The organism is Streptomyces cavernicola, from assembly GCF_029968035.1.
Lineage (GTDB): Bacteria > Actinomycetota > Actinomycetes > Streptomycetales > Streptomycetaceae > Streptomyces > Streptomyces cavernicola.
In genome coordinates this window covers 1-55,188 of the sequence record NZ_JASCIQ010000038.1, presented here as the reverse complement: position 1 = coordinate 55,188, position 55,188 = coordinate 1, and the positions used below count along the sequence as shown (strand labels likewise).

General features: G+C 72.0%; 53 protein-coding genes and 1 pseudogene (1 of these 54 only partly in view). 26 read left to right on the top strand and 28 right to left on the bottom strand.

Annotated elements, in window-relative coordinates:
• Positions 1-96, top strand: the final stretch of a protein-coding gene (locus QIS96_RS29415) for a DUF397 domain-containing protein (protein ID WP_282545826.1). It extends 105 nt beyond the left edge of the window; only the last 96 of its 201 coding nucleotides appear in the window; its start codon lies beyond the left edge, outside the window; its stop codon occupies positions 94-96.
• 112 nt (positions 97-208) lie between these two features.
• On the top strand, positions 209-889 hold the full coding sequence (locus tag QIS96_RS29410; protein ID WP_282545825.1) for a pyridoxine/pyridoxamine 5'-phosphate oxidase: 681 nt from the start codon (positions 209-211) through the stop codon (positions 887-889).
• Between the two features lie 43 nt (positions 890-932).
• Here the strand turns inward: QIS96_RS29410 and QIS96_RS29405 are convergent, their stop codons facing one another.
• The 3 genes from QIS96_RS29405 to QIS96_RS29395 are packed head-to-tail and all read right to left on the bottom strand — an operon-like array spanning position 933 to position 2,403.
• The gene (locus tag QIS96_RS29405; RefSeq protein WP_282545824.1) at positions 933-1,493 is read right to left on the bottom strand and encodes a GNAT family N-acetyltransferase; all 561 of its coding nucleotides are present in this window, start codon (positions 1,491-1,493) and stop codon (positions 933-935) included.
• 8 nt (positions 1,494-1,501) lie between these two features.
• Complete coding sequence (locus QIS96_RS29400; RefSeq protein ID WP_282545823.1) at positions 1,502-1,954, bottom strand: Zn-ribbon domain-containing OB-fold protein; 453 nt, start codon at positions 1,952-1,954, stop codon at positions 1,502-1,504.
• Positions 1,951-2,403 (bottom strand): DoxX family membrane protein, encoded by a 453-nt coding sequence (locus QIS96_RS29395; protein ID WP_282545822.1) that lies wholly within the window; start codon positions 2,401-2,403, stop codon positions 1,951-1,953. The genes QIS96_RS29400 and QIS96_RS29395 overlap by 4 nt, the downstream gene beginning before the upstream one ends.
• A 424-nt stretch (positions 2,404-2,827) precedes the next feature.
• Between QIS96_RS29395 and QIS96_RS29390 the strand changes: the two genes are divergently transcribed.
• The 3 genes from QIS96_RS29390 (at position 2,828) to QIS96_RS29380 (ending at position 6,906) form a co-directional block, all read left to right on the top strand.
• Positions 2,828-5,077 carry an acetate--CoA ligase family protein gene (locus QIS96_RS29390; RefSeq protein ID WP_282545821.1) on the top strand — a complete coding sequence of 750 codons (2,250 nt, stop codon included), beginning with the start codon at positions 2,828-2,830 and terminating at the stop codon, positions 5,075-5,077.
• Positions 5,078-5,389: 312 nt separating this feature from the next.
• The gene (locus QIS96_RS29385; RefSeq protein ID WP_282545820.1) at positions 5,390-6,187 is read left to right on the top strand and encodes an enoyl-CoA hydratase/isomerase family protein; all 798 of its coding nucleotides are present in this window, start codon (positions 5,390-5,392) and stop codon (positions 6,185-6,187) included.
• A gap of 83 nt (positions 6,188-6,270) precedes the next feature.
• Positions 6,271-6,906, top strand: coding sequence for a flavin reductase family protein (locus tag QIS96_RS29380; protein WP_282545862.1), 636 nt, complete (start codon positions 6,271-6,273; stop codon positions 6,904-6,906).
• 186 nt (positions 6,907-7,092) lie between these two features.
• Here the strand turns inward: QIS96_RS29380 and QIS96_RS29375 are convergent, their stop codons facing one another.
• Positions 7,093-7,578 (bottom strand): NUDIX hydrolase, encoded by a 486-nt coding sequence (locus QIS96_RS29375; protein WP_282545819.1) that lies wholly within the window; start codon positions 7,576-7,578, stop codon positions 7,093-7,095.
• 163 nt (positions 7,579-7,741) lie between these two features.
• Between QIS96_RS29375 and QIS96_RS29370 the strand changes: the two genes are divergently transcribed.
• Entirely contained in the window at positions 7,742-8,050 is a 309-nt protein-coding gene (locus tag QIS96_RS29370) for a hypothetical protein (protein ID WP_349017423.1), read from the top strand.
• A 191-nt stretch (positions 8,051-8,241) separates the two neighbouring features.
• Here the strand turns inward: QIS96_RS29370 and QIS96_RS29365 are convergent, their stop codons facing one another.
• Entirely contained in the window at positions 8,242-9,570 is a 1,329-nt protein-coding gene (locus QIS96_RS29365) for an MFS transporter (RefSeq protein WP_282545817.1), read from the bottom strand.
• Between the two features lie 71 nt (positions 9,571-9,641).
• Between QIS96_RS29365 and QIS96_RS29360 the strand changes: the two genes are divergently transcribed.
• Together QIS96_RS29360 and QIS96_RS29355 are read left to right on the top strand one after the other, a co-directional pair.
• Positions 9,642-10,655, top strand: coding sequence for a GlxA family transcriptional regulator (locus tag QIS96_RS29360; RefSeq protein WP_282545816.1), 1,014 nt, complete (start codon positions 9,642-9,644; stop codon positions 10,653-10,655).
• Positions 10,648-10,848 (top strand): hypothetical protein, encoded by a 201-nt coding sequence (locus QIS96_RS29355; RefSeq protein WP_282545815.1) that lies wholly within the window; start codon positions 10,648-10,650, stop codon positions 10,846-10,848. The genes QIS96_RS29360 and QIS96_RS29355 overlap by 8 nt, the downstream gene beginning before the upstream one ends.
• A 92-nt stretch (positions 10,849-10,940) precedes the next feature.
• On the opposite strand, the gene tgmC is transcribed toward QIS96_RS29355, so the two are convergent.
• Genes tgmC through QIS96_RS29335 form a run of 4 tightly spaced genes read right to left on the bottom strand, consistent with a single transcriptional unit; the run spans position 10,941 to position 13,929 of the window.
• Positions 10,941-13,064, bottom strand: coding sequence for an ATP-grasp peptide maturase system methyltransferase (gene tgmC / locus QIS96_RS37760; protein ID WP_349017422.1), 2,124 nt, complete (start codon positions 13,062-13,064; stop codon positions 10,941-10,943).
• An 11-nt stretch (positions 13,065-13,075) separates the two neighbouring features.
• The gene (gene tgmA / locus QIS96_RS29345) at positions 13,076-13,345 is read right to left on the bottom strand and encodes a putative ATP-grasp-modified RiPP (protein WP_282545814.1); all 270 of its coding nucleotides are present in this window, start codon (positions 13,343-13,345) and stop codon (positions 13,076-13,078) included.
• 39 nt (positions 13,346-13,384) lie between these two features.
• A complete protein-coding gene (locus QIS96_RS29340) occupies positions 13,385-13,552 on the bottom strand; it encodes a hypothetical protein (protein WP_282545813.1) in 168 nt (55 codons plus the stop codon).
• Entirely contained in the window at positions 13,552-13,929 is a 378-nt protein-coding gene (locus tag QIS96_RS29335; protein ID WP_282545860.1) for an ATP-binding protein, read from the bottom strand. The genes QIS96_RS29340 and QIS96_RS29335 overlap by 1 nt, the downstream gene beginning before the upstream one ends.
• A gap of 295 nt (positions 13,930-14,224) precedes the next feature.
• Between QIS96_RS29335 and QIS96_RS29330 the strand changes: the two genes are divergently transcribed.
• Genes QIS96_RS29330 through QIS96_RS29315 form a run of 4 tightly spaced genes read left to right on the top strand, consistent with a single transcriptional unit; the run spans position 14,225 to position 16,938 of the window.
• Entirely contained in the window at positions 14,225-15,469 is a 1,245-nt protein-coding gene (locus QIS96_RS29330) for a Twin-arginine translocation pathway signal (protein ID WP_282545812.1), read from the top strand.
• Between the two features lie 4 nt (positions 15,470-15,473).
• The gene (locus QIS96_RS29325) at positions 15,474-15,794 is read left to right on the top strand and encodes a 4a-hydroxytetrahydrobiopterin dehydratase (RefSeq protein ID WP_282545811.1); all 321 of its coding nucleotides are present in this window, start codon (positions 15,474-15,476) and stop codon (positions 15,792-15,794) included.
• Between the two features lie 15 nt (positions 15,795-15,809).
• Positions 15,810-16,379 carry a flavoprotein gene (locus QIS96_RS29320; protein ID WP_282545810.1) on the top strand — a complete coding sequence of 190 codons (570 nt, stop codon included), beginning with the start codon at positions 15,810-15,812 and terminating at the stop codon, positions 16,377-16,379.
• Between the two features lie 10 nt (positions 16,380-16,389).
• Positions 16,390-16,938: a GNAT family N-acetyltransferase gene (locus QIS96_RS29315; RefSeq protein WP_282545809.1), complete on the top strand. Its 549-nt coding sequence runs from the start codon at positions 16,390-16,392 to the stop codon at positions 16,936-16,938.
• A 17-nt stretch (positions 16,939-16,955) separates the two neighbouring features.
• Here QIS96_RS29315 and QIS96_RS29310 read toward each other — a convergent pair whose 3' ends face one another.
• On the bottom strand, positions 16,956-18,023 hold the full coding sequence (locus QIS96_RS29310) for an alcohol dehydrogenase catalytic domain-containing protein (protein WP_282545808.1): 1,068 nt from the start codon (positions 18,021-18,023) through the stop codon (positions 16,956-16,958).
• Positions 18,024-18,304: 281 nt separating this feature from the next.
• Positions 18,305-19,216, bottom strand: coding sequence for an SDR family oxidoreductase (locus tag QIS96_RS29305; RefSeq protein WP_282545807.1), 912 nt, complete (start codon positions 19,214-19,216; stop codon positions 18,305-18,307).
• A gap of 86 nt (positions 19,217-19,302) precedes the next feature.
• Here QIS96_RS29305 and QIS96_RS29300 point away from each other — a divergent pair, with 86 nt between their 5' ends.
• The gene (locus tag QIS96_RS29300) at positions 19,303-20,277 is read left to right on the top strand and encodes a cyclase family protein (protein WP_282545806.1); all 975 of its coding nucleotides are present in this window, start codon (positions 19,303-19,305) and stop codon (positions 20,275-20,277) included.
• Between the two features lie 347 nt (positions 20,278-20,624).
• On the opposite strand, the gene QIS96_RS29295 is transcribed toward QIS96_RS29300, so the two are convergent.
• From QIS96_RS29295 to QIS96_RS29280, 4 genes are all read right to left on the bottom strand, one after another.
• A complete protein-coding gene (locus QIS96_RS29295; RefSeq protein WP_282545805.1) occupies positions 20,625-21,122 on the bottom strand; it encodes an ATP-binding protein in 498 nt (165 codons plus the stop codon).
• A 474-nt stretch (positions 21,123-21,596) separates the two neighbouring features.
• Positions 21,597-22,472, bottom strand: coding sequence for an acyl-CoA dehydrogenase family protein (locus QIS96_RS29290; protein WP_282545804.1), 876 nt, complete (start codon positions 22,470-22,472; stop codon positions 21,597-21,599).
• An 8-nt stretch (positions 22,473-22,480) separates the two neighbouring features.
• The gene (locus QIS96_RS29285) at positions 22,481-23,644 is read right to left on the bottom strand and encodes an acyl-CoA dehydrogenase (RefSeq protein WP_282545803.1); all 1,164 of its coding nucleotides are present in this window, start codon (positions 23,642-23,644) and stop codon (positions 22,481-22,483) included.
• Positions 23,645-23,652: 8 nt separating this feature from the next.
• Positions 23,653-24,843 carry an amidohydrolase family protein gene (locus QIS96_RS29280; RefSeq protein ID WP_282545802.1) on the bottom strand — a complete coding sequence of 397 codons (1,191 nt, stop codon included), beginning with the start codon at positions 24,841-24,843 and terminating at the stop codon, positions 23,653-23,655.
• 165 nt (positions 24,844-25,008) lie between these two features.
• Here QIS96_RS29280 and QIS96_RS29275 point away from each other — a divergent pair, with 165 nt between their 5' ends.
• On the top strand, positions 25,009-26,556 hold the full coding sequence (locus QIS96_RS29275) for a class I adenylate-forming enzyme family protein (RefSeq protein ID WP_282545801.1): 1,548 nt from the start codon (positions 25,009-25,011) through the stop codon (positions 26,554-26,556).
• Positions 26,557-26,768: 212 nt separating this feature from the next.
• On the opposite strand, the gene QIS96_RS29270 is transcribed toward QIS96_RS29275, so the two are convergent.
• The gene (locus QIS96_RS29270; protein WP_282545800.1) at positions 26,769-27,287 is read right to left on the bottom strand and encodes an EF-hand domain-containing protein; all 519 of its coding nucleotides are present in this window, start codon (positions 27,285-27,287) and stop codon (positions 26,769-26,771) included.
• 253 nt (positions 27,288-27,540) lie between these two features.
• Positions 27,541-27,915, bottom strand: coding sequence for an STAS domain-containing protein (locus QIS96_RS29265; protein WP_282545799.1), 375 nt, complete (start codon positions 27,913-27,915; stop codon positions 27,541-27,543).
• Between the two features lie 447 nt (positions 27,916-28,362).
• Between QIS96_RS29265 and QIS96_RS29260 the strand changes: the two genes are divergently transcribed.
• Positions 28,363-28,944 carry a sigma-70 family RNA polymerase sigma factor gene (locus QIS96_RS29260; protein ID WP_282545798.1) on the top strand — a complete coding sequence of 194 codons (582 nt, stop codon included), beginning with the start codon at positions 28,363-28,365 and terminating at the stop codon, positions 28,942-28,944.
• The gene (locus QIS96_RS29255; RefSeq protein ID WP_408907279.1) at positions 28,941-30,407 is read left to right on the top strand and encodes a zf-HC2 domain-containing protein; all 1,467 of its coding nucleotides are present in this window, start codon (positions 28,941-28,943) and stop codon (positions 30,405-30,407) included. Before QIS96_RS29260 ends, QIS96_RS29255 begins: the two co-directional genes overlap by 4 nt.
• A gap of 57 nt (positions 30,408-30,464) precedes the next feature.
• Here the strand turns inward: QIS96_RS29255 and purU are convergent, their stop codons facing one another.
• Together purU and QIS96_RS29245 are read right to left on the bottom strand one after the other, a co-directional pair.
• On the bottom strand, positions 30,465-31,337 hold the full coding sequence (gene purU / locus QIS96_RS29250) for a formyltetrahydrofolate deformylase (protein WP_282545797.1): 873 nt from the start codon (positions 31,335-31,337) through the stop codon (positions 30,465-30,467).
• A 68-nt stretch (positions 31,338-31,405) separates the two neighbouring features.
• On the bottom strand, positions 31,406-31,906 hold the full coding sequence (locus tag QIS96_RS29245; protein ID WP_282545796.1) for an SCO4402 family protein: 501 nt from the start codon (positions 31,904-31,906) through the stop codon (positions 31,406-31,408).
• Positions 31,907-32,023: 117 nt separating this feature from the next.
• On the opposite strand from QIS96_RS29245, the gene QIS96_RS29240 reads away from it, so the two are divergent.
• A complete protein-coding gene (locus QIS96_RS29240) occupies positions 32,024-33,346 on the top strand; it encodes an ABC transporter substrate-binding protein (protein ID WP_282545795.1) in 1,323 nt (440 codons plus the stop codon).
• A 42-nt stretch (positions 33,347-33,388) separates the two neighbouring features.
• Here QIS96_RS29240 and QIS96_RS29235 read toward each other — a convergent pair whose 3' ends face one another.
• Together QIS96_RS29235 and QIS96_RS29230 are read right to left on the bottom strand one after the other, a co-directional pair.
• Positions 33,389-35,344: a hypothetical protein gene (locus QIS96_RS29235; protein WP_282545794.1), complete on the bottom strand. Its 1,956-nt coding sequence runs from the start codon at positions 35,342-35,344 to the stop codon at positions 33,389-33,391.
• Positions 35,345-35,538: 194 nt separating this feature from the next.
• Positions 35,539-36,918, bottom strand: coding sequence for a transcriptional regulator (locus QIS96_RS29230; protein WP_282545793.1), 1,380 nt, complete (start codon positions 36,916-36,918; stop codon positions 35,539-35,541).
• A 442-nt stretch (positions 36,919-37,360) separates the two neighbouring features.
• On the opposite strand from QIS96_RS29230, the gene QIS96_RS29225 reads away from it, so the two are divergent.
• From QIS96_RS29225 to QIS96_RS29215, 3 genes are all read left to right on the top strand, one after another.
• Positions 37,361-38,020, top strand: a complete 660-nt coding sequence (locus QIS96_RS29225; protein WP_282545858.1) for a bifunctional DNA primase/polymerase — start codon at positions 37,361-37,363, stop codon at positions 38,018-38,020.
• Between the two features lie 81 nt (positions 38,021-38,101).
• The gene (locus tag QIS96_RS29220) at positions 38,102-38,875 is read left to right on the top strand and encodes an ABC transporter ATP-binding protein (protein WP_282545792.1); all 774 of its coding nucleotides are present in this window, start codon (positions 38,102-38,104) and stop codon (positions 38,873-38,875) included.
• Positions 38,872-40,533 (top strand): transporter, encoded by a 1,662-nt coding sequence (locus QIS96_RS29215; RefSeq protein ID WP_282545791.1) that lies wholly within the window; start codon positions 38,872-38,874, stop codon positions 40,531-40,533. Before QIS96_RS29220 ends, QIS96_RS29215 begins: the two co-directional genes overlap by 4 nt.
• Positions 40,534-40,754: 221 nt before the next feature.
• On the opposite strand, the gene QIS96_RS29210 is transcribed toward QIS96_RS29215, so the two are convergent.
• Entirely contained in the window at positions 40,755-41,606 is an 852-nt protein-coding gene (locus tag QIS96_RS29210; RefSeq protein WP_282545790.1) for an alpha/beta fold hydrolase, read from the bottom strand.
• 533 nt (positions 41,607-42,139) lie between these two features.
• Positions 42,140-42,832, bottom strand: a complete 693-nt coding sequence (locus QIS96_RS29205) for a metal-dependent transcriptional regulator (RefSeq protein ID WP_282545789.1) — start codon at positions 42,830-42,832, stop codon at positions 42,140-42,142.
• 227 nt (positions 42,833-43,059) lie between these two features.
• Here QIS96_RS29205 and QIS96_RS29200 point away from each other — a divergent pair, with 227 nt between their 5' ends.
• Positions 43,060-43,833, top strand: a complete 774-nt coding sequence (locus tag QIS96_RS29200) for an SIS domain-containing protein (RefSeq protein WP_282545788.1) — start codon at positions 43,060-43,062, stop codon at positions 43,831-43,833.
• A 94-nt stretch (positions 43,834-43,927) separates the two neighbouring features.
• On the opposite strand, the gene QIS96_RS29195 is transcribed toward QIS96_RS29200, so the two are convergent.
• Both QIS96_RS29195 and QIS96_RS29190 read right to left on the bottom strand, forming a co-directional pair.
• Positions 43,928-45,343 (bottom strand): PAS domain-containing protein, encoded by a 1,416-nt coding sequence (locus tag QIS96_RS29195; RefSeq protein ID WP_282545787.1) that lies wholly within the window; start codon positions 45,341-45,343, stop codon positions 43,928-43,930.
• A gap of 399 nt (positions 45,344-45,742) precedes the next feature.
• Positions 45,743-46,843, bottom strand: coding sequence for a citrate synthase 2 (locus QIS96_RS29190; RefSeq protein WP_282545786.1), 1,101 nt, complete (start codon positions 46,841-46,843; stop codon positions 45,743-45,745).
• A gap of 398 nt (positions 46,844-47,241) precedes the next feature.
• Here QIS96_RS29190 and pdxH point away from each other — a divergent pair, with 398 nt between their 5' ends.
• Both pdxH and QIS96_RS29180 read left to right on the top strand, forming a co-directional pair.
• Complete coding sequence (gene pdxH / locus QIS96_RS29185) at positions 47,242-47,934, top strand: pyridoxamine 5'-phosphate oxidase (protein WP_282545857.1); 693 nt, start codon at positions 47,242-47,244, stop codon at positions 47,932-47,934.
• 60 nt (positions 47,935-47,994) lie between these two features.
• The gene (locus QIS96_RS29180; protein WP_282545785.1) at positions 47,995-48,921 is read left to right on the top strand and encodes an alpha/beta hydrolase; all 927 of its coding nucleotides are present in this window, start codon (positions 47,995-47,997) and stop codon (positions 48,919-48,921) included.
• A gap of 10 nt (positions 48,922-48,931) precedes the next feature.
• On the opposite strand, the gene QIS96_RS29175 is transcribed toward QIS96_RS29180, so the two are convergent.
• From QIS96_RS29175 to QIS96_RS29165, 3 genes and pseudogenes are all read right to left on the bottom strand, one after another.
• The gene (locus QIS96_RS29175) at positions 48,932-49,534 is read right to left on the bottom strand and encodes a TetR/AcrR family transcriptional regulator (protein ID WP_282545784.1); all 603 of its coding nucleotides are present in this window, start codon (positions 49,532-49,534) and stop codon (positions 48,932-48,934) included.
• Positions 49,522-50,256 carry an enoyl-CoA hydratase family protein gene (locus QIS96_RS29170; protein ID WP_282545783.1) on the bottom strand — a complete coding sequence of 245 codons (735 nt, stop codon included), beginning with the start codon at positions 50,254-50,256 and terminating at the stop codon, positions 49,522-49,524. The genes QIS96_RS29175 and QIS96_RS29170 overlap by 13 nt, the downstream gene beginning before the upstream one ends.
• Positions 50,257-50,627: 371 nt before the next feature.
• A pseudogene (locus QIS96_RS29165) lies at positions 50,628-51,825 on the bottom strand (AMP-binding protein); the annotation flags it as partial.
• Positions 51,826-52,228: 403 nt separating this feature from the next.
• Here QIS96_RS29165 and QIS96_RS29160 point away from each other — a divergent pair.
• Genes QIS96_RS29160 through QIS96_RS29150 form a run of 3 tightly spaced genes read left to right on the top strand, consistent with a single transcriptional unit; the run spans position 52,229 to position 55,163 of the window.
• A complete protein-coding gene (locus QIS96_RS29160; RefSeq protein WP_282545782.1) occupies positions 52,229-52,978 on the top strand; it encodes a hypothetical protein in 750 nt (249 codons plus the stop codon).
• Between the two features lie 6 nt (positions 52,979-52,984).
• Positions 52,985-54,601, top strand: a complete 1,617-nt coding sequence (locus QIS96_RS29155; protein ID WP_282545781.1) for an alpha/beta hydrolase — start codon at positions 52,985-52,987, stop codon at positions 54,599-54,601.
• A gap of 55 nt (positions 54,602-54,656) precedes the next feature.
• Positions 54,657-55,163, top strand: a complete 507-nt coding sequence (locus QIS96_RS29150; RefSeq protein ID WP_282545780.1) for an SH2 domain-containing protein — start codon at positions 54,657-54,659, stop codon at positions 55,161-55,163.
• Positions 55,164-55,188: the final 25 nt, after the last annotated feature.

The window sequence follows — 55,188 nt, the reverse complement described above, 5'->3', positions numbered from 1 at the left end:
GTCCGTGACAGCAAGGCCCCGACCGGCCCCACCCTCACCCTCACCACCGACGCCTTCACCGCCTTCGTGACCGGCGTCAAAACCGCGCAGTTCTGAGGGGCTCGGGGAGAACCCGCCTTCGGCGGAGGTGTGGGCGGCGCCCACACCCTGCCGATCCGGTACCGGTACGAGCCGGGCGGCGAGCTGTGGGTACGGCGAGAATCACCGTATGAACGAAGCGAGCACCGAAGCCGGCCGCCAGGCCTTCGACACCCTGCTCAGGTCCCAGCGCGTCTGGGACGTCGACCTGCCGGGCTTCGACCCGGAGTCCGCGCCCGCCGAGCCCACGGGGCTGTTCCACGCGTGGTTCGCCGACGCCTGCGCCGCCGGGCAGCCCGAGCCGCACACCATGCAGCTCGCCACGGTCGACGCGGACGGGCTGCCCGACGTCCGCACGCTGATGCTGCACGGCGCGGCCGACGGGGCCTGGCACTTCGCCTCGCACTCCGGCAGCCGCAAGGGCCGCCAGCTCGCCGCCCGGCCGCGGGCGGCCCTGCACTTCTACTGGGCGGCGCTCGGCCGCCAGGTCCGCGTCCGCGGCACGGTGACGGCGGCCCCGCCCGCCGAGGCCAGTGCCGACCTGCACGCCCGCTCCATCGGCGCACTCGCCGCGGCCCTCGTCGGCCGGCAGAGCGAACCCCTGGACTCCCTGGCCGAGTTGGCGGCCGCGTCGACGGCCGCCTGGGAACGGGCCGGACGCGAGCCGGACGCCGAAGCGCCCACCTGGACGCTCTACGAACTGGCCGCCGACGAGGTCGAGTTCTTCCAGGGCGACGCCCGCCGCCGGCACGTACGACTGCGGTACGAGCGGCAGGGCGACCGCTGGGTGACGGGACTGCTCTGGCCTTGAGAGGCGTGCCGGCCGGGAAGCCCCTCCGCCACGGGGCCTCGCCCTACCTGTCCGAGGCGAGCCGCCCGTGCAGATGGGCGTCCTGGAACGTGCCGTCCGCGTTGCGGTGGGCGTCGCGGAGCGTGCCCTCGTAGGCGAATCCGCAGCGCTCGGCGACACGGCAGGAGGCGGTGTTGCCGAGCGCGTGGTCGAGGGCGAGGCGGTGCAGGCCGAGGACGAAGGCCCAGTCGGTGACGAGGGCGAGCCCGCGGGACGCGACGCCGCGGCCGCGAGCCTCGGGCAGCACCCAGTAGCCGACGGCGGCCGAACGGTTCGGCCAGTACGGGGACTTCAGGCTGACGTGGCCGAGGACCGTGCCGTCCGCCGCGTCCGTGACGCAGAACCCGCCCTCCGTGCCCGCCTCCCACTGCCGGGCCCGCTCACGCAGCGCGAGGCGGGCCGTGCCGAGGTCGTCGATGTGCCGCGCCGGGTTGTTCCAGCGCCGGAACTCGGGGTCGGCGACCCCCTTCAGATAGGCCGCCACATCGTCGGCGGAGCTCGGGTCCCAGGGGCGCAGGCGCAGCCCCGCGCCACGGAGTTCGGTGCGGTCCAGGCGGTTCGTCACCCGGCCATTCAACCGCGCGGCCGGAACACGGGCACCACCGTTTCTCCCTCGGTACGGAAGGTCACCTCAAGGTCCATGCCGACCCGCAGCCGCTCCTCGGGGCAGTCCACGACCTCGGTCATCATGCGGGGGCCCTCGGCGAGGTCGACCACGGCGGCCACGTAGGGGGTGCGGGAGCCGAAGAGCGGCAGGTCGTTGCGGTGCACGACGGACCAGGTGTAGAGCGTGGCGGCGCCCTCGGCCTCGACCCAGCGCACGTCGGTGTCGTTCCAGCAGTGCGGGCAGAACTCGCGCGGGTAGTGGTGGCTGCGTCCGCACGCCCCGCAGTGCCGGAGCAGCAGCTTCCGCTCGGCGGCCGCGTCCCAGTAGGCCTGCGTGAACGCGTCGGGCTCGGGGAGGTCGAAGCGGGGGGCGGACGGCTTGGCGGCGGGCGCGCCGGAAGGCGCGGAGGTCGGCGTCACAGGAAGATTCCCATCGCGGAGTCGAGTGACCAGGTCTGCCAGGACATGCCGAGGAGGGCGACGAAGGAGATCAGCGCCATCATCGCGTTCTGCCCCTGCTCGGCCCAGTCGTGGATCATCAGGACGAGGTAGAGCAGGTTGAGCAGCAGCCCGCCGACGAGGGCGATCGGCGTGAGGACGCCGAGGATCAGGCCGAGCCCGAGGGCGAGTTCGGCGTACACGACGACGTACGCCATGACCTTGGGGCGGGGCGCGACGACCGCCTCGAAGCCGCTCTTCACGGCCCCCCACTTGTGCTTGCCCGCGACGTCGGCGGCCCAGGCGATGCCCGTACCGCGCTCGAACCAGCCCTTCTTGTCCTTGTGCCGCCAGCTCTCCAGCCACCACAGGCCGAGCCCGATGCGGAGCACGGCGAGCCATTCGGCGCCGCTGATCCAGATCGTCTGCATGTCCCGTCCCCTCATCCGTTTCTGACGGTACGTCAGTTCGGTGGTTCAGTTCTACGGTCGGCGGCAGTGGTGCGCAAGGGGCGGGCCGGGCCGGTCACCGCACGGGGCTCCGCCCCGGACCCCGCTCCCCAAGCGCCGGAGGGGCTGGCTTTTGCGGGGTGAGGCGGGATCAGCCCGGCAGGGGCCGGCTTTTCAGGGGCGCGGGGAACTGCGCTAGCGGCCACGGCGGCGCGGCAGCCGAACGACGGCCGGGGCCGGGGCGGAGCCCCGGAGTATTCGGGAAGGGGCGGGGAGGGGAAAGAAAAGAAAGCCCGCCCCCATTTCCACCCCGCACAAACCTTCCTGACACGCCGTCAGTTAAGTAATCTGACAGAGCGTCAGCTCACGAACCGACACCGCAGCACCCAGGAGGCGGGCCTCAGCGATGCTTGGATCGACTCACGGCACCCTCACCACCAACCCCCGCCCCGCCCGAGTCGTGGCCTGCGGCGAGCGCCCCGCGCCCGCCGTGCACGGCACCGCACACGGGCCGGGCGGCGGGGCCGAGGGAACCCCCCTCGACCTCGACGTCAGCGGCCGCCCCCTGCACGCCGACGTCCCCGACCTGGACCGCTTCTTCCGGCCCGAGTCCGTGGCCGTCGTCGGCGCGTCCGACGCCGAGGGGCGGCCCAACACCGGCATCACGCGACAGCTGATCGCCTGGGCCGAGCGGGTCGGGGCCCGCATCCACCCCGTGCACCCGACCCGCGAGACCGTCTTCGGCCGGCCCTGCGCACCGTCCGTCGCCGACCTGCCGGAAGAGGTCGACCTGGCCGTGCTGCTCGTCGGCGACCCGCTCCCCGTGGTGGAGCAACTCGCCGAGGCCAAGGTGAAGTTCGCGGTCGCCTTCGCCTCCGGATTCGCCGAGACCGGCGAGGAGGGCGCGCAGGCGCAGGCCCGCCTCGCCGCCGCCGTCGAACGCTCCGGGATCCGCCTGCTCGGCCCCAACACCAACCTCAACGCCTTCGAGAAGTTCCGCGACGACCTGGAAGGCCCGGCGATCGCTCTGATCACCCAGTCCGGGCACCAGGGCCGGCCGGTCTACACCCTGCAGGAGCTCGGCGTACGCCTCTCGCACTGGGCGCCCACCGGCAACGAGGCCGATCTGGAGACCTCGGACTTCCTCTCGTACTTCGCGGACCAGCAGGACGTGGGCGCCATCGCCTGCTACGTGGAGGGCCTGAAGGACGGCCGTTCCTTCCTGCTCGCCGCCGATCACGCGGCGAAGCGCGGGGTGCCGGTGGTGGCGGTCAAGGTGGGGCGTACGGAGACGGGCGCGCGGATGGCCGCCTCGCACACCGGCAAGCTCACCGGCGCGGACACGGTGGTGGACGCGGCGATGCGGCAGTTCGGCGTGATCCGCGTCGACGGGCTCGACGAACTCCAGGACACCGCAACCCTGTTGGCGCGGGCGCGCAAACCGCAGGCGGACGGGGTGGTCGTCTACTCCATCTCCGGCGGCACCGGCGCGCACTTCTCCGACCTGGCCACGGAGGCGGGCCTGCGCCTGCCGACGCTCTCGCAGGCCAAGCAGGACGAGCTGCACCAGTGGATACCGGAGTACCTGAACGTCGCCAACCCCGTCGACAACGGCGGCCACCCGGTCGGCGACTGGCGCGGCCCGAAGATCATCGACGCGATCCTGGACGACCCGGACGTCGGCGTCCTGATCTGCCCCATCACCGGCCCCTTCCCGCCCATGAGCGACAAGCTCGCCCAGGACCTGGTGGACGCGGCCGAGCGCACCGACAAGCTGGTGTGCGTGGTCTGGGGCTCCCCGGTCGGCACGGAGGCCGCGTACCGCGAGACCCTGCTCGGCTCGTCCCGCGTCGCCACCTTCCGTACGTTCGCGAACTGCATCACGGCCGTACGCGCCTACCTGGACCACCACCGCTTCACCGCCGACTACCGCTCCCCCTTCACGGACGCGCCGCGCACGCCGTCCCCCTCGTACCGCAAGGCGCAGTCGCTGATGCGGCCGGGCCAGCAGCTGAGCGAGCACGCGGCGAAGCAGCTGCTGCGGGCGTACGGGATACGGGTGCCGCGCGAGCAGCTCGTGACGAGCGCCGCTGCGGCGGTGCGGGCGGCGGGCCAGGTCGGCTACCCGGTGGTGATGAAGGCGTCCGGCGCGCGCATCGCCCACAAGACCGAACTCGGCCTGGTCAAGGTCGGGTTGACCTCGGCGAGCCAGGTCCGGGACGCGTACCGCGAGCTGACCGACATCGCCCGGTACGAGGGCATCGACCTGGACGGGGTCCTCGTCTGCCAGATGGTGGAGCGGGGCGTCGAGATGGTCGTCGGGGTCACCCAGGACGAGCTCTTCGGGCCGACGGTGACGGTGGGGCTCGGCGGGGTGCTCGTGGAGGTCCTGAACGATGCGGCGGTCCGCGTGCCGCCGTTCGGCGAGGACCAGGCGCGGGCGATGCTCTCCGAGCTACGGGGGCGGGCGCTGCTGGAGGGCGTACGGGGTGGGCCCCCGGTGGACGTCGACGCCCTCGTCGAGGTGGTGCTTCGGGTGCAGCGGATGGCGCTCGAACTCGGCGACGATCTCTCCGAGTTGGACATCAACCCACTGATGGTCCTCCCCCGAGGCCAGGGCGCGGTCGCCCTGGACGCCCTGGCCGTCTGCCGCTGAACTTTCCCTGGACCCCGCTCCGGGGCTGCGCCCCGTTCCCCGGCCGTCGTTCGACTGCCACGCCATCGTGGCTGGTCGCGCAGTTCCCCGCCCCCCTAAAAAACAGCCCCTGCGGCGTTTGAGATGGGGGTCCCCCCCTGCTCGAGCGCAGCCGAGAGCTTGGGGGAGGGGGTCTGGGGGCTGGCCCCCAGGAGCCGACGGCAGCCACGCGGCGGCAGCCGCATATCGGACACAGCCGGGAAGGGGCGGGGTGGGGAACAGAGGCCGCCGCAGGCGCACACGACCCGCACCCGAGCACCCACAGGAGCCCCCATGCCCAGCGACACCAACGACATCCTCCACACCACCACCGACCACATCACCCACCTCACCCTCAACCGCCCCGAAGCAATGAACGCCCTCACCTGGGACCAACGAGAAGAACTCATCGCCCTCCTCGCCGACGCCTCCGCCGACCCCGACATCCGCGCCGTCCTCATCACCGCCACCGGCAAGGGCTTCTGTGCGGGAGCTGACCTGCGAGGCGGGCCCGCGCCCGCCGAGCGCGTGCCGGGCGACGTCGCCCGCACCATCCGCAACGGCGCCCAACGCTTCATCGCCGCGATCCTGGACTGCGAGAAGCCGGTGATCGCCGCCGTGAACGGCACCGCGGCCGGCATCGGCGCGCACCTCGCCTTCGCCTGCGACCTCGTCATCGCCGCCGAGCAGGCCAAGTTCATCGAGGTGTTCGTACGCCGCGGGCTCGTGCCGGACGGCGGCGGCGCCTACCTGCTGCCCCGGCTGATCGGCCCGCAGCGCGCCAAGGAGCTGATGTTCTTCGGCGACGCCCTGAGCGCGACGGAGGCCGAGCGGCTCGGGCTCGTCAACCGGGTCGTGGCGGCGGACGAGCTGGAGAAGACGGCGCAGGCTTGGGCCGAGCGGCTCGCGCAGGGGCCGACGCGCGCCCTCGCCCTGACCAAGCAGCTGGTCAACGCGTCCCTGGACGGGGACCGGAGTACGGCCTTCGCGGCGGAGGCGGCGGCGCAGGAGATCAACATGACGACGGCGGACGCGAACGAGGGCGTGGCGAGCTTCGTGGAGCGCCGCACACCGCAGTACCGGGGCCGCTGACCCACACACCAGTACCGGCCGCACACATCTTCACTTCTGACGAGGCGTCAGTTTCAATGAGGAACGTGATGGGACACGCAGGGATGGCCGAGACCGCCGTCCGATACCTCAGGTCCGTCGGCGCCGCCACGGTCGCCGAGCCCGCACCCTCGCATCCGCGACCCGATCTGCGCGCCGTCGGCGACGACGAGCGGCTGCCGCTCGATCCGGGCGAGTTCCGGCGCGTGCTCGGCCACTTCGCCTCCGGCGTCACGGTGATCACGGCCCGCGCCGCGGACGACGAGACCGGCCCGGCCGGCTTCGCCTGCCAGTCGTTCGCCTCGCTCTCCCTCGACCCGCCGCTGATCGCCTTCATGGTCGCGCGTACGTCGACGACCTGGCCGCGGATCGCCCGCGCGGGCGCGTTCTGCGTGAACGTTCTGGGCGCTGACCAGGGCGAGTTGTGCCGCGGCTTCGCGGTGAGCGGCGCCGACAAGTTCGCCGGCGTCGAGCACGCACCCGCCCCGGTCTCCGGTGCGCCCCGCCTGACCGGCGTACCGGCGTGGCTGGACTGCACGATCCACGCGGTCCACACGGGCGGCGACCACCTGATCGTCGTCGGCCGCGTGGACGCGCTGGACGCGACGGAGGGCGGCCGGCCCCTGCTGTTCCACCAGGGCCGGTTCGGGCGACTCGCCGACCAGCCCGACCAGGGCGCTTCTCCTGGATCACCTCGCTGACCAGATGAGGACGCCTGCGATGTGGAGTACGGCGAGGTGGATGGCTGCTGTCCGCCCTGCACATCGCCAACGAGGTACGCCTGCTTCAGACCCTCGGCCGTGACCGCGACTTCCTCCACTACGACCAGGCCCTGGCTTGCGGCCGGCCGATCGGCAGCGGCAGCATCGAGGGCGCAGCCCGTCACCTCATGGCCGACCGCCTCGATATCCGTCGTGCTCCAGCAGGCGTGCGAGCGGTTCCCGGACATCGGCCGGGTGAAGGTTCAGTCGGTCGAAGTCCCCGGCAGTGGCCCACATGAGTTCGAAGTGGTTGTCGGGGCCGTGGACCAAAGCCTCCTCACCGGAGAGCACCGGAGTCCCGCTGACGTCCCGCATGACGAAGTACGAGGCCGGACGGCTGTTGTGTCGTCCAGTCCAAGCGAGGCGGTCGATCTTCCCGGTGAGCGTGGTCTCCTCCCGCAGCTCACGAACCGCGGCTTCTTCGTGCGTCTCGCCGGCCTCGACGCCCCCGCCGGGAAGTACTGCGTAGTGGTGGCCGGGACATGCAGGGCCGGACAGTCCAGCGTCCTCGCACATCACACAGACGGCGGAGGCCTCGTGCTTCAGGTAGCGCTTGATGATCAGGATCCGGGGACCGTCGGCAACGATTGCGACCGCTCTGGGAGATTGCATGGGCGGATCCTGGCAGACGGTCCCGACACTCTGCCTCTACGTCATCATCCGCGGGCTCCCCGCGAAAGAGCCACATCCGAACGGGAGTTGGAGGTTGACCTCAGGTCCGGTTGAGCTTCTAGGTTCGGGGGCGCCGATGTCGACGTACCTGAGAGGAACGGCCATGCGGACGCTGGTGCTGGGAAGGACGCCCGCCAGGGTGACGGAGGTGCTGGCCACGCTGCGCGGGGATGGCTTCGACGCGGAGGGAGTGAGCACCGACGAGGAGGCCCGGAAGCTGCTGGGGGCCGAGGAGTTCGGCGTGTTGATCATTGGTGGGGGTGTGGAGCCGGACTCCCGTGCGGCGCTCAAGGAGTTCGCGGCGGAGCACGGGGTGCGGCGGGTGATCGACGGCGCGCTGACGGCGCCGTTCGACGCCTACGTGCGGCGGGCGTTCGAGCCGCTGATCCGGGAGACCGCCTCCACGGGGTGACGGAGAGGGGCGCCCGGCCGGTGATCGAGGCGATCCCCGGCCGGGTCGGCCGCCGCTGCTACCGCGACGGCCGAGGTGGTCGGGCCGGGTGCGGGGGGGGGGCCGCCCAGGCGGGCACGCGGGGGCCTGTGCGGTGGGCTGGGCACCTGGACCGGCCGGCCCGGCTGGATCGACCAGCCCGACCAGCCCCGCTAGACCGCCGCGCGCCCTCGACGGATCACCACAGCCATCAGCGCCGCCGCCGCGCACAGCGCCCCCGACGCGTACCAGACCACGTCGTACGAGCCGAACACGTCGCGGGCGAGGCCGCCGAGGAAGGCGACGAGGGCCGCGCCGATCTGGTGCGAGGCGAGAACCCAGCCGAAGACGATCGCCGAGTCCTCGCCGTAGTGCTCGCGGCACAGGGCCAGGGTCGGCGGGACGGTCGCGACCCAGTCGAGGCCGTAGAAGACGATGAAGAACAGCATCGGCGGGCGCACGTCGGGCGCGAGCAGCATCGGCAGGAACAGCAGCGAGATGCCGCGCAGCGCGTAGTACGCGCCGAGCAGGCGGCGGGCGTCGAAGCGGTCGGTGAGCCAGCCGGAGAAGATCGTGCCGATGACGTCGAAGACGCCGATCACCGCGAGCAGCGAGGCGGCCGCCGTGATGGGCATGCCGTGGTCGTGCGCGGCGGGCACGAAGTGCGTCTGGATCAGGCCGTTGGTGGAGGCGCCGCAGATCGCGAAGGTGCCGGCGAGCAGCCAGAACGGTCCGGTGCGGGCCGCCTTGAACAGCACCTTCACGGCGCGGCTCGCGGCCCCCTGAACGGGCGGCGGCTTGGGTGTGAACTCCTTTGCCCCGTACGGCGCGAGGCCCACGTCGGCCGGGTGGTCGCGGAGCAGCAGCCAGACGAACGGGACGACGGCGAGTGCGCTGAGGGCGACCGTGACCGCGGCCGGGCGCCAGCCGTGGCTCTCGACCATCCAGGAGAGCAGCGGCAGGAAGATCAGCTGCCCGGAGGCGCTCGCGGCGGTGAGGATGCCGGTGACGAGGCCGCGCCGCTCGGTGAACCAGCGGTTGGTGACGGTCGCGGCGAACGCGAGCGCCATCGATCCGGAGCCGAGGCCGACCAGGAACCCCCAGTAGAGGATCAGCTGCCAGGCCGCCGTCATCCACACGGCGAGCCCGGAGCCGAGGGCGATCACCGTGAGGGCGACGGCGACGACGCGGCGGATGCCGAAGCGGTCCATCAGGGCGGCGGCGAACGGCGCGGTGAGCCCGTAGAGCGCGAGGTTCACGGAGACGGCGAAGCCGATCGTGCCGCGCGACCAGTCGAACTCCCGGTGCAGCGGGTCCATGAGGAGGCCGGGCAGGGAGCGGAAGGCGGCGGCTCCGATGATCGTCACGAAGGCGACGGCGGCGACGAACCAGGCGCGGTGGATGCGCCCGGCCGACGGCGCGGGACGGGGTCTGCGGTCTTTTCGAGTCCTGGGGTTTTCGGGGGCCTTACGGGAGGCGTCGGCTGCGGTCGTCTCAGTCACGGGGACCAGCCTGCAAGGCGCGGTCATGCCAATCGAGTGGCCCGAAGGACACCTTTCGTTAGAATCGGGCCATGGCCACTCTGCCCGCTCTGCCCGAGGATCCCGCCCCGCGCCCGCACCGCGTCGTCGTCCTCGCCCTGGACGGCCTGCTCCCCTTCGAGCTGGGCATCCCGCACCGGATCTTCAACCGCGCCAAGAGCGCCGACCGCACCCGGCTGTACGAGACGGTGACCTGCTCGGTCCGGCCGCCGGGCCCGGTCCGTACGGACTCCGACTTCTCGGTCCTCGTCGAGCACGGCCCGGAGGCCCTGGCGGCGGCCGACACGGTCGTCATCCCCGCCTCGCACGAGCTGGGCCCGGTGTACGAGGAGGGCCGCCTCACCGACGAGCTGGCGGCCGCGCTCGCCCACATCCGGCCGGGCACCCGCCTGGTCGCGATCTGCACCGGCGGGTACGTCCTGGCCGCCGCCGGCCACCTGGACGGCCGCCGGGCCACCACGCACTGGTCGTCGGCCGAGCACTTCCAGCAGACCTTCCCGGCGATCGAGGTCGACGCGGATGTGCTGTTCATCGACGACGGCGACGTGCTGACCTCGGCCGGGGTCGCCGCGGGCATCGACCTGTGCCTGCACATCGTGCGCCGCGACCACGGCACGGCCGTCGCCAACGAGGTCGCGCGCCGCACCGTCGTCCCGCCGCACCGCGACGGCGGCCAGGCCCAGTACATCCAACGCCCGGTCCCCGAGCCCCAGTTGGCGACCACGACGGCCGCCCGCGCCTGGGCGCTTGGCCGCCTGCACGAGCCGATCCACCTGCGGGACATGGCCGAGCAGGAGTCGATGTCGGTACGCACGTTCACGCGCCGCTTCCGCGAGGAGGTCGGCGTCAGCCCCGGCCAGTGGCTCACCCGCCAGCGCATCGAACGCGCCCGGCACCTCCTGGAGTCCACCGAGCTGTCCATGGACCAGATCGCCCACGACGCCGGCTTCGGCACGGCCCAGTCGATGCGCCAGCACCTCCAGTCAGCCCTGGGGGTCACGCCCACTGCTTATCGGCGCACTTTCCGGGACCGAGCGGTTGCCTGACATGGTTACCGACCGGCTCCGCCGCGCTGCCGCCGTCGGGCGCATGCGGCAGATGGTCACCGAGGGCGAGATCGACCTGTCCCGCATCGACAACGACCGGCAGACGGCGGCCGCCACCGAGTCGACGGACGAAGGAGCGCAGCGGACCGGCCGCAGCGCGGCCGAGCCCCACCTGACCGACTCCAGCGCCTGATCCGGTTCTGCCTCGGCCGTTCGGCCCTGAGTGGGCTGGGCGGTGCACGCCGGCCTGGTCAGCATCTGCCGGCTCGTACGCCAGGAGGCCTCTCAGACGGGCAGGGCCCAACTCGACCCGCCCAGCTCACCGAGCCAGACTCTCTGGGCGCCTGGAGTGATGGTCAGGCTGAATTCGGACACGTGCGGTGAGCCGTGGCTCTGCCATGTGGTGACCGCGTCCTCGACGCTGCTCCAGAGGTCGAGCGGCCCGCGCCGGCTCACGGTCCAGCCCGCTCCGTTGTCGGCCGTACGGACGCGTGCCTGTGATCCGGTGGCGACGTCGAGGAGGACCTGCTCGGCGCCCGCGCCCAGGCGTTCCGCCGAGGGCGCGGCGAGCTGCGCGACGAACCGGCCGGTCCAGTCGTCGAGCAGGGCGGGGTCGATCCGGCTCGGCCGCTCCCGGCCGGGGAGCAGCTCGACGGGCCCGTGCGGTGGGTGGTCGTGCGGGCGGGCCATCATGAACGAGGTGTAGCCGGGCAGGAAGCGCCCCTGCGCGGTGTCGCCGTCCTCGACCGTGAGGCGTACGAGTCCGTGGGCACCGCCCCAGCCCGACAGGGTGACGAGAAATGTGCCGCCAGGGACGACCTGTTGGAGCAGCCCGTACGGAATGTGCCGCATTGAGCAGAACGCGATCACGATGTCGTACGGGGCATGGTCGGAACACCCGGCCAGGCCATCGGCCGTGACCAGCGTCGGCGCGTACCCCGCCTCGCCGAGAGCCTTCCGGGCACGCTCCGCCGCACGGGCGTCGGTCTCGACGGAGGTCACGCACTCCTCCCCGGCGACCCCGCAGGCGTACGCGGTCGAGAGCCCTGTGCCCGTACCGATGACGAGAACGCGTCTGCCACGGGCGAGCCCGGCCTGTTCGAGCATCCACAGGACGACGCCCGGCAGGGTCGAGGACGAGGTCGGGCTGCCTCCGGTGACGGGTCCGTCGGCGTCCTCGGCGAGCACGCCGTCGACTTGGGTCACCCACGTCTTGTTCTGGTAAGTGAGGCTCAGCCACTCGTCGTTGGGTGTGTCGTCGTGGCGGACAGGAGTCCAGACGGTGACGCCCGGAGGGCTACTAGGCCGGTAGACGGCACTGCCGAGGAACACCTCGCGGGGGACGGTCTCGGCTGCTCGGCGTACGTCCGGGTCGTGCAGTACGTCGTCAGCGACGAGTTGCTCGACGAGCCGCCTGCGCAATTCGGCTGCGGTGTGGTGGGTCATGTGGTGCTGCCCTTCTGAAGGGTGTCGGCGAGCGCGCTCGTGATGGCGCGGTCGTGGTCTCGTCCACGAACGCCCATTGCCCGTTGGGGTTGCATTCGAGGAACCACCATCGGCCGTCCGCGTCGAGCGCGAAGTCGAAAGCGCCGAAGCGCAGGCCGAAGGCGTGCAGGAAGCTGCGGGGGGGGCGTCGCGCACGGGACCGGGAACGACGACGGGCGAACACGTGATCAGACTCTGGTCCTGGCGCCAGTCGAGGTGATCGCCCGCGATGTCGATACGGCTCGCGAACGCTTCACCGCCGACCATCGCGAGTCGTATGTCGGCGACCTTCGGCACGCACTCCTGGAAGAGGTGCGGGCACAGGGCGATCGAGTCGTCGAGCTCGGCGGCGCGGACCGTGCGCACCCAGACCGTGCGGTTCCGGCCGTCCGCGAACGGGAGGTGCACTCGGTGCACGGGTTTGTAGACGACTGCTTCGTGCTCGGCCGCGAACTGCGCGGCGTCACCCGGCACGTCCGTGATCAGCGTGTCGGGGAGGGTGAACCCCAACTGGGCCGCGGTGCCGAGTTGCAGCGCTTTGTTCTCGGCGTCGCGGTTGCGCGCGGGGTGGTTGACGTACCGGGCTCCCGGCAGCGCACGCAGCGCCCCCAGGTGACCGTGGCGCGACTGCTCGACCGCGAACCGCCGCTCGGGACTCCCCGCCTCCCGCGGGTTGGCGTACGGCGTCGGGCGGCGCCAGTAGACGGAGCGGACGCCGGTGAGGTCGAGGCGCCGGGTCGCAGTGGTGACAGTCCCGGCGAAGGCCCCTCGTTCGATACGAGCACTGAGGCTTGCGGTGCGGGCGAAGTCGACGGCGGGGTCGAGGCGTACGACCGGGACGCCCCGGCCGTACAACTCCTCCACGACCAGATCCGCCGTGACGTCCCCGAGCGCGGTGACGACGAGAACCGGAGCTTCGGTCACGGTCGGTCCGATCAGTCCGAGTCGCTGTCCGGAGTCAGGTCGGTGTCGGCGGGCGGGGGCGGGTTGGGCCCTCCGCCGTCGGACGAGGTCGCGGTCTGGTTGGCGGTGGAGGTCCCGGTGCCGTGCCCGCCCATGTGGACCCGGTGGCCGTTCGCGTCGATGTAGCGGGTCACTTGAGTTTCCGGGTCCAACTCGGTCCGGACGTACGGCACTTGAGTGATGTCGGGGTAGAGGGCCAGTCGGCGTACGGCCCAGGGCGCGGTCGTGGAAACGGAGGGCATGGTGCTCCTTCGGGATCTGTCGAGGGGCGGTGGCAAGAGTCAGGAGTTCTGGGAGACCACGGCGAACACGAACGTGATCAGCGAGAACCAGAAGACGAACAGAAGGACGGCGCCCATGAGTTGACCGTCCCGCCAACAGGTGGACGGCCTGGGTAGACGACGGGACGGCCGGGCCGCCTTGCGGTGGGCGGACGTCGCTCGGGCCACTACTGCCCGCCCGCAGCGGCAAGCCGAAAGGCGGCCCACACGGACTTTCCAGGACCGTCGCGCCGCGAGATGCCCCAGTCGTCGGCGAGCACCGCGACGAGCAGCAGGCCGCGGCCCCGGTCGTCGTCCTCTGCGACCTCACGCACCTGCGGTGTGCCGTCGCCTGCGTCGTGCAGTTCGACGCGTAACGCGCCGCCTGCAGCGACGACGCGGACGCTGAACATCCTTCCGGCTGGCGTGTGCTGGAGTGCGTTCGTGGCAAGTTCGGACGTGCAGAGGAGGATGTCGTCGAGTCGGTCGTCGGGTACACGGCCGGCGATCACCGCACGCACGAACCGGCGCGCTTGAGGGACTGCCCTGCGGCTACGGCGGAACATCCGCTCGGCGCGCGGGGGCGGTTCTGGGTTGGCAGGGACCTGTGGGGCGACGGTGGTCGTCATCCACTGTGCTTCGATTCCGGCACCGGAGTCCGTTCGTGCAGGGGCGTGATGCTGTGGGCCTCGGCGCGCACCCGGGGAATGCAGACCAGGTGTTGGTTTCACTGCGCGTTCTGTGGTCACACCCTGATGTTGGGAGAGCACCCCAGGCTTGAGACAGGTCACGCCGTGGCCATCTGCGGTCATGTGACGGCCATGGCCACAGGCGCCGGTGACGACAGCTCAGAATGGCCACATGAGCCGCAACGACGCGTTGAAAGCAGCACGGTTACGCGTGGGCTGGCGTTCCGCCGAAAGGGCCGCGGAAGAACTTCAACGGCTCGGTCAACGCCTCCTCGACGACGCCCACTTCACGGTGTCAGCACGCACGTGGCGCCGATGGGAGGGACGGACGCCTGGATGGCCGGGCGAGGAAACGGCGTCGGTGCTGCACGACGCGTTCGGCTTGTGGCCCGAAGACCTGGGCTTCACCGTGCCGCCCGGCTGGATCCGCCCCGAACATCACCGCGAGGACGACGTGAAACGCCGCACCTTCGTCTCCGTGACCGCTGCCGCTCTAGCCCCTGGCCCGCTGGCGCCGCAGCACGTCGACCCTGCCCTCATCGACTACTTCCAGCAACAGCTCGAAGGCCACTACTGGGCCGACATGTTCCTCGGGCCGCACGATCTGATCGGGACGGTGTCGGCCCAGTACCAGCTCATCGACAAGCTGGTGCGTTCGGCGAAGGGGGAGACCCGCCGCGGCCTGCTCCGTGTAGGCGCCGCCTATGCCGCTCTCGTCGGCTGGCTCTACCAGGACGCCGGCGACATGGACGGAGCGAGTTTCTGGCGTGGGGTGACGCAGGAGATCGCGGTACGTTCCCGCGATCCGCACCTGATCGGCTACTCCCTCGTCAATCAGGCGCAGGTACGTACCGATCTGGGCGACGGAGCCGCAGTCGTCGATCTGTGCGAGGCAGCCCTTGAGGACTCCCGCCGTCTTGTACCGAAGGTCCGCATCATGGCCATGCAGCAGCAGGCGCACGGCGCCAGCCTCACCGGGGACCGCAGCACCGTGGACAGGCTCATCGACACAGCTGACGGGCTTCTTTCCCGAGTTGATGACGATCTCCCATGGGGCAATGCCTGCCGGCGTACCCCCGGCTACCTGGAAGTGCAACGGGCCACCTGCTACGGGCGTCTCGGCCTCGGCGCGGAAGCAGTGTCGTTGTGGTCCCAGGTCCTCGACATCGTCCCGGGGACAGCGCGCAGGGACCGCGGCGTGTATCTGGCACGTCACGCCACAGCTGCGGCGGGGGCAGGTGAACCCGAGCAGGCGCTGGAGATCGCGCGCACGGTGGCGGACATCGCAGTCGATACCCGATCGGCCCGGATGCGTGGGGAGTTGAGTGCCCTTCGGCAGGCGATGCAGCCGTGGCAGGATGCACCGGTCGGCCGGGACCTCGCCGAGGTTCTGGCGCCCGTGACCGAGGGGAGCTGAAGGCGTGGCGGATCAGCCTGTGCCGTTGACCGAGGAGCAGATCGAGGACGCCTTGCGCCAGGCGCCGGGCTGGCGTCGCACGGGCGACGAGATCACCCGTACGTTCGGGATCCGCTACCACGGTGGCGTGGCGATGATCGTGCATGTCGCGGACGTCGAGCGGCTCATCGGCCACCATGCCGACGTCGACCTGCGCTGGGGCCGCGTCCGCTTCGGGATCACCACCCACGACGCCGGACACCGACTCACCACAGCGGACTTCGACCTCGCCCGGCGTATCGACGCGATCGCCGAGGCGCACGGTGCGGAGCCCGTCGATGTCTAGGCTCGAACTCCAGGCATGACGCAGCCCGTTCTGTACCTGATCGCCTGCGCCGCAGGCCCCACGCAGTACGTCGACGACGGCGTGCGAGCCGCGCAGGACGACGGATGGGACGTGTGCCTGGTCCTGTCCCCGTCTGCGGCGCGGTGGTGGGAGGCGCGCATGGACGAGCTGGTCGAGCTGACCGGGCACCCGGTGCGGTCGCAGTACAAGCTGCCGTGGGAGTCCGACGCGCTGCCGAAGGCCGCGGCGATGCTCGTCGCGCCGATGTCGTGCACGACGCTCAACAAGTGGGGCGCGGGCATCAGTGACACCCTCGCGATCGGCCTGCCGTCCGAGGCCGTGCACATGGGCGTGCCGGTCGCGGCGATGCCGTACTTCAACCAGGCTCAGGGCGCGCAGCCCGCGGTGGCCCGATCGATCGCCGCGCTTCGCACCCAGGGCGTCCTCGTACTCGACGGGGCGGAGGGCGGGTACGCATCCCACCCCCCGAAGCAAGGGAACCAGGAGGCCTTCCCCTGGCGGAGGGCCCTCGGCGGGATCAGGCGGCTGATGAGCGCCGGGTCCTCCAGGGGCGCCGCGCGATAGGTTGCCCGCCATGACCGGACTCGGACCCGTCCCCTGGCCGCCCGCCCCGATCAGGACTCAACGGCTGCTGCTCCGTGAGTCGGAGGCCCGGGACCGTACGGCGTTCATCGAGCTGTTCGCCTCGCCGGACGTGCACACCTACCTCGGTGGGCCCCGCGCCCGCGACGAGTTGGAACGTGCGGTGCCCGAGGTGCCGGGCCGCCGTCCCGGCGTGTTCGTCGTCGATGCCGGCGGCGCGATGGTCGGCACGGTGTCGCTCGACCGTCGTGACGCGGAGCGTCCCGGGCATGTCCTTCCGGACGCCGGGGAGGCCGAGCTCGGCTACTTGTTGCTGCCGGGGGCGTGGGGACGCGGGTACGCCGCCGAGGCGTGCACAGCGGTACTCGACTGGTTCGCCCGCGTACTCCCCGACGAGCCGGTGGTGCTCTGCACCCAGACCGCCAACGCCCGCTCGATGCGCCTCGCGCAGCGGCTGGGGTTCACCGAGGTGGAGCGGTTCGAGGAGTTCGGCGCGGAGCAGTGGTTCGGTGTTCGGTCGGCGGCCACGGTCTCGGGCTGAGCGGTCACGCCGACCGCTCAGAACGTCAGCACCCCCCGAGCCACCTTCCCCGCGTGCAGATCCTCCACGGCCCGCCCGAACTCCGCGACGGGATAGGTCGCGGACACCAGCTCGTCCAGCATCAGCTCTCCCTTCAGATACAGCTCCGCGTACAGCGCCATGTCCCGCTGCGGGCGGCTGGACCCGTACCGGCAGCCGAGGATCGACTTATCCAGGAACATCGCCGCGGGCAGGAACGACGCCTCGACCTTCGGCGCGGTCATGCCGAGCAGGATCGCCTGGCCGTGCCGGTCGAGGAGGTCGACGGCCTGCCGGATCAGCTCGGCGCGGCCCACGCACTCGAAGGCGTGGTCCACTCCGGTCGGCAGGATCTCCCGTACGGCGGCCGGTACGTCGGCGGCCGCCGAGGCGTCGACGAAGTGCGTGGCCCCGAACTGCCGTGCCGCGTCCGCCTTTTCGGGGTTGGCGTCGACCGCGACGATCGTGGTCGCCCCGGCGAGGCGGGCCCCCTGCAGCACGTTGAGGCCGATGCCGCCCGCGCCGATCACCAGGACGCTGTCCCCGCGCTCGACCCGCGCCCGGTTCAGGACGGCGCCCACCCCGGTCACGACCCCGCAGCCCATCAGCGCGGCCGAGGTCAGCGGCACCTCCTCGGGGATCTTCACCGCCTGTACGGCCTTGACGAGGGTGCGCTCGGCGAACGCGGAGTTCGCGGCGAACTGGAACACCGGCTCCCCGCCCCGCGTGAACGGCCGCTCCGGGCGCCCGATCGCACGCCGGCACATCGTGGGCCGGCCTCGGTCGCAGTCCGCGCACGCCCCGCAACTCGCCAGCGTGGAAAGGGCCACATGATCCCCGGGCGCGACGTGTACGACCCCTGCCCCCACCGCCTCCACCACGCCGGCGCCCTCGTGTCCGAGGACCACCGGTACGGGGAAGGGGATCGTGCCGTCCACCACCGACAGGTCGCTGTGGCACAGGCCCGCCGCGGCCACCTTGACGAGCACCTCCCCGGGCCCCGGGTCCCGCACCTCCAGGTCCTCGACGACCCGCGGCCTCTCGCCATCGAACACGACACCTCTCACGGCAACTCCTCTTCCCTGAACTCCAAGTCGTACGAACGGTGTTGATCCCCACCCCGCCCCTTCCCGAAAGCCAGCGGCGCTGTTCGTTCGACTGCCGCGCCGTCGTGGCCGCTCGCGCAGTTCCCCGCGCCCCTGAAAGGGCTGCCGAATTCAGCCCCTCCGGCGTTTGAGGAGCGGGGGTTCCGGGGGCTGGCCCCCGTAGCCGACGGCAGTCTTTCGGGAAGGGGCGGGGCGGGGAGAAAAAACGGGGCCCGGGGCGGAGCCCCGGAGTCTCGGGAGGCCTAGGCGTTCGGGCGGTCCTTCTTCGCCGCCGCCTCCGCCATGGCCTCCAACTGCGCCAGCATCGGCATCGGATCAACCCCCACCGTCCCCGGCAGAAAATCCGCCACCTTCTCCGGTGTCCAGGCTCCCTCCGCGTACCCTGCCCGCAGCTCCCGCGGCTGTGCCCACACCGCGATCTTCGGCCCGGCGATCGTGTACACCTGCCCGGTGATCTTCTCGGCGCGGGCCCGCTCGCTCAGCAGGTAGACGACGAGCGCCGCCACATCCTCCGGCTCCCCGATCTCCTTCAGCTCCATCGGCACGTTCGCCGACATCCGCGTACGCGCGACCGGGGCCACAGCATTCGCAGTCACCCCGTACTTGTTCAGGCCGAGCGCCGCGCTGCGTACGAGCGAGATGATCCCGCCCTTGGCCGCCGAGTAGTTGGCCTGCGCCACGGATCCCTGGTGGTTGCCGGAGGTGAAGCCGATCAGCGTGCCGGAGCCCTGCCGCCGCATCACCGCGGACGCGGCCCGGAACACCGTGAACGTGCCCTTCAGATGGGTGGCGACCACCGGGTCCCACTCCTCCTCGGACATGTTGAACAGCATCCGCTCGCGCAGGATCCCGGCGACGCACACGACGCCGTCGATCCGCCCGTACTCGGCGAGCGCGGTGTCCACGATGCGCTGGCCGCCGGCCATCGTCGAGATGTCGTCGGCCACGGCGACGGCCTCCCCGCCCGCGGCCACGATCTCCTTGACCACCGACTCGGCGACCTCGCTCGCGGGTTCACCGCCCTCGATCGAGACCCCGTAGTCGTTCACGACGACCTTCGCGCCCTCGGCGGCCGCGGCGAGCGCCACGGCCCTGCCGATGCCGCGCCCGGCCCCGGTGACGGCGACGACCTTGCCTGCCAAGAAGTTCCCCACGTCCGGCCCCTTCCCGCGGTTTCTGACGGACCGTTAGATTCTATGGGTCATCAGATACGGGAACACAAGCCCTCAGGAGGCCCCGGATGTCATCGCCTTCGTCACAGCCTTCGCCCGAGCCCGCCGCGCACCCCTCGTCGCTGCCGCCGGAGTTCCACGACATCGCCAAGCGCGTGAACAACTGGGGCCGTTGGGGCGCCGACGACGAGCTGGGCACCCTCAACCTGATCACCGACGAGGTCGTACGGGGCGCGACCGCCGAGGTCAGGACCGGGCAACGGATACCGCTCGCACTGCCGTTGAAGGAGGACGGCGTGCAGAGCGGGATGATCCAGGGGCGGATCAACCCGTTCCACACGATGGTGCAGATCAACCAGGAGCTGTTCGGTCCGGGCACGGTGGCCTGCAGCGACGACGCCGTCACGATGGGCCTGCAGTGCGCGACGCACTGGGACGCCCTGTCGCATGTCTCGCACTCGGGCCGCCTCTACAACGGCCGCCCCGCGCACACGATCACGGCCCACAACGGCGCGGAGTTCGGCGCGGCCGCCGCGATGCGGCACGTCGTCTCGCGCGGCGTCCTGCTGGACGTGGCCCGCGCCAAGGGCCTGGACCGCCTGCCCGGCGATCACGCGGTGACCCCTGAAGACCTGGAGGAGGCCGAGGAGTTCGCCGGCACGAAGGTCCGCTCCGGCGACATCGTGCTCGTACGGACCGGGCAGGTGCAGGTCTATCTGGCGGGCGACAAGCACGGGTACGGCTATCCGTCGCCGGGCCTGTCGATCCGTACGCCGGAGTGGTTCCACGCACGGGACGTGGCGGCGGTCGCCAACGACACGTTGACCTTCGAGATCTTCCCGCCGGAGATCGAGAACCTGTGGCTGCCGGTGCACGCCCTCGACCTGGTCGAGATGGGCATGCCGCAGGGGCAGAACTGGCAGCTCGAAGAGTTGTCCACAGCCTGTGCACAGGAGTCGCGGTACACGTTCCTGCTGACCGCGATGCCGGAGCCGTTCGTCGGCGCGACGGGCACACCGGTCGCCCCGGTGGCCGTCTTCTGAGCCGCCTTCTGAGCCGTCTCCCGAACCGCCCGGACAGGAACGGCCGAACGCGGACCATCCCGGCGGGTGTTGACGTCTCGTGTCCGTTTCCTCACCCTTGTGGCAGCGATCCGCCGCGAGGGGACGCCGAGAGCCCGGCGAGGGGCAGGTGCTCGGCGAGTGCGTGTCGTGTGCGTTGGCGGCGCGCGATGTCGCGCTCGGGGCGACATGGGCGCGCCGCCATCCCCCACGCCGTACAGCCGGGTACGGCCAATTCCCTTACACCGCAGGGCCGTTGACTCTGAGGGGCGCAGGAGGCTCAGGAGCACAGAGGCTCAGGAGCACAGAGGCTCAGAAAGCACAGGGGCTCAGGCGGGGAAGGGCACGATCTGCGCAGGACCCAGGTGGCGCACCGGCGCTGCGTCCACGGCGTCGTCCGCGGCCCTCGGCTCCGGCTCCGGCTCGTAGCGGTCGACCTCGCACCAGATGCGTTTGCCCCCGCCGTCCGACTGCCAGCCCCAGCGGTCCGCGAGGCCGTCCACGAGGGCCAGGCCGCGACCGTTGGTGTCCTCGCCCTCGGCCTGTCGGGGGCGCGGCGGGCGGGCGCAGGCGTCGATGACCTCCACGCGCACGGTGCCCGGGGCGGAGGCGGGCGTCGGCGGCAGGAGGAGACTGAGCACGGCCGGACAGCCCGTGTGCACCACGGCGTTGGTGACCAACTCCGAGATCAGCAGCACCAGCGTCTCCGCCAGCGGTTCGTCCGCCTCTATACCGGAACCGGCGAGCCGTGACCTCGCCCACCTACGGGCCCGCCCCACCTCCGCGGGGTCGGGGCGGACCTCCGTCTGAACTTGAAGCACCTGCACCGCTCACACCATCCGAATCCGGCGGGACCGCTGGGGCTCAGCCTCGTGCCGCGTCGGGGTCACGGAACGTGATCCCCGTACGAGACAGCATGGTTGACGTACAGTCACCCCAACAAGCGCTTCGGGCATATTCCAGCGCGAAGGAGTACGCGTGCGGCACACTGTGCGACGCGCGCCGCGGGGTGTCGAACAGGGGGGCGTGAGACGCCGCCATGCCCTGCGAGAGGCGGGCATCGCCGGTTCCGGAAGCGCCACTGGGGCCCCACCGGTATGGCTCGCCAAGAGAACCGCTCGCATCCCACGGAGCGTACCGGAGCGTCGACCCGACTCCGTGCCGTGACGAGTCACGCCTAGGACACAAGCCGATATCGACGCCCCACGGTCACTCTGTGCTGTTCTCACCGACCGTTCTTGGTAGTCAATCGATCACTTGCGGCAACGCCGCCATCAGCACAGTCGGCAACGCCGTCCAGCTCACAGGGCCGCCGCCCACTCCTCCTCCACCGCGCCTGCCGAAGGACCGAGTTCGGACCGCAGCCAGGCCCGCTTGAGGTGCAGATGCACATCGGCCTCCCAGGTGAAGCCCATACCGCCGTACACCTGCAGGCAGTCGCGCGCGCCGCGCACGGCCGCCTCGTCGGCGAGCAGCCCGGCCGCGCGGATCTCGGCGGGGTCGGCGGTGACGGCGGCCGCGTAGACGGCGGCGCGCGCCAGCTCGGTGCGGACGAGCATCTGCGCGCACAGGTGCTTCACGGCCTGGAACGCGCCGATCGGCTGCCCGAACTGGCTGCGCTCGCGGGCGTACGTCACGGCCGTCTCGCAGCTGCGGGCGGCGCTGCCGAGCTGTTCGGCGGCGGTGAGCAGGACGGCGACCGGGTCCTGCGCGGCGGGCGGCCGTGCGGGGGCGCGGTGCAGCGGGGTGAGCGGGTCGGCGGAGCGTACGGGCACGGCCCCCGCGGCGTCGCCCCGTACGACGTCGGCGGCGTCCAGCCAGGGCACGAGGCCGCTGCTGTCCACGGCGGTGACCACGGTGTCGCCGGTGGCGGCGCCCTCGACCGCGCCGGCCGCGAGGTGGGTGGCGACGAGCGGGCCCGGCAGCAGGGCGCGGCCCGCCTCCTCGAAGGCGAGGACGGCCTCGGGCAGCCCGAGGCCGACGCCGCCCTCGGACTCCGGGAGGCGCAGCGCGAAGAACCCGGCCGCGCCGAGCTCGCGCCACAGCTCCCGGTCGAGCACCGGCCCTTCGGGCCCGTCGGCGAGGTCCCGGAGCGCCTCGCGGTCGAAGCGTCCGGCGAGGAGTTCGCGTACGCCCTGCTGCAAGTCCCGCTGGTCCTCGGTGAGTTGGAAGTCCATGGCGGGCCTCACCGCCCCTTCGGCAGGCCGAGGATGCGCTCGGCGACGATGTTCTGCTGGATCTGCGAGGTGCCCGCGGCGATCGTGTACGAGAGGGAGGAGAGCCGGTCGAGCACCCACTCGTGGTCGAGGTCGAGCGCCCCCGCCCCGAGGACCTCGGCGGCCGTGTCGTACAGCTCCTGGCGGGCGTGCGAGTAGCGGAGCTTGAAGACGGAGCCGCCGGTGCCGGGGACGCCGCCGGTGCGCTGGGCCTCGGAGACGTTCCACTGGGTGAGCCGCCACAGGGCGTTGAACTCGACGTTCAGGCGGCCGAGTCGGCGGCGCAGGACCGGGTCGTCCCAGCGGCCGTTCTTGCGGGCCTCGGCGGCGAGCGCGCCGAGGGTGCGGCGGCAGGCGACGACCTCGCCGACGAAAGCGGTGCCGCGTTCGAAGGAGAGCGTGACCATGGTGACGCGCCAGCCGTCGTTCTCGTCGCCGACCCGGTTGCCGACGGGGACCCGCACCTCGTCGAGGAACATCTCGGCGAACTCGGTGGACCCGGCGAGGGTGCGCAGCGGCCGTACGGTGACGCCGGGTGCGTCCATGGGCAGGGCGAGCCAGCTGATGCCGCGGTGTTTCGGCACGTCCTCGCTGACGGGGGTGGTGCGGACGAGGAGTTCGCACCAGTCGGCGACCTCGGCGTGCGAGGTCCAGATCTTGGAGCCGGTGACGACGTAGTGGTCGCCGTCGCGCACCGCGCGGGTGCGCAGGGCCGCGAGGTCGGACCCGGCGTCCGGTTCGCTGAAGCCCTGGCACCAGGCCTCGTCGCCGCGCAGGATCGGCGGCAGCCAGCGGGCCCGCTGCTCGGCCGTGCCCTCGGCGGCGATCGTCGGCCCGGCGTGCAGCAGGCCGACGAAGTTCGCGCCGACGTACGGGGCCCCGGCCCGCTCGGTCTCCTCCAGGTAGATGAGGTGCTGGGTGGGGGTCGCGCCCCGGCCGCCCGCGTCGACGGGCCAGTGCAGGCCCGCGTACCCGGCGTCGTACAACCGCCGCTGCCAGCCCAGGTCGTAGGCGCGGCGGCCGGGCCAGTCGGTGGGGTCGGGGCGGGGCGGGAGCTGCGGGAGGACGTCCGCGAGCCAGGCGCGGAGCCCGGCCCGGAACTCCTCCTCTTCCTCCGTGTACGTCAGGTCCATGCCGCCGCCTACTTGTCGAGGTCCAGGCCGAGCATGCGGATGGCGTTGCCGCGCATGAGCTTGTAGATGGTCTCGTCGTCGAGGCCCTTGACGTGGTCGAGGGCGACCTCCTTGGTGTGCGGGAAGGTCGAGTCGACGTGCGGGTAGTCCGTCTCGAAGGTGGCGTTGTCCCGGCCGACGACGTCCAGGGACGCGACGCCGTGCTTGTCGCGGAAGAAGCAGCAGAAGATCTGCCGGTAGTAGTACGTGGACGGCGGCTCGGGGATCAGGTCCCGCACCCCGCCCCAGGCGCGGTGCTCCTCCCACACGTCGTCGGCGCGCTCCAGGGCGTACGGGATCCAGCCCATCTGCCCCTCGCTGTACGCGAGTTTGAGCGTCGGGAACTTCACCAGGACCCCGCTGAACAGGAAGTCCATCATCGAGGCCATGGCGTTGTTGAAGGAAAGGGAGGCCTGCACGGCGGGCGGCGCGTCCGGGGAGGCCGCCGGCATCTGGGAGCTGGACCCGATGTGCATGTTGACGACGGTCCCGGTCTCCTGGCAGATCGCGAAGAACGGGTCCCAGTACCCGGAGTGGATGGACGGCAGGCCGAGGTAGGTCGGGATCTCGGAGAAGGTGACCGCCCGCACGCCCCGCGCGGCGTTCCGCTTGATCTCGGCGACGGCCAGGTCGATGTCCCACAGCGGGATGATGCAGAGCGGGATGAGCCGGCCCCCGCTGTCCCCGCACCACTCCTCGACCATCCAGTCGTTGTACGCGCGCACGCAGGCCAGAGCCACTTCCTTGTCGTGCGCTTCGGCAAAGGTCTGCCCGCAGAACCGGGGGAAGGTCGGGAAGCAGAGGCTGGCCTCGACATGGTTGAGGTCCATGTCCGCGAGCCGGGCCTTCGGGTCCCAGCAGCCCTGCCGCATCTCGGCCCGGGTGATGCCCTCCAGGGTCATGTCGTCCCGGTCGAAGCCGACGGCGGCGATGTTCCGCTTGTACGGGAACTTCAGGTCCTCGTAGATCCACCAGTCGGTCGGCGGGCCCTCCGGGTCCATGGTGATGACGTACTTGCCGCCGGTGTACTCCAGTTCGCCGATCCCTGCGGTCAGCGGCTTGGGCCCGCGGTCGCGGTACTTCTGCGGCAGCCAGGTCTCGAAGAGGTGCGCCGGCTCGATGACGTGGTCGTCGACACTGATGATCCGAGGCAGTTCCATGGGGGTCCCCTCATCCGAAGCACCGGAAGGCCGTATCTGACGGTTCAATATCTGATGGGTCGTCAGAAAGAGGCTAGCCCCCGGACCTCTGGACCGACAAGGCGGTGACGCCTACGCTCTGCCTCGATCTGACAGATCGTCAGCTGGAGTGATGGGGAGGCCGGCATGCGGGAAACGGCACACGAACTGGGCGAGTCCCCGACCCTGTGGGAACTGATCCGGCGCCGCGCCGAACTCACCCCGGACCGCACGGTGTTGATCCAGGCGGAGGCGGACCCGGCCGACGACCGCACCCTGACCTTCAGCGAGCTGCGCGAGCGCGCGGAACGCGTCGCGGCCGGCCTTTACGAGCAGGGTGTGCGCCCCGGCACGGTCGTCGCCTGGCAACTGCCCACCCGCATCGAGACGGTGCTCCTCACGGCGGCCCTGGCCCGGCTCGGCGCGATCCAGTCCCCCGTCATCCCCTTCTACCGCGACAAGGAGGTCGGCTTCGCGCTGCGCGAGTCCAAGGCCGAGTTCTTCGCGACTCCCGGGGTGTGGCGCGGCCACGACCACACGGAGATGGCCCACCGCCTCGGCGCCCGCGGCGTCTTCGAGGCGTACGCGGACCTCCCCGAGGCGGACCCCGCCGTACTGCCCGCACCGCCCGCGAACGGCACGGACGTCCGCTGGATCTACTGGACCTCCGGCACGACCTCCGACCCCAAGGGCGTCCTGCACACCGACCGCTCACTGATCGCGGGCGGCTCCTGCCTGGCCCACGCGCTGCGCCTGACCTCGGCGGACGTGGGCTCGATGGCCTTCCCCTTCGCGCACATAGGCGGCCCGGACTACCTGGTCATGCTGCTCCTGTACGGCTTCCCCGCGGCGCTCTTCGAGAAGTTCGCGCTGCCGGACGCGCTCGACGGCTACCGCCGCCACGGGGTCACCACGGCGGGCGGCTCCACGGCCTTCTACTCCATGTTCCTCGCCGAACAGCGCAAGGACCCGTCCCGCAAGCTGATCCCGAGCCTGCGCCTCCTCGCGGGCGGCGGCGCCCCCAAGCCCCCGGAGCTCTACCACGCGGTCGTACGCGAGATGGGCTGCCGGCTCACCCACGGGTACGGCATGACGGAGGTCCCCATGATCACCATGGGCGCCCCGGACGACACCCCGGAGAACCTCGCCGGCACGGAGGGCCGCCCCCCGGCCACGATGGAGATCCGCATCACGGACGCCGAGGGCAAGCCGCTGCCCGCGGGGGTCGACGGGGAGGTGCGGCTGCGCGGCGAGGCGGTCTGCCAGGGCTACCTGGAGCCGTCCCAGTCGGCGGCGGCCTTCGACGCGGACGGCTTCCTGATCACGGGCGACCTGGGGCATGTGCGGGAGAGCGGCCATCTGGTCCTCACCGGACGGGCGAAGGACGTGATCATCCGCAAGGGCGAGAACATCTCGGCGAAGGAGATCGAGGACCTGCTGCACGCCCACCCCGCGGTGGGCGAGGCCGCGGTCATCGGCCTACCGGACCCGGAACGCGGCGAACGAGTCTGCGCGGTACTCGAACTCCCGCCGGGCGCACGTGCGTTGACCCTGCCCGAGGTCACGTCCTACCTGCGCGAGGCAGGCCTCTCCACCCACAAACTCCCGGAACAACTGGAGGTGCTGGAGGCCCTCCCCCGCAACGAGACCTTGCGCAAAGTACTCAAGTACAAGCTGCGCGAACGGTATGCGTGAGGGGCGCTTGCTCTTGCATGCTCGCCGGGGCTGCTGCCCGACCGCTCCCGTCCGTCTACCCGCCCCGCCGCGGCTCGGACAGACGCGGGCGCGGGCCCGGGGCCCGGCGAGGCGTCTTGCTTGCTCGCCGGGCGCGGGGCTCGTGACGTACGCGGAGGCGGCTCGGCCGGGGATGGCGCCGTGCGGCTCCCTGCTGCTCGCCCCGCAGGGGCTCAGGCGTCCGGGGCCGGGGTCGTGAAGTAGGCGGCGAAGGCGGTGAGGATCTCGTCCTCGGAGATCCGGCCGTCCCCGTCGGTGTCCAGGGCCGAGGCGGCCGCGGCGGCGGTCTGCGCCTCGGCGCCGAGGACCTTCAGGACGCGCTCGGCGGACTTCGGGGTGGCGCCCTTGCCGTCCTCGTCGGCGACGGCGATCGCGGCCTTCAGGAACGGCCGCGCGATCTCGGCGAACCGTTGCGGGCTGTCGCGCAGCCGCTTCACGGCCCCGGTCACGAACTCCTCGCGGGTCACCCGCTGGTCCCCGTCGACATCGGCGATCCCGGCCATGCCCTGCCAGAACGCCTCGGCCCCGGCGTACAGCGCCTGCCCCTTGTCGCACCGCGCGGTCGTCCCGAACTCGGCGAGGAGCGCCTTCGCGGCGCCGCTGAAGTCCTCGCGGTCGATGTAGCCGTTGCCGTCCTGGTCGAAGCTCGCGAATCGGGCGGCGATCTTGCGCTCGTACTCTGCGCTGTCCATCTCGGCCTCACTGATCACATGGGTGCGGTGCGTTCCACTGCGTTCACGACGGAGCGTACGACGCCGGACGCCCGCCGGGCCCCCAAAGTGTCAGCTTCACCTCGGCTTGTATCAAGACCGGTGAGATTCCGCGACCTGATCGGTGCCTCGGCGCTGAGACACTCCCGGACCCTGCTGACCATTTCTCCGGTGACCAGGTTCTCCTGGTACTCGCAGCGTGCGCAGGCCTGTAGCGATCCCTGATCGGTCGGGATCACGCCGAGAGCGGCGAGGCCTCCTCGTCGACCGCCGAGCCCAGGTCCGGGAAGACCTCGAAGAGGCGGCGGACGCCGAGTGCCGCGAGGACACGGTTGACGTGCGAGCCGTCCTCCGCGCCCTGCGCGGGCAGGATCAGCCGGAGCCGGCCGCGGCAGGAGCGGATGAGGCGGCGGGTGGCTATGAGCACGCCGACGCCGGACGAGTCGCAGAAGAGGACCTCGGAGAGGTCGAGGACGAGGCTGCGGCGGCCGTCGGCCACGGCGTCGTGGACGCGCTGGCGCACGATCGGCGACGTCACCAGGTCCATCTCACCGCTGACCTGGATGACGGCCCAGCCGCCCTGATCGCCATCGGTCACTTTGAGCGCCATCCGCCACGCCGCCTCTCGTTCCACTCGTACGCCGCGTACGGTTCCGGTTCCGGTTCACGACCTTCGGCCGCAGCCTTCGGCCATGACCTTCGGCCCATCATGACCGCATCAGCCACATCGGCCACATCGGCCACATCCGGAAGCCCGGCTTACGCTTCCCTGCTTCGCGGTTGCCCCGCCACTCCCCCGTAAAACACCTCACCTGAACAACAGGCCATCCTGCAGGCCTATCACATATGCACCGATTCGATCTACGTCGATCCGGTTCGCTCAACGCACTTCAACGGATTTCGACGTAACTCCCAGCGCAGCGTGACCGATTCACTACCATCCGCACCCGGTCCGTGCCTCGCGTTGCCGTAAACCGAGGTGCGTTGTCGGTGGCTGGCACTACATTCGATGGAGGGTTCGCGAAGGTACGGTCGTGCCACGGCAGGAGGGGGCCACATGGCGAAGGACGCACCGCCCCGCTGGGACCGCAAGATGCAGCAGCGGCTCGCACGCGGTGAGGCGGCCGCGCTCGGCGAGCTCTACGACAGGCTGGCCTCCCTCGTGCACAGCCTCGCCCACCGCGTGCTCGACGACGACGCGGCGGCGGACCGGGTCACCCGCGAGGTCTTCGCCCACGTCTGGGAGAACCCCGAGGAGTACGACCCGAAGAAGGGCTCCCTGCGCTCCTGGGTCGCAAGCCTCACGCACCGGTACGCGGTGTCGCGGCTGCGGCAGACCGAGACCGCGGCCCTCGCCGACGGCGGCCAGGGCACCACGGAGGACATGGAGCAGAAGGTCCGCCGAGCCTCCGTCGCCGCCCGCGCGGACTACATCGTGACGTCGATGCCCGCCCCGCTGCGCGCCGCCCTCGAGCTCGCCTACTTCCAGCGGCGGGACTACCGCCAGACCGCCGCCGACCTCGGCGTGACCGAGGACGAGGCCCGGCGCCGGCTGCGCCTCGGCCTCCAGCTCCTGTCCACGGCGAACGAACAGCGGCCGGCCGCCGCCCCTCCGCCCGGCTACGGGAGCGCACTGTGAACGCCGACCCCTTCGAGCCGGACGACGGCCACGAAGGCCACGAGGGTTGCGAAGGTCACGACCGACAGGACCGGCACGATCGACAGGACCGGCACGGCGAGAGCGACCCCTGCCACGGCCGCACGGACGAGGACGTCGCCACCGGCGGCGCCCTCGCCGAAGACGCCCCGGGGGCAGTGCCGGGCGTGCCGGGCGTGCCGGGCCAGGACACCGGCGAGCGCCCCGGTGAACGGCCCGCGCGCGGCGGTGGCCTGCGCATACCGCCACCGCGCAGCTCGATAGAGGACACCGGCCGCCCCCTGCCCGACCCGCCGCCGCTCCCCGCCGCGCCCGCTCCCACCCCGCCGCCCGTGCTCGAACACAAGGTCCTCAAGTCCCTGCTCGGCGCCTGGGCGCTCACCGCCTGCTCCGCCGAGGAGGCCGCCGCCGTCGAGCTGCACCTCGGCAGCTGCGGCGCCTGCGCGGACGAGGCGCTGCGGCTGCGCGACGCCGTCGGCCTGCTGCACCCCGAGGAGAGCCTCGACCTCGACCCGGGCCTGCGCTCCCGCGTCCTCACCAACTGCCTCGACCGCCGCCCGCCCCGCATACCGGTCCCCGACTGGGCCGCGCCCTACGACGCCGAGACCGCCCGGCTCGACGCCCTGCTCAAGGACTTCGGCAACGGCGAATGGCACGCCCCGGTCCGCCTCAAGTGGTACGAGGAGGACCGTCCCACGAGCCGTCGCACCACCGTCGCCGGAGTCATCGCGCACCTCCTCACGGTCGACGGCCTGGTCGCCACCACCCTCGGCCTGGAGGACCCGCTACCCGAGGCCGCCCGCGCCCTCCTCGTCGACAGCTCACCCACCGCCCGCACCGATGCGTACTGGAACGCGTCCCGGTTCCCGCCCACCCGCGCCATGCGGCTGCCGTGGCGGGAGCAGAGCCACACCATCATCAGAACCGTGTCCTTCGCGGGCGGCGGCTCCGCCGAACTGGCCGTGCCCTACGGCGAGTTCACGCTGCCCCTGCGGGACTCCATGCTCGACCGCGCCTTCGAATGCTGGCTGCACGCGGACGACATCGCGGACGCGGTCGACTACCCGTACAAACCGCCCGCGCCCCGCCACCTCAACCGGATGATCGACCTCGCCGCCCGCATGCTGCCCGGCGCGCTCGCCGAGCGGCGCAGGTCGGGCCTGGCCACGCCGGCGAAGGAGCTGGTCGCGGCCGGAACACCCGGGCGCAGCCTGCGCCTTGAGGTCGAGGGGCACGGCGGCGGCGAGTGGCTGATCCCGCTCGACTCACCGGGAGCGGTCGCCACCGCGGAGCACGAAGTGGCCCATGTCGCCCTGGACTGCGTGGAGTTCTGCCGCCTCGCCGCCGGACACGTACCGCCCGAGGACGCCGCGGCCGGGCAGGACGGCGACCGCGAGGCGATCCGGGACGTGCTGTCCGCGGCGGCCTCACTCAGCCGGATGTAGCCGCCGCACAAAGCCCTACGAAGCCGTACGAAGCCGTACGAAGCCGTACGAAAAGGCTTACGCGAAGACGACCGTGCGGCGGCCGTTGAGGAGGACGCGGCGCTCGCTGTGCCACTTCACGGCGCGGGCGAGCGCCTGGCACTCCACGTCCCGGCCGACGGCGACGAGCTGCTGCGGCGTGACCTCGTGGCCGACGCGCTCGACTTCCTGCTCGATGATCGGGCCCTCGTCGAGGTCGGCCGTCACATAGTGAGCGGTCGCGCCGATCAGCTTCACACCACGCGCATGCGCCTGGTGGTAGGGCTTGGCACCCTTGAAGCTCGGCAGGAACGAGTGGTGGATGTTGATGATCCGGCCGCTGAGCGCCTTGCACAGGTCGTCCGAAAGCACCTGCATGTAGCGGGCGAGGACGACCAGCTCGACGTTCTCCCTGCGGACCAGATCGAGCAGTTGCGCCTCGGCCTCGGCCTTGTTCTCCTTCGTCACCGGAATGTGGTGGAAGGGGATGTCGTACGAGCCCACGAGCTCGGCGAAGTCCGTGTGGTTCGAGACCACGGCGGCGATCTCCACGGGCAGGGCGCCGGTACGGGCCCGGAACAGCAGGTCGTTCAGGCAGTGCCCGAACTTGGAGACCATCAGGACGATGCGCATCTTCTCGTCGGCCCGGTGGATCTGCCAGTCCATGTGGAAGGAGTCGCCGACGGCGGCGAAGCTGGCGCGCAGCTTCTCGGCGCTCACGGCCTCGGCGGAGAAGTGCACCCGCATGAAGAACAGCCCGGTGTCGTGGTCGCCGAACTGCTGGCTGTCCTCGATGTTGCAGCCGGTCATGAACAGATAGCTGGACACGGCGTGCACGATGCCCTGCTTGTCGGGGCAGGACAGCGTGAGGACGTACTGGTCGGCGACGGGGGTGTCGGGCTGTGCGGTCATACCGCGAAGGCTACCTGCCCGCTGCTGGGCCGCACCCCGGTGCCGGGGGCCCTCCGGTCCGACGGTGACTAGGCCGACGTCGTGAGGATCCGCAGAACCTCAAGCGTGTGCGGCGGCACGTCCGGGTCCTCGCCGTCGCTCGTGGCCAACCGCACATGCGCGTCCCGCGCCGCCCGCACGGCCTCGTCCCAGCCGTGGTGGCCGAGGTAGGCGGAGACCGGGGCGTCGGGGCCGACCTGGTGCATGATCCGCAGCACCCGCAGCACGGCGACGTCCACGAGGGCCGCCTCCTGCGAGTCGCGGAAGATCGTCCCCACGTACTTCTCCGCGGACCAGTTGTCGAGCCACGTGTCCTCGACGAGGCGGTAGACCGCGTCCGTCACGTCCCCGTACCCGTCGACGCCCGCGAGCCAGACGGTCTGCTGGAACTCCGGGTCCGCGAGCATGTGCAGCGCCGAGCGCACGTTGCTGCGCCAGCGCCACCACGGCATGTCGTTCAGAGGCATGCCGCCCATGGTGGAGGAGCGGCGGCCGCGACGGGAAGACTTCTCCGAGCTTTGCACGGTCATCGATCGTACGTTCCCCGATCGCACGGCCTGACCGACCCCTGGAGTTCACCTTCACGTCACCCACCGTTGAGACAAGATCACTCAAAGGTTAGGGACCGACCGGAATGGTGCGTGACCATGACCGTCCGCCGCCACTCGAAGCTCCCCCGCCCCCTCAAGACCTCCGCCCTCACGGTGACGGCCCTGGCGGCGGTCGCGTCGTCGGCGGTCGGCTGCGGCGCGCTCCCCGGGTCGTCGGGGGGCTCCGACGAGACCGTCACCGTGATGACCTGGGCGCCCGACAAGACCGAGGCGACCGACATGCCCGGCATGCCCGCGATGGCGCGCGCGTACGCCCGCTGGGTCAACGAGAACGGCGGCCTGAACGGACGCAAGCTCCGGGTCCTCACCTGCAACGACCACAACGACTCGGTGGGCGCCGCGAACTGCGCCCGGCGCGCGGTCAAGGAGAACGTCTCCGCCGTCGTCGGCTCCTACAGCCAGTACGGGCAGGCCTTCCTCTCCCCGCTGGAGGCCGCGGGCATCCCGTACATCGGCGGGTACGGCCTGACCGAGGAGGAGTTCGTCAGCCCCATGTCGTTCCCGGTCAACGGCGGCGTCGTCGCGCTGCTCGCCGGCAACGGGCGGCAGCTGGCCCGGGACTGCTCGCGCGTCTCCCTCGTACGACCGGACACGCTCGCCGGGGACCTGCTGCCCGGCCTGCTCAACTCCGGCCTGGCGCAGGGGCATCGGAAGCCCGCCACGGACATCCTCGCGGCGGAGGACTCCGGCGACTACACGCGGCAGGCCGAGCAGGCGCTGAGCGCCGCGGGCGCCGACCGCTCCGTCGCCACCGCGCTCGGCCGCGAGGGCGCCGCCGAGCAGGCCCGCGAGGGCTGTGTGACGGCCGCGCTCGGCGACCGCACGGACAGCTTCTTCGACTCGTTCCGGCGCACCCAGGAGGACCACCAGAAGGTGCGGATCTCCTCGGTCCTCGGCAGCGTCGACCAGACCTCGGTGGACCGCACGGGCGGCGCGTCAGGCCCGTACGAGGGCGCGTACGTGACGAGTTGGTACCCGGCGGCGGACGACCCGCGCTGGGAGCCGATGCGCAAGGTGATCCGCGAAGAGGCCTTCGGGGACCACCGGATCGACCCGGCGAACGCCGGAGTGCAGACGACGTGGATCGCGTACACCGTGTTCCGGCAGGTCGTCGAGTCGCTCGGGGACGGCGAGGTGACCGCGCGGACGGTGGCGCGGGCGCTCGACGACGGGGTGCGCGCCGAGACGGGCGGGCTCACGCCGACGCTCAGCTGGCGCTTCGAGGACACCGTGGCGGCGAGTGAGTTCCCGCGCCTGGTCAACGCGAACGTGACGTACCAAGTGGTGCGCGACGGGCGTCTTGTGGCGGCCCGCAAGTCCGCGGTGGACGTGTCGCGGACGCTGGAAGAGGCCTCCTGATCTGCCGGGAGGGAGGCCTCCTGAGCCGTCAGGGCCGGGCGGTCACAGCTGGATCCAACTGTGCTTCGTCAGGCCGTACTTGCCGGCGATGCTGTTCCACAGCGGCGCCGCTTCCTTCTTCGCGGCGGTGGCCTGGCTGCTGGCGGCGTCGCCCGCGGCGCGCTCCTTGGTGCTGCGGGCCTTGCCCTTGTGGCAGCCCTTCTTGCCCTTCGCGGCGACCTGGTCGGCCCACGCGGCGTAGTGGTTGTCAGCCGAAGCGGACGCCTTCCAGGCCTTGTTGAGGGCCGCGGTCAGGGTCGCGTTCTCGGGCAGCTGGTCGACCTCCAGCTGGGCGAGCCGGGTCACCAGGCCGTTGCGCTGCTTCGCGGCGTCGCGCAGGTCGATGGCGGCCTGGTCGAGGTTGCGGCAGGCCTCGATGCTCTTCACCGAGTTGATGACCGACTCGCGGCTGTCGTTGCTCTCGGCGAGCAACTTGTCGAGCACCACGGCCTGTTCCTCGGCCGGGTCGACGGTCGGGGACGGCTTCTCGGCGGGCTTCGACTCCGCTGCGTTCTTCGGCTCGTCCTTCTTCTCGTCCTCGCCGCCCGTCGCGATCAGCGCGCCCGCGCCGACGCCGAGCACCGCGATGGCCACACCGATCGCGGCGAACAGCGGCACCTTCGAGCCCGTACGACGGTTCGACGGCTGCGGCTGTCCCGCGTACGGCGCCTGCCCCGCGCCCGGACCCGCCGGCGGCTGGTTGAACTGCGGCATCTGCATCTGCTGGGTGGAGTCGGCGCCGCCGCCCGCACCGGCCGGTTCGCTGCGGAAGAGGCTGTCGAACTCGGCGGGCGGCTGCCGGTCGCCGGGCGCGCCCGGCCGGATGCCGTACGGGGCGGCCGCGGGCGCCGGGGGCACCGGCGCGATGTACTGCGTGGCCTCGGAGTCGGGGTTGCCGCCCGCGGCCGGAGGCTGCGGCATGGACTGCCGGCCGAGGAACTGGGTCGCGTCGGCGGCGGGCGCCTCCGGCGGCAGCGCACCGGGAAGCGGAGCGCCCTGCGAACCGCCGTACGAGCCCTGGGAGTTGGACTCGCCGCCGCCCTGGTCGCCCTGGTCGCCCTGCGCGTTCTGCGGTGCGTTCTGCGGTACGGAGGACAGGTACTGCGTCGCCTCGGCGTCGGCGGGCGGCATGGGGGCTCCGCCGGGCGCGACGGGCGGAAGCGGAGCGGCCTGCGGGGGCTGCTGCGGCTGCGGCATCGCGGCGCCGGACTGCGACCGGTGCGGCTCAGGCAACGCGGAGGCGGGCTCGGGCTGCGGCTGGGGTTGCGGCTGGGACTGCTGCTGCGGCTGGGGCTGAGGCTGCGGGGGCAGCGCACCGAGCGGCTGCGCCGGCGGGAGCCCGCCGCCCGAAGCCTCCGGCGCCTGGGGGACCTGCGGGGCCTGCGGGGCCTGCGGGGCCTGCGGCTGCTGTGCGGGCGGCAGGCCAGGGGCCGACTGCTGCGCCGGAATCCCGGGCGCGGGCTGCTGCGGCTGAGGCTGGGGCTGGGGCTGGGGCTGGGGCTGCTGGGGCTGCTGGGGCTCGTACTGCTGCGCGTAGGGCTGCTGGTCCTGCGCGTAGGGCTGCTGGTTCTGCGGCGGGTACGGCTGCTGCTCCTGCGGCGCGTACTGCTGCGGGGCGGCGGGCTGCTGCGGCGGGTACTGGTCGTACGCCTGCGGGGCCTGCGGCTGCTGCGGCATTCCGCCGTACGGGGGCTGCTGCGGGGGCATCCCGTACGCCTGCGGGTCCTGGCCCCAGGCCTGGCCCGGCGCGAAGCCCTCGCCCTGGCCGTACGAGGGCGCGGCCTGCGGGGCGTCCGGGCCCCACGGCTGCCCCCACGGCGTACCGCCCGCGGGCACGGCCTGGTCTCCGTAGGCGCCCGGCACCAGCGGCTCGCCGCCGTCCGCGGGCAGCACGACACCTTCGTGCGCGGGCCGTGCCGCGGGTATCTGCGGCTCCTCGCCCTGTCCGCTCTGCGTCACCGGGACTCCTACTTATGGGGGGACCTACGGAATCGTCGGCTCACGCTACCGGGTCCCGCGAGGCCGCTGCTACGCAGCTCCTCCCCCGCTCCTCCCCCGCGATCCGTTCCGTGACCAGCCGTAACCGGCGGTTCACCGAAGGGACGTGGAATGCCTCACGGGAACGTGGAATGCCTCACGAGACGTGGAACACCTCACGCCGCCCGCTCCTGCAGCCGGGCGCCGAACTCCCGCACCGCCGGCTGCTCGCGGAAGGGGGCGAGCCGGTCCCGGAAGTCCTCCAGGTACTCGGCGCCCCGGTCGGAGCGGAGCGTGCCGAGCAGCTCCATCGCCCGCGTGGCGGTGTGGCAGGCCTGCTCGACCTCGCGCTGCTGCAGCTGGGCCGTGGCCAGGAGGACCAGGCCGATGGCGCGGCGCCGGGCGCGGGACTCGGGGTGGCCGTCGAGGGAGTCCTGGGCGGCGCGCGCGGCGGCCTCCGCGTGGCCGAGGTCACGGTGGCAGTGCGCGAGCTCGTCCGCGAGGTACGCCCCGTCGAAGTGCCGGATCCACACCGGGTCCTCGACCGCCGAGTCGGCCCGCTCCAGGGCGGCCTCCGCCTGGGCCGCCACGGTGTGCGTCGAGCGGGCGTCCCCGAGCAGGGCGTGCCCGCGCGCCTCCGCGGCGTAGAACATCGCCTCGGCCCGCGGCGTGACCCGGCCGCGCGCGCCCTCCTGCGCGGCCCTGGCCAGCTGGGCGATCTCGCGCGGGTTGCCGAGCTGCGCGGCGAGGTGGCTCATGGACGCGGCCAGCACGTACCCGCCGTAGCCGCGGTCGCCGGCGGCCTGGGCCAGGCGCAGGGCCTGGATGTAGTACCGCTGGGCGAGGCCGGGCTGCCCGGTGTCCACCGCCATGTAGCCGGCGAGTTCCGTCAACCGGGCCACGGCGGCGAAGAGTTCACGCCCGACGGCCTCCCGGTAGGCCCCGGCGAGCAGCCCGGACACGACGGAGTTGAGGTAGTGCACGACGACCGGGCGTACGTGTCCGCTGCCGTACTGGTGGTCGAGGTGGACGAGCGACTCGGTCATCGCGCGTACGGCGGCGACGTCGGAGCGGCCCACGCGGGTGCCCGCGGTCCTGGCGACCTGGGCGTCCGCCGCGGAGATCAGCCAGTCCCGGCTGGGCTCGACGAGCGCGGACGCGGCGACGGTCGAACCGGACAGGAAGTCGCGCCGGCCGACGTCGCTGCGCCACAGCTCGCAGACCTGCTCGACGGCGCCGAGCACGGTCGGCGAGAACTGCAGGCCGACGCCGGAGGCCAGGTTCCTGCCGTTGGCCATCCCGATCTCGTCGATCGTGACCGCGCGGCCGAGCTTGCGGCCGATCGCCTCGGCGATGATGCCGGGCGCGCGGCCGCGCGGCTGCTGTCCGCGCAGCCAGCGGGCCACGGAGGTCTTGTCGTACCGGAGATCGAGCCCGTGCTCGGCGCCGCACATGTTCACGCGGCGGGCGAGGCCGGCGTTGGAACAGCCGGCCTCCTGGATGAGCGCCTGCAGCCGTTCGTTGGGCTGTCGCGCGACGAGAGGCCTTGCGGCCATGGCGTACCCCCTGTGTGCGCCGGATGATCCGGAAGATCCGGAAGTTGCGTCCCCGGTGATCGATGCCCATCGGGTCGACGAAAATGCGGAACAATTTCCGGCATAGCGCGACATAGCCGCCGTATGGCTGCCACATGACTGCCGCACTGCCGTACAGCTGTCGTACGCCTGGGACGCCCACCCAGGCCGATACCCAGGCCGCTGCCCCGGCCGGTCGGTCGGCCTCCGGAAACCCCTCTCCTCAAGCGGCTACCCGCCCCCCGCTGCCGATCCGCGTGCGCGCCCCCGGCCATGCACCCGTGCGCCCCATGTGCAGGAACGATGCGCCGGGTCCCGGTACCCGAGCGGCGTCCGAACCGCCCAGGTCAACTCCCCACGAGCGGGCCGCGAACAGGCGGATGGGAAGGCGTAACCCAAGGTGACGGCGGGAGTTGAGCTGGACGTGGAAGAGACCATCGAAGTCGCCCAGACCGCGCAGGTCCCCCAGCAGCGCGGGGAACAGCTGCCCGACACCGCGGTGCGCTACGCGAAAGAGCGGCACTGGGACGTGTTCCCCGGCGCCTGGCTGGAGGCCGAGGGCGGCGTCGAGCAGTGCAGCTGCGGGGACGGTTCCTGCGCCGCGCCCGGCGCCCATCCCGTACGCGAGGACTGGACGGACCAGGCGACCGGCAGCGAGACCGTGGCCCGCCGGCTGTGGGCGAAGCAGCCGAAGGCGTCCATCCTGCTGCCGACGGGGCGCACGTTCGACGCGATCGACGTGCCGGAGACCGCCGGGTTCCTGGCGCTGGCGCGGATGGAGCGGATGGATCTCGCGCTCGGCCCTGTGACGCTCACGCCGGGCCGCCGGATGCAGTTCTTCGTACTGCCCGGCGCCGCGGCGAAGGCCCCCGACCTGGTGCGCAAGCTGGGCTGGCCGCCCGCCTCGCTCGACCTGCGGGTGCTCGCCGAGGGCGACTGGGTGGCGGCGCCGCCGACCCGGGTCGGCGGTCGCGGCGCGGTCCAGTGGGTGCGCCGGCCCACCCCGGCGAACCGTTGGCTGCCGGACACCGAGGAGCTGATCAGCCCGCTGGCGTACGCGTGCGGGCGGGAGCGGCGGCCGTAGAGGTCGCATCCGCACCGTCGTCCGGGGCTGTCTCTCTCCGTATCGTGGCCGCAGACACACCGTGACGAAAGGGCGGAAGACGTGACAGCGGACGCCGTACGTGTACAAGGACTGTGGAAGCGGTTCGGCGAGCAGGTCGCGGTCGCCGGGATCGATCTGGCCCTGCCCGCGGGGAAGTTCATCGGCCTGGTCGGGCCGAACGGCGCGGGCAAGACCACCACGCTGTCCATGATCACCGGGCTGCTCCGGCCGGATCAGGGCAGCGTCGAGGTGGTCGGGCACGACGTGTGGCGCGACCCGGTCGAGGTGAAGGCGCGGATCGGGGTGCTGCCGGAGGGGCTGCGGCTCTTCGAGCGGCTGTCGGGACGTGAACTCCTCGCGTACAGCGGGCGGTTGCGCGGCCTGCCGGGCGACGAGGTGGACCAGCGGGCGGGCCAGCTGCTCGACGTACTGGACCTGAGCGGTGCGCAGCACAAGCTCGTCGTGGACTACTCGACCGGCATGCGCAAGAAGATCGGCCTGGCCGCGGCGCTGCTCCACAACCCCGAAGTGCTGTTCCTGGACGAGCCGTTCGAGGGCGTCGACCCGGTCTCCGCGCAGACCATCCGCGGCGTCCTGGAGCGCTACACCGCGTCCGGCGCGACGGTGGTGTTCTCCTCGCACGTCATGGAGCTGGTGGAGTCGCTGTGCGACTGGGTCGCGGTGATGGCCGCGGGCCGCATCCGGGCGCACGGCCCGCTCGCCGAGGTGCGCGGCGGCGCCCCGTCGCTGCAGAGCGCGTTCCTCGAACTGGTCGGCGCGACCGGCCGGGACGCCGGGGACAGCCTGGACTGGCTGGGCGGCGGCACCCGATGACGACGGCTACGGACGGCACGACCACGGCTGCGGACGCCCCCGGGCCCAGCTCGCCCTTGGTGTCGACCTTCGTACGGCTGAAGCTGGCGCTGCTGCGCAACGGGCTGCGGCAGTCGGCGGGGCGCAGGGCCGCGTATCTCGCCTCCGTCCTCTTCGCCCTGGCCGGCGCCGCACTGCTCCTGCTCGGGCTGCTCGCGCTGCGCGACAGCACGCACGCCGCGACGGTCACGGTGCTCGCGACGGCCGTCCTGGCCGTCGGCTGGGCGGTGATGCCGCTGTTCTTCGCGAGCGGCGACGAGACCCTGGACGCCACTCGCCTGGTGATGCTGCCGCTGCGGCCGCGGCCGCTGGTGCGGGCGCTTCTCGTGACGTCGCTGGTGGGCATCGGGCCGCTGTTCACGCTCTGCTTCGCGGTCGGTTCGGCGGTCGCGGTGGGGCGGGGCGCGGCGGGGCTGCTCACGGGGGTCGTCGCCGTACCGCTCGCGCTGCTGCTCTGCGTGGCGCTCGCGCGGGCGGTCGCCTCGGCGAACATCCGGCTCCTCAGCAGCCGCAAGGGCCGTGATCTGGCGGTGCTGAGCGGCCTGTTGATCGCGGTCGGCGCGCAGGTGGTGAACTTCGGCGCGCAGCGGCTGAGCGCGCCGGGCGGCCTCGCGAAGCTGGATCCGGCGGCGGAGGTGCTGCGCTGGCTCCCGCCGTCGGCGTCGATCGGCGCGGTCGACTCGATGAGCCGCGGCGCGTACGGGACGGGCCTCGCCCAACTCGCGCTGTGCGGCGTGGTGTTGGCCGTGCTCGTGGCGTTCTGGGGGCGCAGCCTGACGCGGCTGATGACGGCGCCGGACGGGTCCACGCTGCAGGCCGCCGAGCCGTCCCGGGACCGGGGTCGGGGTCGGTGGCGGGGCGGGGGCCGGGGTGGCGCGCACGGCTTGTCCCGGCTGCTGCCCCCGGGGCGCACGGGCGCGGTGATGGAGCGCAGCCTGCGGTACATCTGGCGGGACCCGAAGACGAAAGCCGCCTGGGTGACGTCGCTCGCCATCGGCCTGATCGTGCCGCTGTTCAACGCCCTGCAGGGCACCGGCTCGGTCTACATCGCCTGCTTCGCCTCCGGCATGCTCGGCATCCTGATGTACAACCAGTTCGGCCAGGACACGTCGGCGTTCTGGATGGTCGCGATGACGATCTCCTCCGCACCGGACGCGTACGCCGAACTGCGCGCCCGCGCCCTGGCGTTGAGCCTGGTGACCGTGCCGTACGCGGCGTTCGTGGTGGTCGTGACGGTGGGGGTGCTCGGCGACTGGGGCCGGCTCGCCGAGGTCCTCGGGCTGTCCCTCGCGCTGCTCGGGGCGATGCTGGCCACGGGGGCGTGGGCCTCGGCGCGGTTCCCGTACTCGATCCCGCAGGAGGGGTACAAGAACGTCGCTCCCGGGCAGGCGGGGCTCGCCTGGATCTCCGTCTTCGGCGGGATGGTGGGCGCGGCCCTGCTGTGCACGCCGGTGATCGCCCTGTCGATCTGGCTCCATGTGGTGGGTGGGTGGGGGGAGTTGGTGCTGGGGGTGGGGGCGCTGTACGGGTACGGGCTGGTCCTCGCGGGCCTGCGGTTGGCCGCGCCGCGGGTTGCGGATCGGTTGCCGGAGATCCTGTCGGCGGTCAGCCGGGGGTGACGGCGCTCCGCCGCGCCGCTGCTTTCTCCCCTCCCCGCCCCTTCCCGAAAGCTTGCAGCAGCTTCGGGGGCTCCGCCCCCGGACCCCCGCTCCGCAAACGCCGGAGGGGCTGGTTTTTCAGGGGCGCGGGGAACTGCGCGAGCGACCACGACGGCGCGGCAGCCGAACAACAAGCGCCGCAGGCTTTCGGGAAGGGGCGGGGAGGGGAAGAGAAAAGGCAGTCAGCCGATGAGGGCTCCGTGGAGGAACGGTTCGATCGCCGTGCGCCAGGCCGTGGGGTGGCCGTAGTGGACGAGGTGACCGGCGTCAGGGACCTCCGCATACGCCCCGTGGGGCAGAACCCGCACCATCTCCTGAGCCTCGGCACGCCCCAACTCCCCGTCCAGCCCCCGAACCACGAGCGCCGGGCACTGGACCTGTGCGAGCTCCTCCCAGTGCGCATCGGTCACCCAGGTCGCCCGGGAGGTGAGCATCTGGGCCGGGTCGAAGACGGGCCGCCAGCCGTCCTCGGAGCGGGCCATCACCTCGGCGTAGAACGCCCCGCGGGCCGGGTCCGGGCGCTCCACCCAGGGGTCGTCCTCGCCGAACCAGCGGCGGACGTCGTCGAGCGTCGCGAACGGCACGGGCCAGGTCCTGAACCAGTCGGTCCACTCGCGCTGCGAGGCCGCGCCGAGCGCGGAGGCCCGCATGTCGCAGATGATCAGCCCGCGCACCAGGTCGGGCCTGCGCGCCGCCAACTGCCAGGCGGTGAGGGCGCCCATGGAGTGCCCGACGAGGACCGCGGGGGCCAGGCCCAGCTGGACGAGGGCGGCCTCGGCGTCCTCGACGTAGGCCTCCCGCGTGTACGGCCCGGCGGGCTTGTCGCTGTCGCCGTGGCCGCGCTGGTCGAGGGCGACCGTGCGGTGGCGCTCGGCGAGCCAGGCTGCGGTGCCCGCCCAGTGCGTGGCTCGGCCCATCAGGCCGTGCAGCAACAGCACGCCCGGCCCCTCGGCCTCCTGGGTCTTGGGAGGCTCTCCGAACTCCCAGGCGGCGAGGCCTGTGCCTCCCGCCCCGATCACGTCGATGCGCCGCATCTTCCTGGCACCCCCTTTGACGGGCCCGAGTTCCCTTGAGTCGCCCCGTACGCCGCTTTCACGCCGTACGAGCCACGTTATCGAACCCCCATTCGAGAATAGGGGTCCTGACAGCAACACCCCTCGTTCGAGTGACCGCACTCAAGGATTGACGCGTGCAGCCGAGGGGAGATCTTCAGCGGGAGGCGGGCCGCTCGGGGAAAACGGTCCGACGGGATTGACCTTGAGAGCTCGGGGCTCCAGGTCAGCACAGGGGAGGAAGGGCCCCGGCGCTTCACGGCGCCGGGGCTCACCCGTTCCGTACGGCCCATCGCCCTGCCCCTCCCCGAACCGGTGGAGCCCCGCTCGTACGCCCGTCGCGGCGCCGAACCAAAAGCCTCACGGGACAGGCTTGCACGCAAAACGCCCGGCCGCTCCGATTCCGCACGTGAATCTCGGAATCGTAGCCCCAAGCCCCGCCGTCCGTACGGCAGTTGACACAGCTCTGCCCGCCGGGCGGAACCCGACGGGCAGGGATGAGAAAGCGCGACCGACTAGCGCTTGGCCACGAACACGTGCGAGGCGATGTCCGCCTCCAGCTCGGCGGCCTCGCCGCTGCTGCCGACCAGGACTCCGCCCGGCGACTGCGTCACGCTCACCACGGCGCCCGGCTGCACACCGGCCCGCCGCAGCGTGTACATCAACTGCGCGTCCGTCTGGATCGGCTCCCCGATGCGGCGCACGACGACCGTCTTGCCGTCGCCCCCCGCCTCCAGGTCGGCCAGGCTGACCATGCCCTCGTCGAGGAAGGGATCGGCCTCGGCCTTCTCGCCCAGCTCCTCAAGACCCGGGATCGGGTTGCCGTACGGCGACTCGGTGGGGTGCCTGAGCAGTTCGAGGACGCGGCGCTCCACGGCCTCGCTCATCACGTGCTCCCAGCGGCAGGCCTCGGCGTGCACCTGCTCCCACTCCAGGCCGATCACGTCGACGAGCAGGCACTCGGCGAGCCGGTGCTTGCGCATCACGCGGGTGGCCAGGCGACGGCCCTCGTCGGTGAGCTCCAGGTGCCGGTCGCTGGCGACGGACACCAGTCCGTCGCGCTCCATGCGCGCCACCGTCTGGCTGACCGTCGGGCCGCTCTGGTCGAGCCGCTCGGCGATCCGGGCGCGCATGGGGACCACACCTTCCTCCTCGAGCTCGAGGATGGTGCGGAGATACATCTCCGTCGTATCGATCAGTCCGGACATACGTGCCCCTCATGCTGTGACAGAAAAGAGAGCTGCGGACGTGCGCTCCGCAGCGTCCTGCGCTGGCCCTGCATCAATTCTGACGCATAGCGCCGACAACCGTGCCGTGCCGGGGGATACGGGGCCGGGGGCCGTATTGACAGGGCACTGGTCCAGACCGCAACGTGATCCGCGGCAGGCATCCATGCCGCCCTTGTCAGGCACCTTCCCGGGAGAGGCCCTCGGCGATGAGCCCCACGAGCGACGGCGGCGAGAACAAGCTGGCCGGAGAGTACTTCGACGCGGCGATCGGGCTCCTGGAGCGGGCGCGGGACGAGGAGGGCGCGGCGATCGCCGCCGCGGCCACCGCGATCGCGGACACCGTCGAGTCGGGCGGCCGGCTGTTCGCCTTCGGCGCGGGGCACTCCTCGCTCGCCGCGCAGGACGTGGTGTACCGCGCGGGCGGTCTGGCCCTGATGAACCTGCTCGCGGTGCCCGGCGTCGTCGGCGTGGACGTCATGCCCGCCACGCTCGGCTCGGCCCTTGAGCGGGTCGACGGTCTCGCGGCGGCCGTGCTCGACACCAGCCCGGCCCGGCCCGGCGACGTACTGGTGATCATCTCGCTGTCGGGGCGGAACGCGCTGCCGGTCGAGATGGCGATGAACGCCCGCGCGCTCGGTCTGAAGGTGATCGGCGTGACCTCGGTGGTGTACGCGTCCGAGACCCGCTCGCGGCATGTGTCGGGGAGCTTCCTGAAGGACCACTGCGACGTGGTGCTCGACAGCAAGATCGCGGTCGGGGACGCGGAGTTGACCGCGCCGGGTGTGGCCGCGCCGTTCGGGCCGGCGTCGAGCGTGGTCACGAACGCACTGCTGCAGGCCACGATGGCGGCCGCGGCGGGCGAGCTCGCGGCCCGCGGCTTCGACCCGCCGATGCTGCGCTCGGGCAACGTGGACGGCGGGCACGAGTGGAACGGCCGGGTCTTCGAGGAGTACGGGGACCGGATCTTCTACCGACGCTGAGGCGCACCGGGAGACCGGGGGACGGGTGGGACCGGCAGGACCGGGGGCGGTGCACCCCGGGAGGCCCTCGGATTTTTGATGTCACTGTGAGACATCAATTTTCTCGCCCCACCGTCTGCGCCAGGTCGAGGGCGCAGGCGACCCGGGCCGCGACGCTCTCCGCGTACGCGGCGTCGGAGCGCTCGAACGGGGTGCGGCCGGCCGAGCGCAGGAACGTGACCACGCCGAGCGTCACGCCCCGGCTGCGCAGCACCGCGCACAGGGCGTGCACCGAGTCCTCCGGCCACTGCCGTGCCCGCGCCCACTCCCCGGCCGCCGCGCCGCTGCTCGCGCTCGCGCGCACCGATCCCGTACGGGCCACGCACTGCAGCGCCGGATGGCCCTCCGCGTACCGCAGCGGGAGCCAGGACCGGTCGCCCGGCGCCACCGGGCCCGGCGCCTCGGCCGGGGTGGCGGCGGCCCTGACCAGGCGCGGCGGGTCCAGCTGAGGAACGCCGTCGCTCAGGTCGACGACGTCGAGCAGCGCGTGGTCGGCGAATCCGGCGAGGGCGAAGTCCAGGTGGACGCCGGCCGCCTCCATCGGGTCCTCGCACTCGCCCGCGGCCCGCGCCGCGCGCTGCAGCTGGTTGCCGCGGAACCGCAGCTGCGCGGCCTCCTGCTCGGCGAGCTTGGCCTCGGTGACGTCCTGGAAGAGCCAGCCCACGCCCAGCGGCACGGGCTCCTCGGCGAGCGGTGAGGCGAGGCGCAGGAAGCCGCTGCGCCAGCAGCGCCGCCGCTCGCCCTCGGTGCTGTCCGCGCCGCGCACCGACACCCACAGTTCGGCAGGCGCGGGCGGCGCGCCCTCGGCGAGTACGTGGGTGAGGGCGCTCTGCAGCTCCTCGACGCCCTGGCTGAGGAGCTCGCCGAGGGGGCGGCCGAGGAGCGCGGTGCGGTTGGTGCCGAGAAGGCGGGCCGCGTACGCGTTGACGACGGCGGGGCGCAGGTCGGCGTCGATCAGGACGACGCCCCAGGAGGCGTCCTCGAAGAGGGCCTCGCTGAGGGCGATGGAGCGTTCCAGGTCGATCTGGGTGTGGACCTCGCTGAACGCGCAGTACACGCCCGCCGGTTCGCCGTCCGGACCGCGCACGGCGGCGGACTGGGTGCGCACGAGCACCCGGCGGCCGTCCTTGGTGAGCAGCGCGAACTCGTGGACCTGGCGGCCGGGCGCGGACATCGCGGAGAGCAGCCGCTCCTCGACCTCGGCGGCGTCGGCGGTGCGCACGGCCCAGCCGGCGAAGCCCTGGCGGCCGACGGCCTCGTCGGCGGTCCAGCCGAGGATGCGCTCGGCCTCGCGGTTCCAGTGCGTGATCGATCCGTCGGCGTCGAGGGCGCAGAGTGCCGCGTCCATGCCGTCGAGGAGCGCCGCGAGCAGGTCGTCGGACGCGGGGCCTTCGCGCCCGGCGGCCGTGTTGTCCGCGCCGTCGGCGTTGTCGGCTGCGTCGGTCGTTCCACTGTGCCGGGAAGCACTCACCTGGCCACCCCCTGCAGGACGAGTGAGCCTTGCGGCATGCACCGCGCATGCAGTGCACAAGGATCATTCAACTCGAACGTGACGCACCCCACACCAAGTTCCGGGAAAAAATTGGGTTGTGAGGGCCGGGGCGGGTTCCTACGCTGGAAGCACTTCGGAAAGGAGGTGGTTCGGCAGATGTATGCAAACCGGACAGGAGAGGTGACTGCGGGCTAGCGGCCCGTTGTCGCACTCAGTGCGGTGCCGGACCCGCGTGCGCTTGAGCGCGCAGCCGGCCAATCCAACGCAGTCACCCGATCCGCGGGCCGCCGGTATTGTCCGGCCGGCTTCCCGCCGCCCAGCGCGGCGGGAACCATGGCCCGCGGATCGTCTGCGTTCAAGGACCGTACGGCGAGGCTGTCAGGCCGCGGTCCCCCCGAAGCCCTCGATCGACTGCGGCGTGCGCGCGCTCGGGCCGACATAGCGGGCCGAGGGGCGGACGAGGCGGCCGGTGCGCTTCTGCTCCAGGATGTGCGCCGACCAGCCCGCGGTGCGGGCGCAGGTGAACATCGACGTGAACATGTGCGCCGGGACCTCGGCGAAGTCCAGCATGATCGCCGCCCAGAACTCCACGTTCGTCGCCAGGACCCGGTCGGGGCGGCGCTCGTGCAGCTCCTCAAGGGCCGCCTTCTCCAGGGCCTCCGCGACCTCGAAGCGCGGCGCCCCGAGCTCCTTGGCCGTACGGCGCAGGACGCGGGCGCGCGGGTCCTCGGCGCGGTAGACGCGGTGGCCGAAGCCCATCAGACGCTCGCCCTTGTCGAGGGCGTTCTTCACATACGCCTTGGCGTCGCCGGTGCGCTCGATCTCCTCGATCATGCCGAGGACGCGGGACGGGGCGCCGCCGTGCAGCGGGCCCGACATGGCGCCGACCGCGCCCGAGAGGGCGGCCGCCACGTCGGCGCCGGTCGAGGCGATGACGCGGGCGGTGAACGTCGAGGCGTTCATGCCGTGCTCGGCGGCGGAGGTCCAGTAGGCGTCGACGGCCTTGACGTGCTTGGGGTCCGGCTCGCCGCGCCAGCGGATCATGAACCGCTCGACGACGCTGGACGCCTTGTCGATCTCGCGCTGCGGCACCATCGCCTTGCCCTGGCCGCGCGCCGACTGGGCGACGTACGACAGGGCCATCACGGCGGCGCGGGCGAGGTCGTCGCGGGCCTGGGCGGCGTCGATGTCGAGCAGCGGTTTCAGGCCCCAGACCGGGGCGAGCATGGCGAGCGCGGACTGCACGTCGACGCGGATGTCGCCGGAGTGCACCGGGATGGGGAACGGCTCGGCGGGCGGCAGACCGGGGTTGAAGGCGCCGTCGACCAGGAGGCCCCACACGTTGCCGAAGGAGACATGGCCGACGAGGTCCTCGATGTCGACGCCGCGGTAGCGGAGCGAGCCTCCTTCCTTGTCGGGTTCGGCGATCTCCGTCTCGAACGCGACGACTCCTTCAAGGCCGGGTACGAAGTCGGACATCAGGCGGCTCCTCTTGAGGTGGGCGTGCGGGGCGGGGTGCGGTGCTGCGGCTGCGGCTGCGGCTGCGGCTGCGGCTGCGTGCGCTGACGACGACGCTGCTTCCAAGGTGCTGTTTCGGGGTGCTGATTTCGGGGGTGCTGATTGCTGCTCGCGGGTGCTGCTTCGGAGGGTCTGCGGGTCCTGTCCGGTTCCGCGGTCCGTCTCTGGGACTCGCGTTCCGGGTCGGTCGTCCCGGTGTGATGCCCCGTGCGGCCGGTGGTCACCCGGCCGACTCGGGCGGTCCTCGGACGATAACCCCTGGTGCGGCTTTTGGGGAGCCCTCAGTGCCACTTCGAGTGAGCCCAACTGGCACTCAGTGCCACCAGCGGGTGGGTGAACTCCCGTACGCGTACGGCAGGATGAGCCGCGTGAACGCTTCCGACCCCGTGCCGCCGCCCGAGCCCGCGGCGATGCGCCGCCACTACCGCGCCGAGGGCATCACCCCCGACGCTCTCGCGGCCGACCCGATGACGCAGTTCGCCCGCTGGTTCCACGACGCCGCGCGGGCCGAGGAGCAGGGCGCCCTGTACGAGCCGAACGCGATGGTCGTCGCCACCGCCGACGCCGAGGGCCGGCCCAGTACGCGCACGGTCCTGCTGAAGGCGTACGACGACCGCGGCTTCGTCTTCTTCACCAACTACGAGTCCCGCAAGGCCCGCGACCTCACGGCACAGCCGTACGTCTCGCTGCTCTTCCCCTGGCATCCGATGGCGCGGCAGGTGATCGTCACGGGCTCGGCGCTGCGCACCGGGCGGGACGAGACGGCGGCGTACTTCCGCACCCGGCCGCACGGCTCGCAGCTCGGGGCGTGGGCGAGCCCGCAGTCGACGGTGATCGGCTCGCGCGCTGAACTCGACACGGCGTACGCGGAGTTGGAGCGGCGCTACCCGGAGGGCGAGCAGGTTCCGGTGCCCCCGCACTGGGGTGGCTTCCGCGTGGTCCCGCAGAGCGTGGAGTTCTGGCAGGGCCGCGAGAACCGGCTGCACGACCGCTTGCGGTACGTACGGGAGCCGGGCTCGGACGGCTGGCGGCTGGAGCGCCTGGCGCCGTAGACCGCCTGGAACCGTGGACACGGACCACCGACACCGAACACCGATCACCGAGGAGGGCGCGTGCGGTTCGCGCTTGAGGCATTCTTCGCCGACGTGCCCGCCGAGCAGGTCGACGAAGCCCGGGAGTTCTACGCGGCGAGGGCGGCGGGCCGTGGCCCCGCCTCGCGGGCGGAGCTCATGGAGGTGCGGGCGCAGCGGCCTGCTCCGCGCCCCGCCGACCCGCCGGCCGTGGCGGAGACCGTCGAAGCCGCGGGGGTGCGCGTCCCCGTCCGGATCCTCACCCCGGCCGGGGGTCCGCCGCGGGGCGTCCACCTGGACGTGCACGGCGGCGGCTTCTACATGGACTCGGCGGCGCACCGGGACGTACGCAACCGCGAGCTCGCCGACGCCCTGCAGGCGGCCGTCGTCAGCGTCGACTACCGGCTCGCCCCCGAGCACCCCTGGCCGGCCGCGCCCGACGACTGCGAGGCGGCGGCGCTCTGGCTCGTCGAGGAGGCCGAGGCCCGCTTCGGCACGTCCCGGCTCACGATCGGCGGGACCTCCGCGGGCGCCACGCTCGCCTTCGCCACCCTGCTCCGGCTGCGCGACAGGGACGCCGTCGACCGGTTCACGGGCGCCGCGCTGGAGTTCGGCACGTACGACCTGAGCGCGCGGACCCCGGCCGGTCGCCGCATCGCGGACGAGTACTTCCTGCAGGCGTACGTCGGCCACGCCGAGGACCGCACCGTCCCCGACATCTCGCCCCTCTACGGCGTCCTCGACGGGCTCCCGCCGGCCCTGCTGACCGTCGGCGGCGCGGATGTGCTCCTGGAGGACAACCTGGCGCTCGCGGGCCGGTTGTCGGCGGCCGGCAACGACGTCGACCTGCGGGTCTACCCCGAGGCGCCGCACGGCTTCACGGCCCACCCCACGGCACTGGCCAGGACGGCGCTCGGCGACGCCGAGGCCTGGCTGCGCGACCGGATCGCGCCGGGCGCCCAGCAGTAGAGACGGCCCGTCAGTCCCCCAGCGCCCCGTCCAGCAGGCCCGCCCACTGCTCGACGACCCGCTCGCGCCGGGCCCGGTCGTCGGTGAGGACGTTGGCGAGGCCGAGGCCGCGGGCCATGTCGAGGAAGCCCTGCACCGTCTCGCGCACGCCGGGCACGGACTCGTCCGCCCGCAGCAGCTCCACCGCGATCCGGTGCGTCTCGCGGCCGACCCGCGCCTCCAGCTCGGTGACCCGCGCGTGCAGCTGCTCCTCGTGCGAGGCGGCCACCCACAGGTGCAGGGCGGCGCGGAACAGCGGCCCGGTGTAGAGGTCGACGAGCGCCGCCACGACCGACCTGCGGTCCTGCGCGGGCAGCTCCCGCAGCGCGCTGGACCGCTGCTCGGCGACGTACTCGACGGCCGCCGTGAACAGGTCCTCGCGGGTCGGGAAGTGGTGCTGGGCCGCGCCCCGGGAGACTCCGGCGCGCTCGGCGACGACCGTGACCGTGGAGCCCGTCCAGCCGTGCTCGGCGAGGCAGGCCACCGCGGCCTCCAGGAGTTTCTGGCGGGTGGCTCGACTGCGGTCCTGCTTGGGGTAGCGGTCCGATCGAGCCGTGGCGCTCACAACACCCATGCAGGATCCCGTCGTTCGAAGAATGCCGTCATTCCTTCCCGCGCCTCCTTGGACGCGAACAGCGAGGCAGAACGCTGTACGAAGTCCTCCGCGTCGCGGTCGAAGGTCTCCAGGACTCTAGCCGTGGCCAGGGCCTTCGCTTCCGCGAGCCCCTGCGGAGAGCCCTTGCGGAGTGCCCCGAGAACGCTCGCGAGGGCCTCGTCGACGTCCTCGGCCGCCTCCGTGACGAGCCCCATCTCCGCCGCCCGCGCCGCGTCGAACCGCTCGCCCGTGAGGTAGTAGCGGGCGGCGGCGCGCGGCTCCAGGCGGGGCAGCAGCGGCAGCGAGATCACCGCGGGCGCGACGCCGAGCCGCACCTCGGTGAACGCGAAGTCCGAGCCGGCGGAGGCCAGGGCGATGTCGCACGCCCCCACGAGCCCGAGCCCGCCGGCCCGCACATGCCCGTCGATCCGCGCCACGACCGGTTTGGGCAGCTCCACCAGCTGCCGGAGCAGCGCCACGAAGCCGTACGGGTTCGGCGGCTCCTTCAGGTCGGCGCCCGCGCTGAACGTGGGGCCGCTGTGGGTGAGCACCACGGCCCGTACGCCCGAGTCCTTGCCGCACTCGGCGAGGGCCTGCGCGAGCCCGTTCACGAGCTGGGCGGAGAGCGCGTTGCGGTTCTCCGGGGCGTCCAGGGTGAGCGTGGTGACGCCGCGGTCTTGGCTCACGGTCAGCTGCTTCATGCGTGGTCCTCGGTTTCCTTCGATGAGTGCGCCTCGCGGTCCGCGGCTCGGCCCGATGCGTGATTCCTTCCCCACCCCGCCCCTTCCCGAAAGTCCTGGCGGACGGCTATGGGGGCTCCGCCCCCGGACCCCCTCCCCCAAGCTCACGGCTGCGCTCGAGCAGGGGGACCCCCATCTCAAACGCCGGAGGGGCTGGATTCAAGTGCCCCGACAGGGGCGCGGCGCTGTGACATTTGCGGCTGCCGCCGCGTGGGCGCGACCAGCCACGACGGCGCGGCAGCCGAAAGGGCGGGCGGGGCCCCGGGGCACAGCCCCGTGGCGGGGGCCTGGGGCGGGGCCTGGGGCGGGGGCCTGGGGCGGCAGTCCCAAGAGCCGTCCGCGTCGATCATGTCGGCGGTGGCCTCCGGGCGGCCGAGGTAGCCCTTCATGACCTGCGGGCCCCGGATGAGGATCTCGCCGCGCTCGCCGGGCCCGAGGTCCCGGCCCGGCTCGTCGAGGGAGACGATGCGCATCTCGGTCCCGGCGATCAGCCTGCCGACGGTGCCGGGCGGCGGCCGCTGCTCGTCGAGCGGTACGAGGTGGGTGCCGGGCGAGAGCTGCGTCATGCCGTACGCCTGGATCACCGCGGGCAGGCCGAGGCGGCCGCGCGCAGGCCGCGGCGAGCTCGGCGTCCAGGGGCGCGGCGGCGCTGAGCACGAGCCGCACGGACGACAGGTCGTACTCGGCCACCTTCGGGTGCTCGGCCAGGGCGAGGACGATCGGCGGGGCCACGTACAGGACGGTGATGCGGTGCTTCTCGATCGCCGCGAGGAACGCGTCCAGGTCGAAGCGGGGCAGCACGACGACGGTCGCGCCGTGCCGCAGCGGGGCGTTGAGCAGCGCGGTGAGGCCGTAGACGTGGAAGAACGGCAGCACCGCGAGGACGCGTTCGCCCGCGCCGATCGGCATGCTCGGGTACAGCTGCGCCAGGTTGGTGGCGATGTTGCGGTGGGTGAGCATGACGCCCTTGGGGACGCCGGTGGTGCCGGAGGAGTACGGGAGGGCGGCGACGTCCTCGGCGGGGTCGATGTCGACGTGCGGTTCGGGGGCGGTGGACGCGGCGAGTTCGAGGACGCCGCGGTGACCGTCCGCCTCGTCGCAGACGAGGATCTCCCGTACGCCGCCCGCGAGTTCGGCCGCCGTGCGGGCCACGTCGAGCAGCGGGGACACGGTGACGATCCAGCTCGCCCCCGAGTCGCGCAGCTGCTTGGCGAACTCCTCCGGCGTGCAGAGGGGGTGCACGGTGGTGACGGCGACGCCGGCGCGGGTCGCGCCGTGGAACACGGCGGGGAACAGGACGGTGTTGGGGCTGTGCAGCGCGAGCACATCGCCCTTGCGCAGGCCCGACTCGGCGAGCCCGGCGGCGATTCTTCTGTGTGCGGCGTTCAGTTGGGCGTACGTGAGGGTGGCGCCGGTGAGGCCGTCCACCAGGGCTTCGGTGTCGCCGTACGTGTGGGCTTCGCCCAGGACGGCGTCGTGGATGGGGAGTTCCAGGGGCGGGACGTCCGGGTGCTCACGGCGGAAGACCATGGTGCGCACTCCCTTGCCTCGGGTGCGGTGCGAGGACCCTGCGGGGCTCAGAGCGTGGCAGCAGACACAGAAACAATCAAGCGTGCTGGTTCAGCTTGGAGTGCGGCTTGGAGTGCGGCTTGGAATTCGGCGTCCGGCGCGGCGGGGAGCGCGCGGACCGTCGCGACACCGGGCGGGCGCCCGCCGCCTGACGCAGCGCAGGACCAAGGCCGCCTGCCGCATGCCGCCTGCCGCATGCCGCATGCCGACCCTGACCATGTGCATGGCATGTCGCACAGCGTTATAGCCTGCTCAGGCTGGTCCGACTAATACGGGGGAGGCGGTACGGATGGCCGGGAAATTGCGCGCGGCACCGTCAGATCTACATGCGGCCGGGAGTGCGGAGAGGACCGTCGCCGACGAGGTGAAGGGCCCGATCGACAAGGCCGTCGCGGACACCAAAGCGGCGGCGGAGTCCCTGGAAGGGTGGGATTTCGGGGCTGAGTTGAAGCAGATCGAAGAGAGCTGGGAGACCGGACTCAACGGCCTGTACCACCGCATGGACACGGGTTCGTTCAATCTGCACGAGACGGCCAGGACCCATGACTGGAACGAAGAGCTGGTCGCCGGCGACTTCGAGGCCTTCGACGGGACGGGCGGCGGCGTGATCGCCTCCGCGCCCGCCTCCGCCGGGCCGGGCGTCCAGACGATGGCGGCACCCGCGGGATCCGGCACGGGGCCGGTACCGGGCGGCCCCGCGCGGCCCGGCATCGACGACTTCATGGACGCCGAGCCGGCGATGCCGACGTACACGCCGGAGGCGGAGGCGCACGGTGTGGCGCGGGATCCGCGTGCGAGCTGGACCGCGGGCGAAATGCTCGACGCGCGGCCCGTCACGCCGACGTACACACCCAGCCCCGAAACCCACGCCGCCCCACGCGACCCCGGCGCCAACTGGACGCCGGAAGAAATGCGCAACGCACAACCCATCACCCCCACATACACACCCAGCCCCGAAACCCACGCCGCCCCACGCGACCCCGGCGCCAACTGGACGCCGGAAGAAATGCGCAACGCACAACCCGTGACGCCGAGCGTCGACCCTGACGCAATCCAGGGCGGTCCCGCGCGCAACGAAGGTCCCACTCCTGACCGCTTCAACGACTTCGGGTGATCGGCTGTGCCCTCTTACTTCAGTCTCCTGTTCAAGCAGGACTTCTCGGACGTCAAGGCCGCCGGCACCTCCTGGGAGAAGCTGTCCCGGAAGATGCACGACGCCTTCGACATGCACCGCACCAAGGTCACGGGCCCGCTGCACGCCAACTGGGAGGGCGACGACGCGGAGAACGCGCTGCGCTTCCTGGAGGACATCGAGACCAGGGTCCAGATCGTGCAGACCGAGGCGATGGCGATCACGAAGGTGATCGACACCACCCGTCAGCGCATGGAGCAGGCGCAGAAGGACCTACGTGCCGTCGTCAACGACGCTGAGGCCCAGCACTTCAGGATCGACGACGATGGCAACGTCCGGCTCCCGAAGCAGTGGGAGGAACCGCAGCCGGACGAGAGCGACGAGACCCGCTACGAGCGCCTGAACAAGGAAGCCCTGCTCCAGGACTACCAGGTGGCGATCAACCGGGCGGTGGACGACGCCCTGCGTGCCAGCGGCGAGGGACAGAAGGCCCTGGCCGAGCTCGACGGCGAGATCCTCGACCACAAGAACAAGCAGATGGCCGCGGAGTCCGCGCGCGACGTGGACAAAGTGATGGACCGGCTGGGCGAGAAGGGGCCGAAGATACCCGACGACCCCAAGGGCGCAGCCGAGTGGTGGAAGGGCCTGGACGCCGACGAGCAACGGGAGTACGCGACGCTCTACCCGGACAGAATCGGCACCACCGACGGTCTGCCCTCCGACGTCCGCGACGACGCCAACCGGATGCGCATGGAGCAGGAGCTCAACGCCCTGCGGCGCACGGACGCCTACGCGGTCCCCGGCAACGACGAGCGCCGGCACAACCTGGAGACCCTCAAGGCGGAGCTCGACAAGCGCGACGGTGCGCCGGAGAACAAGCAGTTGTACCTGCTCAACCACGATGCGGGCGGCGACGGAAAAGCCGTGATCGCCATGGGCAACCCGGACACCGCGGACAACGTAGCGGTCCAGGTCCCGGGCACGTCCACCACGATGGATTCCACCGGCGGCCAGCTGAACCGTATCGGCAAGCTCCAGGACGCGGCGGAGCACGAGGACCCGGGGACGACCACCTCCACGGTGTACTGGCTGGGGTACGACGCCCCGGAGGCGCCCCTCTTGGAGGAGGCGAACACTGAAGTCGCCGCCACCCAACGGGCCGAGGACGGCGCCCAGCCCCTGCGGGACTTCACCCACGGTCTGCGCGCCTCCCACGAGGGCGAGCGGGCGAACCTCACCGTCCTGGGCCACAGCTACGGCAGTACGACCGTCGGGGCCGCGGCGTCCGACGGTGAAGGCCTGGACGCGGACAACATCGTCGCGGTCGGCAGCCCCGGCATGACGGTGGACCGGGCCGACCAACTCAACACGGAGAACGTCTACTTCGGCCAGGCTTCGGACGACGGCATCGGCTGGGCCCAGGGCCTGTCCCTCGGCCGCGGGCCGACCCACCCCGACTGGGGCGGCACCCGCTTCGAGACCGACACCAGCGGCCACAGCGGCTACTGGGACGACAACAGCCGGAGCCTCGCCAACCAGGGGCGGATCATCGCCGGCAAGCCGGTCGAGGAATACGTACCGCCAAGCCAGCGCGACAACCGCTGACCCATGACTGCTGCCCCCACCCCTCCCGAGGCCCATGTTCCGCAAACGTGCCCCCGTGGCTGCCCTGACCCTCCTGTCCGTCCTCCTCACCGGAGCCTGCATGTCCCAGCAAGCGGATGACATCAACAAGCCCCTGCCGCGCAAGAGCCGCGCGGACACCCTGGCCTGGGCCAAGGAGTACACCAAGGCCATGGCTCACTACGGGGAGCTGAAGATCACCGACGATCCCGCCCCCAGGGAGAGCTTCCAGGAGTGCGTCGGCAAGAACGACGAGGTCCCGGAGGACGGGCGATACACCTTGCTCTACTCCGCCTACGCCACGCTCCCGCAGGACCAGCACATCGCCACCATCCGCAAGATCCGCAAGGCGCTCGAAGCACATGGCGTACGCATCACCAGCTTCAGCGAGTTCCCCAAGGAATCCGAGGCCCTCCTGTACGGCAAGAACGACAAGGACGGCAGCTTCATCATCGCGGACTCGGTGAATCCGCCGGGCACCATCCGCCTCTCCGTCTCCACCCCTTGCTTCCTTCCGCCGGGAGCGGAGCAGCAGCAGTTCTGAGCGGCCGCGAGGGCCCGGGTCTCCC

What these genes read in the sequence shown, in the direction of transcription:
- QIS96_RS29410 (WP_282545825.1), top strand. Translation starts at nt 209, where the DNA reads ATGAACGAAGCGAGCACCGAAGCCGGCCGCCAGGCCTTCGACACCCTG.
- QIS96_RS29395 (WP_282545822.1), bottom strand. Translation starts at nt 2,403, where the DNA reads ATGCAGACGATCTGGATCAGCGGCGCCGAATGGCTCGCCGTGCTCCGC.
- QIS96_RS29390 (WP_282545821.1), top strand. Translation starts at nt 2,828, where the DNA reads ATGCTTGGATCGACTCACGGCACCCTCACCACCAACCCCCGCCCCGCC.
- QIS96_RS29385 (WP_282545820.1), top strand. Translation starts at nt 5,390, where the DNA reads ATGCCCAGCGACACCAACGACATCCTCCACACCACCACCGACCACATC.
- QIS96_RS29380 (WP_282545862.1), top strand. Translation starts at nt 6,271, where the DNA reads ATGGCCGAGACCGCCGTCCGATACCTCAGGTCCGTCGGCGCCGCCACG.
- QIS96_RS29375 (WP_282545819.1), bottom strand. Translation starts at nt 7,578, where the DNA reads ATGCAATCTCCCAGAGCGGTCGCAATCGTTGCCGACGGTCCCCGGATC.
- QIS96_RS29370 (WP_349017423.1), top strand. Translation starts at nt 7,742, where the DNA reads ATGCGGACGCTGGTGCTGGGAAGGACGCCCGCCAGGGTGACGGAGGTG.
- QIS96_RS29360 (WP_282545816.1), top strand. Translation starts at nt 9,642, where the DNA reads ATGGCCACTCTGCCCGCTCTGCCCGAGGATCCCGCCCCGCGCCCGCAC.
- tgmA (WP_282545814.1), bottom strand. Translation starts at nt 13,345, where the DNA reads ATGCCCTCCGTTTCCACGACCGCGCCCTGGGCCGTACGCCGACTGGCC.
- QIS96_RS29335 (WP_282545860.1), bottom strand. Translation starts at nt 13,929, where the DNA reads ATGTTCCGCCGTAGCCGCAGGGCAGTCCCTCAAGCGCGCCGGTTCGTG.
- QIS96_RS29330 (WP_282545812.1), top strand. Translation starts at nt 14,225, where the DNA reads ATGAGCCGCAACGACGCGTTGAAAGCAGCACGGTTACGCGTGGGCTGG.
- QIS96_RS29320 (WP_282545810.1), top strand. Translation starts at nt 15,810, where the DNA reads ATGACGCAGCCCGTTCTGTACCTGATCGCCTGCGCCGCAGGCCCCACG.
- QIS96_RS29315 (WP_282545809.1), top strand. Translation starts at nt 16,390, where the DNA reads ATGACCGGACTCGGACCCGTCCCCTGGCCGCCCGCCCCGATCAGGACT.
- QIS96_RS29300 (WP_282545806.1), top strand. Translation starts at nt 19,303, where the DNA reads ATGTCATCGCCTTCGTCACAGCCTTCGCCCGAGCCCGCCGCGCACCCC.
- QIS96_RS29290 (WP_282545804.1), bottom strand. Translation starts at nt 22,472, where the DNA reads ATGGACTTCCAACTCACCGAGGACCAGCGGGACTTGCAGCAGGGCGTA.
- QIS96_RS29285 (WP_282545803.1), bottom strand. Translation starts at nt 23,644, where the DNA reads ATGGACCTGACGTACACGGAGGAAGAGGAGGAGTTCCGGGCCGGGCTC.
- QIS96_RS29280 (WP_282545802.1), bottom strand. Translation starts at nt 24,843, where the DNA reads ATGGAACTGCCTCGGATCATCAGTGTCGACGACCACGTCATCGAGCCG.
- QIS96_RS29275 (WP_282545801.1), top strand. Translation starts at nt 25,009, where the DNA reads ATGCGGGAAACGGCACACGAACTGGGCGAGTCCCCGACCCTGTGGGAA.
- QIS96_RS29270 (WP_282545800.1), bottom strand. Translation starts at nt 27,287, where the DNA reads ATGGACAGCGCAGAGTACGAGCGCAAGATCGCCGCCCGATTCGCGAGC.
- QIS96_RS29265 (WP_282545799.1), bottom strand. Translation starts at nt 27,915, where the DNA reads ATGGCGCTCAAAGTGACCGATGGCGATCAGGGCGGCTGGGCCGTCATC.
- QIS96_RS29260 (WP_282545798.1), top strand. Translation starts at nt 28,363, where the DNA reads ATGGCGAAGGACGCACCGCCCCGCTGGGACCGCAAGATGCAGCAGCGG.
- purU (WP_282545797.1), bottom strand. Translation starts at nt 31,337, where the DNA reads ATGACCGCACAGCCCGACACCCCCGTCGCCGACCAGTACGTCCTCACG.
- QIS96_RS29245 (WP_282545796.1), bottom strand. Translation starts at nt 31,906, where the DNA reads ATGACCGTGCAAAGCTCGGAGAAGTCTTCCCGTCGCGGCCGCCGCTCC.
- QIS96_RS29240 (WP_282545795.1), top strand. Translation starts at nt 32,024, where the DNA reads ATGACCGTCCGCCGCCACTCGAAGCTCCCCCGCCCCCTCAAGACCTCC.
- QIS96_RS29230 (WP_282545793.1), bottom strand. Translation starts at nt 36,918, where the DNA reads ATGGCCGCAAGGCCTCTCGTCGCGCGACAGCCCAACGAACGGCTGCAG.
- QIS96_RS29215 (WP_282545791.1), top strand. Translation starts at nt 38,872, where the DNA reads ATGACGACGGCTACGGACGGCACGACCACGGCTGCGGACGCCCCCGGG.
- QIS96_RS29210 (WP_282545790.1), bottom strand. Translation starts at nt 41,606, where the DNA reads ATGCGGCGCATCGACGTGATCGGGGCGGGAGGCACAGGCCTCGCCGCC.
- QIS96_RS29205 (WP_282545789.1), bottom strand. Translation starts at nt 42,832, where the DNA reads ATGTCCGGACTGATCGATACGACGGAGATGTATCTCCGCACCATCCTC.
- QIS96_RS29200 (WP_282545788.1), top strand. Translation starts at nt 43,060, where the DNA reads ATGAGCCCCACGAGCGACGGCGGCGAGAACAAGCTGGCCGGAGAGTAC.
- QIS96_RS29190 (WP_282545786.1), bottom strand. Translation starts at nt 46,843, where the DNA reads ATGTCCGACTTCGTACCCGGCCTTGAAGGAGTCGTCGCGTTCGAGACG.
- pdxH (WP_282545857.1), top strand. Translation starts at nt 47,242, where the DNA reads ATGAGCCGCGTGAACGCTTCCGACCCCGTGCCGCCGCCCGAGCCCGCG.
- QIS96_RS29175 (WP_282545784.1), bottom strand. Translation starts at nt 49,534, where the DNA reads ATGGGTGTTGTGAGCGCCACGGCTCGATCGGACCGCTACCCCAAGCAG.
- QIS96_RS29170 (WP_282545783.1), bottom strand. Translation starts at nt 50,256, where the DNA reads ATGAAGCAGCTGACCGTGAGCCAAGACCGCGGCGTCACCACGCTCACC.